The sequence below is a fragment of the Croceibacterium salegens genome, assembly GCF_009827435.1.
Taxonomy (GTDB): domain Bacteria; phylum Pseudomonadota; class Alphaproteobacteria; order Sphingomonadales; family Sphingomonadaceae; genus Croceibacterium_B; species Croceibacterium_B salegens.
On sequence record NZ_WTYM01000038.1, the window covers coordinates 1 to 54,646 of the forward strand.

Below are 54,646 nucleotides of genomic sequence, written 5' to 3' on the forward strand. Positions count from 1 at the left end.
TCAGTCAAGGCATCACCCCGCCCTGCACTCAACTCCTTAACTGCAAGTGCATTCGCTCGGACCGGACCATCGCTCCCGACCTTTGGCTTTGGCATGATCCTTGACCTGTCGGAACGGCTTGAGGCTCGGCTGAACTACAGTCTTAAAGGAAGAGCGGCTGGGACCGGCTGAAAGAATCCAGCGTCAAGGTCGCGTTCAAATTCTGAAATGTCGCTAGTCGTTATGTCAACTCGCCTACCCGCTATTCGTGACGCAGCGCCTCGATCGGGTCGAGCTGGCTGGCACGGCGGGCCGGGAAGTAACCGAAAATGATCCCGATCAGCGCCGAGATCACGAAGCTCAGCATGTTTATGAACGGGTCGAACACGAACGGCAGGTCCAGTGCGCTCGAAAAGCTGAACGATAGCGCGAAGCCGAGCAGGATCCCGATCAGCCCGCCGAAGCAGCACAGCACCACGGCCTCGGTCAGGAACTGCATCCGCACCTCGCGGGCCAGCGCGCCGATGGCGAGGCGTATGCCGATCTCGCGGGTGCGCTCTGTCACCGAGACCAGCATGATGTTCATGATCCCCACCCCGCCGACGACGAGGCTGATAGCGGCGATGGCCGAGACCATGATCGTCATCGTCCCGACGGTGCTGGCGACGGTCTCGTTGATTTCCGCGGTGTCGACGATGTCGAAGTCGTTCGCCTGTCCTTCGAGCAGGACGCGCCGTTCGCGCATCAGGTCGACCAGCGCCTGCGTCATCGCCGCGCTCGAGTACTTGGAATCGTACGAGACGACCATGTAGCCGATGTTGTCGTTGCCGGTGAAGCGGCGCTGCACGTTGGTCAGCGGCATGAACACCGAGTTGTCGTCGTCGCCGTTTCCGCCGACCGTGCCGCGCGTCGCATAGACGCCGATGACCTGGCACGAGACGTTGTCGAGCCGCATGCGTTCGCCGATCGGGCTCTGGTTCGAAACGAAGATCTCGTCCTTCACGGTCGGGCCGATGATGCAGACGTTGGCGCCGGCGGATTCCTCAGCCGGGGTAAACAGCCGCCCATCGTCGAGCTCGATCCCGCGGGCGCTCATGAAGTCGTTGCTGACGCCTTCGACCTTGCTCTGCCAGTCCTGCCCGTTGTGGATTGCGGTGACGTTCCTCTCTACCTGCCCGGCGACGTCCTTCACGCCGGCGATCTGGTCGCGCACGGCGGCAACGTCACGCTCGTCGAAGGGCCGGATCTGGCCGCGATCGGTCTGGATTGGGAAGACGAAGAAGACGTTCGAGCCGAGCGAGCTGATCTGCTCCTCGATATCGGCGGTCACGCCCTTGCCCAGCGTGACCATGGTGATGACTGCCGCGACGCCGATGATGATGCCCAGCGTCGTCAGGAAGCTGCGCAGGATGTGCCGGCGGATTTCGCGCAGGGCGAGCAGGAGTGTCGTGCCCCACATCAGGCGACTCCCGCCGGGACGCCGTGCCGGTGCCCCTTCTCGATGCGTTCCACCAGCCCGTCCTTGAAGTGGACGATGGTCCTGGCGAAGTCGGCCATCTCCGGCTCGTGGGTGACCATCAGGATGGTGATGCCGGTCTTGTTGAGTTCGGCGAGGAATTCCATGATTTCGATCGAGCGTTCGGAATCGAGGTTGCCGGTCGGCTCGTCTGCCAGCAGGACCTCGGGGTCGGTCACCAGCGCCCGGGCGATGGCGACGCGCTGCTGCTGGCCGCCGGAAAGCTCTGCCGGGGTGTGGTCGGCCCACGGCACCAGCCCGACACGGTCGAGCGCGCGCAGCGCCGCTTCGCGCCGCTCCTCCTTCTTCTCGCCCCGATAGATCAGCGGCAGCTCGACATTCTCAACCGCGCTGGTGCGGGCGAGCAGGTTGAAGCCCTGGAACACGAAGCCGAGATAGCGGCGCCGCAGCAGCGAGCGCTGGTCGCGGGTCAGCGCCTGCACCTCGGTGCCGAGGAAGCGGTAGACGCCGCTGGTCGGTGAATCGAGGCAGCCGAGAATGTTCATCGTCGTCGACTTGCCCGACCCCGAAGCCCCCATGACGGCGACGAAGTCTCCGCGCGCAATCGACAGGTCGACGCCGCGCAGCGCCTGGAACGCGGCGGTTCCCTGGCCGAAGGTTTTGGTAATTCCCTCGAGTTCTATGATCGCTCCGCCGGTCACTTTTCCTTCGCCTTGAGCGAGGTCACGACCTTCATGCCGGTCTTGAGTTCCTTCGAGGTGACGACAGTGAAGCGGCCATCGCTCTGGCCGGTGACGACTTCGACCGGCTTGAGCTCGTTGTTGTCCTGCAGGACATAGACCGTCTGCTGGCTGCCACGCCCGATCGTCGCGCGCTCCTTCTCGCGATCGAGGCCGAAGTCGTTGCCGTTGTTGAGCTGCACGCCGCCAGTCGCATCGTCCTTGGGCGGCTCGAAGCGCAGCGCCCCATTGGGGACGAGCATGCGCTTGCCGGTGCTGTCGGTGGCAATGTTGGCGGTGGCGGTCATGCCCGGCCGCAGCAGCCCGTCGGCATTGTCCACCGTCAGGCGCGCCTCGTAGATGATCACCGAGTTGCCCTGCTGGCTCGACGACTGCTGCTGCGACGAGGACTGCGCGGTGTTGTTCGAGGCAAGGTCGACCCGCTCCACGATCGCCGGGAACTTGCGACCCGGATAGGCATCGACCGTGAAATTCGCCTTCTGCCCGGCGCTCACCTGGCCGACGTCGGCCTCGTCGACCGAGACGCGCAACTGCATCTGCGAGAGGTCTTCGGCGATCACGAACAGGGTCGGCGTGTTGAAGCTCGCCGCCACCGTCTGGCCGGGTTCGACCTGGCGGGCGAGGACCACGCCCGAGACGGGCGAGCGAATGACCGCGCGATCACGGTTGGTCATCGCCGACGAAAGCTGCGCCTGCGCGCTGGCAACGCTGGCGCGGGCCGAGGCGATGGCGGCCCGGTCGCGCTTGACGTTGGCTTCGGCCGCTTCGAGCTCAGTCTTCGAGGGGACCTTGCCTTCCGACAGGCGCCAGACTTCCTGCAAGCGGGCAAGCTGGGCGGTATCGACGTCGAGCGTCGCCGCGGCCTGCGCGACCGAAGCTCGCGCCGAATTGACGTTGGCCTGACCCTGGCGGATCTGGTCCTGTATGACGTCGGTGTTGATCAGCGCCAGCACCTGGCCCCGGCTGACCTGGTCGTTCACGTCGACGAGGATGTTGTCGATCCGGCCGGACACTTCCGAACCAACGTCGACCTGGTTGGTCGGGCGCAGGTTGCCCGTCGCGGTGACCTCGATATCGAGCGAGCGTTCGACCACCGGTTCCGATACGTATTCCTGCTTGTCGTCGCCGCCGCGCAGGAAGACTGCGGCGAGGATAAGAATGACGATGGCCGGCAGCCAGTACTTCATCCAGCGGCGCCAGCGCGGCTTGGTCTCAGTGCCGAGGAACTCGTCGACCGACTGGGCGTCGAAGTTGGCGGTATCGTTCATTGGTCTGTCTCTCGATCGGTAATCGCGGGATAGTCGGCGGGCGTCCAGCCGCCGCCGAGCGCCTGGGTGAGGCGGACGAAAGCACTGGCGCGTTCGGCCTTGGCGCCGACTTCGGAATTGCGTGCCGACAGCAACTGGTTCTCGGCGCTGAGCAGCGTACGAAAATCGGTGATGCCGGCCTGGTACTGGCTGCGGGCGAGCAAGGCGGCGTTGGACGCGGCATCGCGCGCCTCGCCCTGGATCGCCACGCGTTCGCGCGTTGCGCGCATGTCGACGGCGCTGGATTCGACGTCTTCGAGCGCGCCGAGGATGCTCTGCCGCCACGCCGCCAGCGCGCCGTCGGCCGCGGCCTTGGCGCTGTCGACCTGCGCCTGCGTGCGCCCGCCGTCGAAGATCAGCTGGCTGATCCCGGCGAAGAGACTGCCGGTGATGACGTCGAGCAATCGACCGACGCTGGTCGCCCCGGTCCCGATGTTGCCGGTCAGCCGGACCAGCGGCAGGAGCTGGGCCTGCGCCACGCCGATGCGCGCGCTGGCGGCCATGAGCGAGGCCTCGGCGCCGCGCACGTCGGGGCGGCGGCGGAGCACGTCCGCAGGAGCCTCGAAGGCTTCGAGTGCCGGAGGTTCGGGAACGAAGTCGCTGCCCTGGAGCAGCGCGAGGACGCGTCCGGGCGGCTCGCCGATCAGCGTCGAGATGGCATTGGCGCGCGCCGCGAGGCTGCTTTCGAGCTGTGGAATCGTCGCCGCCGTGGCCGCGCGTTGGCTGCGCGCCTGCTCGACATCGAGGCTTGAGACGAGTCCCGCCTGGTTGCGCCAGCGGGCGATCTGCAGGTTGTCGTCCTGATACTGGAGCGTGTCGCGGGCAATGGCCAGCTGCAGGGCGGTGGCGCGGGCCTGGATGGTGCCCAGCGCGACCTGGCCGACCACCAGCCGCTGGATATCGGCGAGCGAGTACCCGGCCGCTTCGAGGTCGGCGCGATTGGCCGCGACGTTGCCCGAGATGCGGCCGAACAGGTCGACTTCCCAGCTCGCATCGGCACCGAACGTGAAGTTGAAGTCGTCGCTGGCGAAATCGCCGATGTCGCGCTGGATGCCGCCGCTGGCGTTGAGCTGCGGGGCATAGCCGGCCCGCGCCGAGCGCAACTGCGCGCGGGCCTGATCGAGGCGGGCGGCGCTTTGCGCGATGTCGAGGTTCTGGGCGATGGCCTGCTCGACGAACTCGGTCAGCAAGGGATCGTTGAGCATCGTCCAGTATTGGGCGACGTCGATGTCGGCCTGCGGCGCCTGCGTTTCGGCCCATGCGGCGGGAAGCTCCAGTCCGCCATTGGCCGGCGGCACCGGCGTGGCGCAGGCGGCGAGGCCGAGCAGCAGCGGCATCGCCAGATACGCCTTGCGGTTAGCCTCGAACGCCACTGAAACCCCCTTGCGGTCTACATCAATTAGCCAAAAGGCTAACAGAATTGCCCGCCGTCCCCAAGCAGGCAATTGTAAGAATTGGTCGCGACGGATGTCCCGGACGCGTCTCTTGCGTGTTAGGAAGGTAATACAGCAATCCGCCTGCGCAAGATGCGCCGGACGAAATGTCCATGTTTATCGACTAGCGGCGGGGAGCGTATCCGGGCAGTGCGGCGACTGCCGGGCGTTCGGCCATGCGCGCCAGCCAGGCGGTGATCGCCGGGGCGGCGTCGGCGTTGCACGCCTCGGGCAGGACCCGCGGCAGCGCCGAGGCCATCGAGTACCACTTGATGTCGGCCAGCGTGTAGTCGGCCCCCATCAGCCACTCGCGCCCGTCATCGAGTAGCGTGTCGAGCCGCGCGATGCAGTTGTCGAGCCGGCGCCGGGCGTCGGCCAGTTCGGCTTCGGAAAATCCCGTTTCGGAAATTTTCGCCCATTTCAGGCGGACCTCCTCGTTCGGCATTTTGGCGAGGCGCTGCGCCATCACCGCCTTGTCGATCTTTGAAGCGGAAGGGGCTGCGCCGTGCGCGCCGAGAACCGTCAGCGCCGGGCAGAAATACTCGTCGACGTATTTGGTCAGCACGCGCATCTCGGCCCGCCGCCACGGATCGGACGGGCGCAACGGCGGGTCCGGCAGGATGTCCTCGAGATATTCGTTGATGACGGTCGATTCGCGCACGATCAGGCCGTCGTGGACCAGCACGGGCACCATGCCCTCAGGGTTTACGGCCCGGAAGGCCGGGTCGTGGTGCTCCCACCTGCTGCTGTCGAGAACGCGGTTTTCGAAGTCCGCGCCCTTTTCGAGCAGGCACAGCAATGGGGTGAGCGAGTTCGCGACCGGCCCGAAATGGTAGAGGGTCAGCAAGGTCAGGTGCCTGCCTGCTGTTCCCTGTCGAGCATCGCCTCCGCGCGGCTGATCATTACCTCGGTAACCTCGATGACGGTGGCGAGGGCGCCGCCGTCTATCCCGTCGGTCAGACCGAGGTCGCGGTCGACCGCGAGTTTGATCATCTTGCCGTGCAGCAGCTTTCCATCATCCGAGAGATCGATCTCGATCTCGGGACCGCCGGGCTTGCGCTCACGCGTGACAAGGCCGCGCGCGACCATGCCCTTGACCGCGCGGCTGAGCTGGCCGCGGTCCTGTACGAGCGCGTCGGCCAAGCCGTTGAGCGACAGCGGTGCGGTGTAACCTAGCTGGACCATGATGCGCCATTCGATCTCCGACAGGTCGAACAGCCGCTTCTGCGCCAGGAGCCCGCTCCGGCGCAGCAACGCGAACAGGTGGATCATCTTCATGCTGACCAGACCCCGTAGTTCCGCGTTTCTCGCGGCCGAGTTCGGGCCACCTTCGTCCTTGCTCATGTAACTTCTACTCCCCCTTTCCCTCCTAGCCCGTATTGCTCGCGTCAAAAAGTCCTTTCACGCTAGGCGTCCTTTCGAGTGGGAGAGGAAAAGCGCGCGATTTCACCGGCAAAACGGCCTTCGTTATCGATGCCGCATCCTGAAGGGGCGCCCCCGAAATGTTAACCATATTGCCGTATCGCGCGGGCCATGCGTGCGAAACCGATCACGACCTTGCCGGCCGCCATCACGGCGCTTGTCTTGCTCGCCTGCCCGAGCTGGGCCTGCGCGCAGGACGGCATCATCGGTCCCGAGGCGATTTCGGCGGATTTCGACCTGCGCGCCAGCGCCACCGGCGGTGAGACCGGCTGGCTCGATGGCGGATACGGCAAGCTCTACGAAGGCGGCGACGACGGCGATACCCAGGCCCGCCTGCGCCTCGCCTATGCCGACCTCGTCTGGGAGCCGCGTTTCAGCTTCAACCTGAGCGGCAAGGCGAGCCTGACCTACCAGGACCGCAGCCACCCCGCGGTGGACCTCAACGAGGCCTACCTCGAATGGCGCTCCAACCCGGCCCCGACCCGCTTCGGCCTGCGCGCCGGGGCGATGTGGCCGCCGGTCTCGCAGGAGCACGGCGGCGGCGCCTGGCTGGTCGAGGACAGCATCACGCCCTCGGCGGCGAACAGCTGGATCGGCGAGGAGGTCAAGGTGCTGGCGGTCGAGGGCACCGTCGAACGCCGGTTCGGCGAACACCGGCTCAAGCTGACCGGCGCCGGCTTCCTGCACAACGACATCTCCGGCACCCTGCTGTTCTACCGCGGCTGGGCGCTCGACGACTTTCGCGCGACGGTCCACAACTACAACCCGTTGCCGCCGCTCGCGCCCGCGGCACAGCCCTACCAGGTGCGCCAGTCGAACTCGTTCTGGGAACTCGACGACCGCGCCGGCTATTACGCGCGGATCGACTACACCCCGCCGTTGCCGTTCACGCTCAATCTGTTCCGCTACGACAACCTCGGCGACCACGTCAGCCGCCGCGACAACCAGATCCAGTGGCATACGCGGTTCTGGAACGCCGGCATTGCCGCCGCGCTGGGCGACAGCACCACCGCCAAGGCGCAGGTCTTGTGGGGCAACACGCTGGCCGGTCCCGAGACGCCGTTCGGCATCCCGGGCGACGCCGATTTCACTGCCGCCTACCTCCTCCTCGGCCGCGAGTTCGGCAGCGGAAAGGTGACGCTGCGCGGCGACTGGTTCGAGGTGCACGACAACACCTTCGTCGCCAGCAACGACAACAACGAATACGGCTGGGCGGCGATGGTCGCCTACAAGCGCCCGCTGGCCGACTTCCTCACCCTGCTGGTCGAACTGCAGCACGTGTCGAGCGACCGTCCGGGCCGCCAGCTCTACGGCGGCATTCCCGCCGAGCAGGCGCAGACCTCGCTGCAGACCTCGCTGCGGTTCGGGTTCTGAGCAGAGCGCGCCCCATGATCGCTCGCATCATCGCCCGTTTCGCCGCGGCCCTCTCCGCACTGGCGCTCGCCGGTGCGGCGCAGGCCGCCGACATCACCGTCACCGTAACCGACGACAGCGGCCGCCCGGTGCCCGACGCCGTGGTGATCGCCGACGTTCCCGGCGCCAAGGTCCCGCCCAAGGGCGTGTTCCGCATCGACCAGAAGGACACCGCCTTCGTGCCCTTCATGCTGGTCGTGCCGGTCGGCTCGCGGGTCGAGTTCGCCAACCTCGATCCCTTCCGCCACCACGTCTACTCGTTCTCGCCGGGCAACAAGTTCGAGCTCAAGCTGTTCGGCAAGGGCGAGGTCCGCTCGGCGGTGCTGGGCACCGTCGGCACAGTCGCGATCGGCTGCAATATCCACGACACCATGCAGGCGTTCGTGAGGGTGGTCGACACCCCCTACGCCCTGCGCACCGACGACAGGGGTCGAGCGGTGCTCAAGGGCGTTCCGGCCTCGGCACGGACCCTGCGCGTGTGGCACCCGCGGCTGCGCGCACCGGGCAACGAACTCAAGCTGGCGATCAATCCTGCGGGCAACCTGTCGCTGCCGGTCAAGGTCAAGCTGCGCCGCCCGGCGCCGATGAGCCACGACTATTGAGATGATCCGCTTCGCCTCGCTGCAATCGCGCATGACCGCGCTGTACCTGGCCGCCTTCGGGCTGGTCATGCTGCTGGTCGCGGTGAGCATGCAGTGGGCGATCGCAAGTTCGGCCGAGGACAAGGTTCGCAGCGAGCTCGAATCGAGCTCCAAGGTGATCGACCGGATCTGGTCGATGCGCACGCAGGAACTGCAGAGCGTCGCCGGGCCGCTGGCGCTCGACTTCGGTTTCCGCGAGGCGGTGGCGAGCGACGATACCGCCACGATCCGCTCGGCGCTCGGCAACATCGCCTCGCGCATCGACCTGCCCAACGCCTTCATCGTCAAGTACGACGGCAGCGTCGTCGGCATGCGGCCGGAACAGGATTCGTCCTACAACGAGGAGCTGTGGGACCGGCTCGATTCAGGCTGGCATTCGGGCGCGCTGCGCATCGGCGATACGACCTACCAGGCGGTCGCCGCGGAAATCCGCGCCCCCGGGCTGATCGGCTGGCTGGTGCTCGGCCGCAAGCTCGATGCCGGAGAGATGCGCGACATCAGCCGGCTTTCCGCGATCCCGGTCAGCGTCTCGGTGGTGCGGCGGACCGAGGCGGGTCGCTGGGTTTACGACAGGGACGGCCGTCCGGTCGCTGACAGGAACCTTGCCGCGCTGCTCGCCCGGCTCGAAGAAATCGGTGCGGCGAGCGGCCAGACCTCGCAGCGGATGGGCGGCACCATGGTGCTGGCCCGCGCGCTGGGCGAATCCGACGGCGTGGCGACGACGGCGATGATGCTCGACTTCTCGATCGACGATGCGCTGGCCGAATACGACGGGTTGCGGCTCGCGGTACTGCTGTCGGGCCTGCTCGGCCTCCTCGTCATGGCCTTCGCCAGCGCCTCGCTGGCCCGGCGCATCGTGCGGCCCATTGTCGCGCTCGAAAAGGCCGCGCAGGCGCTCGAGCGCGGCGAAGCGCGTTCGCTGCCGGTGCTGTCGAGCGACGAGATCGGCAAGCTCACCGGCAGCTTCAACGCCATGGCCGAGGAGATCGTCACCCGCGAGACCCGTATCCGCCACATGGCCTATCACGACGGCCTGACCGACCTGCCCAACCGGGCGCGGCTGCGCGAGGAGATCGACCATCGGCTGGCGGCGCTCGAAGGTGGCGGCAGCGAACCCTTCGCGCTGCTGTTCCTCGACCTCGACAACTTCAAGATCACCAACGACACGCTCGGCCACCGTGTCGGCGACCAGCTATTGAAGCTCGTCGCAAGGCGGCTCGTCGAACTCGACGACAGAACCTTCGTGGCGCGCACGGGGGGCGACGAATTCTGCCTCATCGTGGCCGGACAGGACGTCCGCCTGCGCGCCGCGCAAATCGCTGCAATGGCCATCGAGCAGGTCAACGAACCCGCCTCGGTCGAAGGGCATTTCCTGCGCGCCGCGGTGAGCATCGGCAGTTCCGAAGCGCCGGAAGATTCGACCAGCGCCGAAGACCTGATCAAGCACGCCGACCTTGCGCTGCATGCCGCCAAGGCCGCCGGGCGCGGCCGCTACCGCCGCTTCACCGCCGATCTCGACACCAACGCGCACAAGCGCCGGTCGATCGAGGTCGACCTGCACAACGCGGTCAAGAACGGCGAGTTCGAGCTCTACTTCCAGCCGCTGTTCAACCTCGCGAAGAACCGCTTCTCCGCCTTCGAAGCGCTGATCCGCTGGAACCACCCGAAGAAGGGCCTCGTCTCGCCGGTCGATTTCATCCCGGTCGCCGAGGATACAGGGCTGATCGTGCCGATCGGCGAATGGGTCCTCAAGGAAGCCTGCCGCCAGGCCGCGACCTGGCCCGAGGACATCCGCGTGGCGGTCAACTTCTCGACCGTGCAGTTCGCCCAGAGCGGCCTCGTCAACATGGTGTTCCAGACGCTGGCCACCTCGGGCCTCGCCCCCGACCGGCTCGAGATCGAGATTACCGAATCGCTGTTCCTCGAAAACACCGGGAGCGTGCGCGAGGTCCTCCACGGCCTGAAGAACGTCGGCGTGCGCATCGCGCTCGACGATTTCGGCACCGGCTTCTCCTCGCTCAGCTACCTGCGCAAATTTCCGTTCGACAAGATCAAGATCGACCGCTCGTTCATCATCGAGCTGCTGCAGGAAGACGAGGCGGGCGCGGTGGTCAAGGCCATCACCGACCTCGCCGCCGCGCTACACATGGAAACCACCGCCGAGGGCGTCGAGGAACCCGAACAGGTCGAAGCCCTGCGCGCCTTCGGCTGCACCACGCTGCAGGGCTACCTGTTCTCGAAACCGATCCCGGCGAGCGAAGCCGCGAAGCTGGTCAACGGCGAAGCAGCGGCCGAGCTGCGCGCCTGAATCCCTTGCCGCAGCTCAGTTCGCCTCGGCGGCTTCCTCGGCGTTGAGCCGCTCGACCTCGGCGCGGAAGGGCTTGAGGCCGAGCCATGTGACGACGAGCGATGCCGGCAGGAATACCACGTGGAGCAGCACGATCGACCATCGGAGGTCGTCGGGCGAGGTGAAGATGACGTCGGTCGTCAGCCCGGTGACGTAGGGCGCGAGACCCACGCCGACGACGGTGTAGATGAACAGGTACAGCGTCATGATCTGCCCGCGGATCTGGTTGGGCGAGATCGCCAGCATGACCGCGTTGAGCATCGGCCCGCTCATTCCCAAAGTGAGGTAGATGACGCCGTTGAAGGCCAGCGACAGCTCGGGCGTGGGCGTCAGCGGCATCATGATCGAGAACGGGATCGCGGCCAGCCGGGTGTAGAGGATCACGCGGTAGGCGCCGGCGGGGTCGCCGCGGTTCTGGAACCACTCGGCCCACTTCGCCCCGAGGAAGAGCCCGGTAAGCATGAGAGGGATCGAGATGATCCCCGAAGCGATGCCGTAGGTCGCCGGCGACCAGCCATAGGTCCGCTCGAAGAACGCCGCGCCCCAGGCCCGCCCGCCGACGTCGAGCGAACCGATGGTCAGTCCGATGAACATCGGTCCGAACACCGCGAAGCGCAGCCACAGGTACCTCAACGTGGTGCGGAGGCCCGCCTTTTCGGTGCGCAAGGTGAGGTTGCGGCGCGGCGGTTCCTTGACCGAAAGCAGGAGCAGCGAGACCAGCAGGCCGGGCAGGCCGACGCCGAGCAGCACTGCCTGCCAGGGGCGCAGCACGCCGACCAGCGGTAGGTCGGGCGAGCCGACCGGCGCGACCAGCCAGATCATCGCCCCGCCGAGCAGCAGCGACAGCCCGCTCCCGGCGACGGTGCCGAGTTGCAGCGTCGCCACCGCGCGCGGCAGTCGCTCGCGCGGGAAGCTGTCGGCGACCATCGAATAGGCGGTCGGCCCGTTGACCGACTCCCCCGCGCCGACGACGACGCGGGCGACGAACAGCTGGCTGAAGCTGGCGGCGAGGCCGGAGGCGGCGGTGGCGAGGCTCCACACCACCAGCCCGCCCATGACGATCCACTTGCGTGTCCAGCGGTCGATGTAGCGCGAGAAGGGCACGGCCACGAGCGCGTAGAAGATCGCCTGCGTCGGGCCGAGCAGCAGCCCGGCCTCGGAATCGGTCAGGTCGAAGTCTGTCTTGATCTGCTGGATCAGCAGCCCGAGGATGTTCTGGTCGAGCAGCGCGAAGGTGGTGATGACGGCGAGGACGCCGACCGTGTACCAGGCCTGGCGCGGCGTGGGATACTCGCTTGCCCCCGGCGTCGCGGCTTCGCTTGCCATTGCTGCCCTCTCCCCCTCCGACTGCGTTTGCTAGCGCACTTCCCTGTTATCCCCAACGCCCCGGTTCGGGCCCCATGACCGCGACCGGGAACAGGTCTTCCTTCAGCGCCGCGACCGACGGGCGCGCGGCGACCCGCTCCATCCAGTCGTCGATCTCGCGCGGGTAGCGGATCCCGAGCATGGCGAACTGGAACAGGTGCGGGAACACCGCGATGTCGCCGATCGTGAAGGTGTCGCCGCACAGCCATTCGTTGCCGGCGAGGTCGTCGGCGAGGCGGTCGCCGGCCTTGACCAACGCGTTGGTCGAGACAGCAAGCTGCTCGGGGCCGAAGCCCTCCATCGCCCGCTGCCATAGTTGCGCGCGTTCCGGCAGGAGCCGCTCCAGCCCCGCCCTGGCGTGCCCGGGCACCTTCCCCTTCAGCGCCGCCCACCGCGCGATCGCCAGGTGCGACGCGATATGGGTCTCGACATACTTGCCCCACTTGCTGGCAAGATACCGCTCCCGCGGATCGCCCCCGGCCAGCACCGTCCCCGGATGCACTTCATCAAGATACTGCAGGATCGCAAAGCTATCGAACAACAACCGCCCCCCGTCCCGCAAGGTCGGCACCATCCCGTGACAGTTGACCTCGAGGTATTCGGGCGAGTGCTGCTCGTAGGCGACCAGGTCGAGCTTATGCAGCTGGTGCTCGATGTCCTTTTCGGCGAGGACGATGCGCACGGCGGTCGAATGCGGCGAACCCGGCGCATAGTAGAGCGTGATCATCGGACGGTGGCCTCGCTAACGCTCAGCTGCTGGCGAATTTCGGCGGCGCGCTGGCCGATGAAGCCGCGGCCGATGCGGAACGCGGCCTGCAGGGCAGGCCGTTCGTGACAGCGCCGCAACCAGCGCAGCAAGTTGGGCGTTTTGCTTTCGTTGACCTCCGCGGGCCGCGCCTGCGACAGGCCGTAGAACGTCGCGAATACACCGATGTCGGCGAGCGAAAATTCCTCGCCTGCCAGCCAAGGGTGCCGTTCGAGGATCGCGTCGAAGCGCCCGATCGCCTCGGCCACGCGGCGTTCGGACTCGGCGATTTCTTCCTCGGAGGTCGACTGGAACATCAGCTTTTCCCAGGCTGTCCGGCGTTCCGGGAGGGGGATACGGTCGAGCTGAGCGCGAAGTTCGGCGGGGTCCTGGCCGACGAATCGCGGTGCCGCCAGCCGGTTCGAGGCGATCATCGCCAGCGATGGGGCGACAACGTTGTCCATGTAACGCATGAGGATGCGCATTTCCCAGCGACGAAAGGGGTCCTCAGGTCGCAGCGACGGGCCTTCGAAAACCTCGTCGATGTATTCCATCGCCGGGGTGCTCTCGGTCATGACGAAGCCGTCATGGACTATGGCCGGGATCGTACCGTCGGGGTTGATGGCGAGGAATTCGGGCGAGAAATGCTCGTGCGCGCCCATGTCCACGTAGTGATGGGTGAACGGGACACCCTTCTCGGAGAGGCAGAACAGCGGCTTTCCCGAATTCGCATTCGGTTCCCAGGTATAGACTTCTATCATTGTCTTCCCGGCTCGTGCCGACGTGACCCGGGAAGTTCGCTATCGTGCCGTCTTGCTAACGTCAATCAATTGCATTTAAGTCATTCAAATAGCGTATGACCGTTCTCGTCAACCGGGTTTCGATCATTCTGCGAGCACTGGAATTCGAGCAACTTCCCGTAGCGATCGCGCCGATAGCGCGTGGTCACCTTGAACGGAGCTTCGAGCGCCTCGGGATCGTCCATGGTCATCTCGTTGACCAGCACGTCGGCATCGGCAGGGTCGAGGTGGATACGCTCGACGAGGTGGAACTGCTCCGAGTGCGGGATGCCGGTGTCGATCTCCAGATCGCCCGAGATGCCCACCGTGTCGACCACCAAAGTATCGCCCTCCCAATGGCCGATCGAATCCCCCATGAATCCGGGATCGTGGTCCGGGTCATGCTCGCGACCATCGGTCCAGATCGTGCGCGTCTGCATCCACGCTTCCTGGTTGATGGTCACCCGGCCCGGCGCGAAGATGAACTCGTAGGGGTACTGCGCGAGACGCATGATGCGCGGCATGCCCGGCGGGCTGCAGTTGGAGCGCGCCCGCGGCACCACGCCGTCGTTTTCCTGCACTTGCTGGCGGAAATCCTCGAGTTGCTTGGCGTATTCGGCCTTGAGCTGGGGTCTCGGTGGTGGCGGGTCGCCCGGTTTCGGCAATGCAAAGGTGACGAACCAGATGCCGCCCCAATCGGGCAGAGCATCGAGTTCGGCGTAGTGTCCCTTGGGATTGGCCGAGCCCGCGCCTTCGGCAATGCCGTCCGGCGGCGGTGACTTGGTCGGCGCACCCAGTTGCGCGGCGGCCGGGGCGGCAAGTGCGACAGCCGCCACGGCGGCAACGGTCCAGACCCGCATCAGCCGACGTCGCCCAGCGTCGACCCGTCCGAAAGCTTGACCCCGACGTAGGAACCGCCCTTGGCCCCCGTACGAAGCGGATGAACGTAGAGCGTCACCTTGTCGCCCGGCTTGAGCGAGGAACGCTTCCACCCCTCCTGCACCAGGTTGTTGGGGCTGGTCATCTCGATCGCCCAGTTCTCGACACCTTCCGGCGCCTTGACGTCGACGAGGATGAAGCTGTGCGGGTTCTGCCACTTGAACTTGGTCACCGTGGCATCGAGCGCGATTGTCTTCCTCATGTCGAACATCGAATAGGAATGGTGCGCCGCCGCCGGCCCCGCGATCAGCGCCAGTGCCGGGAGCAGCAGCTTGCCAAGCGTGTTCATTGTTGCCTCTCCAGTTCTCATAGCTTCGGCACGTTGACCGGCTCGCCGTTCTTCGGAAGACCCGAATCGAGCACCGTGCCGTCGGCCTTCTTCAGATCGAGGAACAGCCCGCCAGGCTGCCCGCTGCGCAGGGGATTCATCCGCAAGGTGATCTTGTCGCCGGCCTTGAGCGAGGAACGCAGCCAGCCCTGCCGCTTCAGGTTGTTCGGGCTGTTGAGTTCGAGCGACCAATGCTTTCCGCCCGGCACGTCCATCTCGATGAAGGCGTGCGGGTTGGTCCACTGGAAATCGGTCACGGTGCCTTCCAGCGTCATGATCTTCTTCTGGTCGAACATCGCAAAGCTGTGGTGCGCCAGCGCCGGCGCTGCGGCCAGCAGCGCGGCCGCGCCAGCCAGGGCCCATCGGCTAATTGTCATCGTTGACCCCCTCGATCTCGCTCTGGCCGCGTTCTTTCGCCGCCTCGCTGCCGAGCGCGGTGCCGGGCAGGTTCTCGTTGTACTGCAGGATGCAGTGGCTCTCATTGATGTCGGTGTAGTCGGCGCGGTCGAAACGCTTGGTAGAACGCCATTCGCCTTCCCACATCGTCGGATCGGTCATGATGTATTCGATCTGCATGACCTTGCCACCCGCGGGCATGGTGATGCGTTCGACCATCGCGAACTGGTCGTCGATCGGGATGCCCTGGTCGATGTAGTGGTTGTCCGGCTCGAAATAGCGGGTGTCGACGACCAGCGTATCGCCTTCCCAGTGGCCGATCGATTCACCGTTGTAGCTCGGCACGACGATGTCCGGGTCGGTGTGTTCGCGCCCGTCGAGGAAGATCGTGCGGACCGCATTGTTGAAGCCGGAAATCATGTAGATCGCGGTTGGCAACTGGATGAAGGCATGCGGCCAGACACGCGTCATGATCATCGGCATGCCCGGCGGGAAGCACTGGCCGATCGCATCGCGATAAGTCTCGTTGCGCGCGGCGTACTTCGGCGCCTCGATCAACGCCTCGCGCCCCTCGGCATAGAACTTTGGATAGGGCGGGCCAAACATGAACTTGGCGAAGCCCTCGTGCAGGTCGATAAACCAGGTCCCGGTCACATCGAACGGCGGCTTGGGGCGGGCCTTGTTGAGATTCTCCGGCGCCAGCGCACCGAGGTACCCCGGATGCTTGGGCACCATTTCGCTGTAGCGCTCGGGCGGAATCGGCGTCAGCGGACGCACCACGTTGGGCTGCGCCGGCAGGTCGCCCTCGGCGGGGTATGCGTCCTGCGCCAACGCGGGCGCTGCAAGCCCTGCTGCGAGGATCGCCATGGTAACCAGATGCCGCAAGACCCTCTCCCTTCCGCGACCTTTTTGACTTTCTCACATGGCTTAGCGCTGAATACCGCGCCTGTCAGCCCAAATCCTTCTCCAGCAACCACTCTTCGATCACATTGGCGACCTCGTCGCTATTGCTTTCGAGCTGCATGGCATGGCCGTTACCTTGCACACCGCGCTCCTCGAGCCGGACGTGTTCGGCGGCGACCCCGGCCTGGCGCAGAAACGCGACGATCGCATGGTTGTCCGCCGCCATCCACGAAGCCTCGGCGGTCACGACGACGACCGGGAAACCCGAAGCGAGATTGGGCAGGCGCCGCGCCGGTTCGGCCTGCACCTTGTAGGCAACCAGCCCTTCGCCAGGCGACGGGCGGTCCTCGCTCGCCAGTTCCTCGCCTTCGGCCAGTGGCGGGTCGTAGGTGAGCGGCGCGCGTGTAATGCCGTAGGGCAAAGGGCCGCTGATTGCCTGGAACGGCGGGCCGAGCGGCTCGGCGGCCACCAGCCCTTTGACAAGCTCCGGCCGGATATCGGCGATGAGCCAGCCGGGCGGACCGCCGGCCGAATGGCTGAGCAGGATCGCCGGGCCAATGCGGTCGAGCAGTTCGGCCCCGGCGCGCTGGGCATCGGCCTGCCACTGCGCCACGTCGGCCAGCGTCGGCCCCGTCCCGGCGAGGAACGAGAGGAACGCTGGGTCGTCCATCTTGCCCGTCCCCGGCCATTTGTCGTGCAGCGAGGCCTGCGGATAGTTGTCGTCGAAGTCCTGCGGCCGAGTGAACAGGCGCTCGAGGAACACGGTCGGTCCTGGCCCAGCCATCTCACCCTGAAAGGCGGGCTGGAACGGGCTGCGGCCGTGCTGTGGGCGGTCGACCACGTAAACCGCCCAGCCACGCCGGACAAACCAGTGGACCCAACCTTCGCGCCCGTCCGCCGTGCCAAGAAAATCGGTGCCCTGCCCCCCGCCGCCATGGATCATCACGATCGGCCATGGGTGGCGAAGGTCCCTGGGGATCCAGTACTCGTTGTACTGCTGCCCACGCATGGCCTTGCCGGCCACCGGGTGGTCGATCAGTTCGCCCCCGGTCCAGAAGAAGCCTTGAGCCGCCAATTCGAGAGGATCGGCCTTGCCCGCCGCATGGAGCGCGACCGGGCGATAGTCACGCCCCATCAGTGGATCTGCCCTTGCCGACCGGCAATGTCGATCGCCACCCCCGGAGTCGGATCGGCGTCCTTCCAGCGCGAGCCGGAACGCAGCACGTTACCGATCACCTTGTAGGCGAACAGCATCAGCAGCGCGCCGGACTCGGGATCTTCCTTCAGCGCCTTGATCGCCGCGAGGTCCTTCCGGCGCTGCTCGAGGTCCTTCTCCTGCAGCATGCGCTTGTTCTCTGTCGCCGCCGGGGAGACGATGTCCCAGAATATCCGCCGCCGCTCGTCGGAGAAGCGGTCGAGGATTTCCTCGCCTTCCTCGCCGCGGATTACCGCGCCGAGCACGTCAGCCAGCACCACGCCGGTCCAAACTCCTGAAGTCAGGCCAAGCCCGCCGCATGGGTTGGTCGCATGCGCCGCATCTCCGGCCAGCAGGACATGGCCCTTGTGCAGCGTTTCCGCTGCGCGCTGGTGCAGCATGTAGGGGCTGGAGGAGACAATTTCGTAGTCCCTGCTCCCCTGCATGAACCACTCGTAGCGGTCGTGAATCCGCTCCTCGTAGGTGTCGAGCGGGAGGCTCGCGTCCTCCATGTAGGTGCAGCGCCATAGTCCGTCGCGGTCGAGTTGGGCGATCACCGCCATGTTGACCGGGTCGCAGACGAAATTGGCCTGCTGGTACCCGATTTTGCGGAAGTCGAACTTCACGTTGGTGGCGACGAAACGCTCGGGCCAGGTGTGGCCTTCGAACTCGATGCCCGCGAGCCGTCGCACCGTGCTGCGCGCGCCGTCCGCGCCGATCAGCCATGTGGCCGAGAAGGTCTTCTCGCCGTCGGCAGTGCTGGCAGCGACGGTAACGCCGTCCTCACCGTCGACGATGGCGGCCACCTCGTGATCGAAAAGCACTTCGACTCCGAGCTTCACCGCATGTTCCATCGCCACCCGGGCGACGTCGTGTTGGCCGGCGTGGAGCTGGTAGTCGTAGGGAATGCCCTCGACCGGCTCGGTAGTGACCACCGAAGAATAGCCGAATTCTGGCACGTGGGTGCCGAAGTCGCGGTTCTGGAAACCGATGGCGTTGAGCTCGCCGAGAAGGCCCAGTTCCTCGAGGATGATGAGCGTGGAGGGGAAATAGACCGCGGCGCGCGGCGAATTGATGATCTCCGGCTCGCGTTCGAGCACGGTGACCGAGGCCCCGCCTTGCGCCAGCGCCAGCGCGGTCAGCATCCCGACCGGCCCGGCCCCAACCACGATTACGTCCTTGCTCTCGCCCATCGCCTCGACTCTCCTTGGAGCGGGAGTCCTATCGGCTCATTTGATTCACGCAAAGGCGAATGCTGCGCATCATCCGCGCGAAATCACGGTTTCCTGCTCGGTGATGAATTCGACCAGCGCCGGTTGGCCGGCCTCGGTCGCGGCGATAGCCCTACGCAGCGCCGGGACGATCTCGTCTGCCTCGGTCACCCGCTCACCGTGGCATCCGAGCGAGCGCGTGAACATCGCGTAATCGCCGCTGATGTCGGTGGCGCGATACTTTGCCGTGGCCTCCGGCATGATCGGGATTTCGATCGCCATCGCCGCATTGTTGAGCAGGATCGAGAGGATCGGGATGTTCTCGCGCGCGGCGGTCTCGAGGTCTGTGCCGGTGAAGCCGATCGCAGCATCGCCCCAGACGTTGATGCACAGTTTATCGGGGCAAGTGAGCTTGGCGCCCATGGCGAGGCCGAGGCCGTAGCCGAGCTGGGTCGACTTGCCCCAGCCGATGTAGCCATGCGGGGTGGTGGACTTCCAGAACGGCACGAGCTGGTCGCGCGGGGAGCCGGCGTCGTGGGTGATGATCGTGTTGTCGACGTCGACGGTGTCGTAGAGTTCGCGCAGCACGCGGTAGGGCGAGAGCGGGCTAGTATTCTGATTACGCTTGGTTTCCCACTTCGCCAGCCAGTCGCGTTCGCAGTCCTTGATCGCCTGCGCCACCGGCGCGGCATCGCGCGGTTTGGGTTCGCGCCGCTTCGCTTCATCGAGCATGGCCGCCAGCGTCAGCTTGGCATCGCCGACCAGCGCCAACTCGCTCGGCACCGACTTGTCGATGTCGAGCGGGTCGAGAGTTGCGTGAATCAAGCGCTTCATCGGGGGGATGGACAGTCCGAACGGCGTCGCAGTGAAGCTGCATCCGATGCCGAACAGCACGTCGCACTCGGCCAGCCACTTCGCCACGCAGCCGTTGATGCCGTTGCCGCCCGAACCGAGCGCCAGCGGGTGGGTCTCGTCGAACGTCGACTTGCCGGGCAGGCTGGTCATCACGGGGATAGCCAAGTGCTCGGCCAGCGCCTGCAATTCGACATAGGCTTCCGACCAGTGCACGCCTTGACCCGCGTAGATCGCGGGATTCTTCGCGCTCATCAGCACATCGAGCGCGGCGGAGACGCTCTCGGCGGATGGCTGCGAGGTCACTACCTTTCCCGGCACATAGCCCAAGTCGCCCTCGTAAGGCTTGTCGAGCACGTCGTAGGGAAGTTCGGTCACCACCGGCTGCGGGCGTCCGTTGCGCAGCATCGAGAAGGCGCGGCGCAGCACGGGCACGACATCGCCGCCGCTGGTCAGCGGCTCAGCGTGCTTGGCGTAGCTCGCCATCGAGCGGGTCGAGTTGAAGTTGTACGGCACGTACATCTGCGACAGCGCGTAACCCTGCGGCATCACCAGCACCGGCACGCTCTCGGCAAAGGCCTGCGCCACGCCGCCCATCGCGTTCTCCGCGCCGGGGCCCTGTTGCATCACGAAGACGCCCATCTGGCCGCCCTTGCTCATCCGGCTCATCGCGTCGGCCATGTGCAGGCCGGTGCGTTCCTGCCGCACGATCACGGTGCGGATGTCGATCCGCGCCGCCGCCTCGAGGATCTGGTTGCGCGGATAGCCGAAGACGATCTCCACGCCCTCGCGCTTGAGCACCGCTGCGATGGCATCGGCCACCGTGCCATTGGCATGCACTTGCTGGTCGGCCTTGCCGCTGCCTTGTCTCATCTACTCATCCCTATCAGGCGATCCGCTCGAACATCCAGTAGCTGGCGAGGATGCCCACCGCATAGGCGGCAATTCCCTGCACGCGCTGCGGATGTCCCAGCGCGGGCAGTCGGGCAAGCCCGTGCAGCACGGCGAAGACCACAGCGGCGAACGCGACCTGCCCCAGTTCGATGCCGAGGTTGAAGGCCAGCAGCGCGGTCACCAGCCCTTCTTTCGGCAGGCCGATCTGGCCGAGCACCGCGGCAAAGCCGAAACCGTGCAGCAGCCCGAAGCTCATCGCCACGAACACCGGCCTGCGCCAGGTCAGCGTATCGCGCGGGCCCTTGGCGATCTCGACCGCGAGGAAGACGATCGACAGCGCGATCACCGCCTCGACAGCGCCGGGCGGGAAGGTAACGAGACCGAGCGCGGCGAGCGCCAGGGTGATCGAATGCGAAATCGTGAACCCGGTGATCGTCACCGCGGTGCGCCGCCAGGTCCGGGCGATGAAGATCAGCCCGGCGACGAACAGCAGGTGGTCGATGCCGGTCCAGATGTGCTCCACGCCGAGCCTGAGGAAGCGCAGGAACAGGTTCTCGTCGGCTGGTTTGGCCGGAATGGCGACGGTGAGTTCGCCGGGCTGGGCAAGGATCGTCTCCTCCTCCTCGCGAGCAGGGTGGAGCCGGACGATCGTCGCCAGCGGCGGGGCACCGCGCGGATAGGCGAGCGTGATGGACTTTCCTGCGAGCGACGCGCTGCAGGTGAAACGCACACCGCCCCAATACCCGAGTTCGTCGCTCCATCGTCGGCTCGGCCCGAGCGGCTCACAGCCCTCGGGTACACCGACTTCGGGCACCATGTAGGCGGCAAGGTTGGCCGGTACACGCCAGCGCATGTCCCATTCGCCCGGCTTTCCCTCGTCGAGGGTCAGCGCAAGCGGTCGGTTGTCGTCGGCCCGCGCCGCCGCTGGAACCAGCGCCAGCAGCAGCGCAAGGCACAGCATCCGCATCACCGCGTGCGCACCTCGTAGCGGTCGAGCAAGTCGCCCACCGCCTGCGTGGTGACCGCATTGCGCTTCGCCGCCAGCGCATCCTCGCGCACCCGGTCTTCGATATCGGCGAGCGCGGGAACCTTGGCGGGAGTCAGTTCGCGCAGCAGCACGAGGTGCCAGCCGTGATCGGACTGGACCGGGCCCTGCCATCCGGTGCCGGGATTCAGGCCAAGCAGGGCCTGCACGAAGCCGATGCCGAACTGGGCTGCCAGTTCCTCGGTGCCGGCATCGGCATAGTTGGCCTGGTAAAGGAACCGGTCGCCGTATTCCTCGGCGCCTGCGTCCTTGCGCAGGACTGCCAGGGCCGCCTCGGCGCGCGCCCTGGCGTCAGGGCCTGCGAAGAACAGGTGGCCGAAACTGGCCGAACCCGGATCGGCATAGGCTTCCTTGTTGTCTTCGTAGAACTTGCGCACCTCGGCATCGCTGACCGCAAGATCGCCCGAAGCCTCTTGGGTCAGGACCTGACGCATCTGCTGGATCGTGCGCAGGCGCACCACGCCATCGATGGTGTCGAGGCCGAGCGCCCGTCCTTCGCGCCACAACGCCTCGTCGGCAGCGGCCTCCTCGACCAGCTTCTCCTTGTCGGCGGCCGGCATAGCCCGCAGCGCGCGCAGGGCCGCCTCCCGGTCGGTCGCGCCGGTCTGCTGCAGGAGCCGCGTCGCCAGCGCATCGTCGTCGACGACGATGACGTGCCCGGCTTCGGGCGCGGGCGAGAACAGCGAGGCGCCGAAATAGAGCAGCGCGCCGGCAATCAGGAAATGGACAAGCGGTTCGCGCAGCCAGGCGGGTGCCTTCACGGAGTGTACCAGACCGGCGAAGACCAGGCGCGCTCCTGTATCGTGGTGGGCAGCTTCAGTGTCGCCGGGTCGATGTTGAGCGCCAGCGCGTCATAGACGTGGTGGCGGATCGTCGGCACCTGCAGGACGCGCACGTAGTAGAAGGCACGCTGTTTGGGATCGAACTCGGGATCGCTCCAGAAGGTCGCCAGCTCGCTCGCCCCGGCGTTCCAGTCGTTGCGCCAGTGGACCTTGTCGACCGGGTCGGCGACGGCGGGCAGCTTGCCGTTGGCACCGATCCGACGGTCGCCCGACCATACGACGTCGAAGACCTTCTCGTGCGTCTTGCCCGCGGAATCCACCCAGCCCTTGATCACCTGCACGCGGTCGAGCCCGGCGTTCATCGGGTCCTTCTCGGCACGGATGACGAAGCGCGGGGCAACGCCGGTCGAGGGAGCAAGCTGACCGCCCATCGGCACGCCCTTGCGATAGCCGATCGTACCGAAATCGGCGGCCTTCTCGTCGCCCGCGGCAAAGCCGTATCCCGCGAACAGGCGCACGCGCATGCGCGGGCCGCTGGTGGCGTAGACCTCGCGGCGGCGGAACGCGTCGAACACGCCCTGGCGCGTATTTTCGTCAGCCCATGCCCCGGTCAGCCCGGCCGCCGACATCTCCGCCGCCGGGAAGATGATTGGCACCTTGTCGGGTCCGAGCCGGTCCTTGGGCAGGTAATCCTCGGCGAGCTTGCCTAGGAAGTTCTTTTCGTCGACCGAGACGAGGCCGGTGTGACTGTCGGTCGCCCCGCCCATGCCGTAGCGGAACGGGTTGACCCCGATGCGCTGTTCCTCCGCCAGACCGCGCAGCAGCGCGCCGCGGACGTAGGAACCGGCAGACACTTCGGTCGGCACCCCGGTCAGCAGCATATTGCGCAGTTCGTACCCGGCGAACTCGTCGGTCGACGAAAGCTCGGGGTGGGTCTCGGACGTGCCTTTGTACTGCGTGACCTCGGTCACCGGCTCCCACGCCTGGCGCTTGCGCGCATAGTCGGCAGTAAACGGATTGCCGTCGCTGTCGGTGAGCTCGAACATGCGCCCGTCGCTGAGGTTGGCGTTGTGCGGCATGGCGATGAAATCGGCCCCAGTGCGATCACGGGTCTGTTCAAGGAAGTTCCACAAGTCCTCGGGCCGCTCGCTCATCCAGTTGGCGAAAGGCGAGAACTTGGTGGCGACGTCGCCGCCGACGTTGGTGAAGACGACACGGTGCAGGTTGCGCAGCGCGGGCGCGCTGGTCCATTCCCAGCCGATCAGGGCGGTGAACTTGCCCGGCTCGTTGTACCTCTCGGCGGCGTCGATCTGGCCCTGCCAGCTGTCGTGCAACACCTCGTCGGTGTGGAAGGTATCGGCGTATTCCTTGCGCTCCTGGGGCGTCAGGTTGCTCCCGCCCATGGCGGAGGTGGTCAGCGCACGCGCGCCGGAAGCCTCGTACAATTGACGCAACCGCTTGCCGATCGGCAGCTTGAGCAAACGCGGGTCGTTGTCCTGGATGCGCGAGTTGATCGACAGGTTTACCGCATGGTCGGAGACGACGAGGAAATCGAGCGGGCGGTCGATCCGCACCCGCTGCTGCGTGCGCGGGAACACCACCGGGTAGCCTTTGGCAAAGCGATAGGCGGTGTCGATGTCGGTCGCGTTGCCCGATCCGAAGGCGTCAACCGAATTGCGCGTGTGCAGGTGGGTGTCGCCCCACAGCAGCATGCGGTCCTGCGTCGGCGCGGGGACGCGGGTCGAACCCGCCAGTTCGACCTTGAGCGGCCGGTCATCGGGCGCGGGTGCCTGCTGGGCGCATCCGGACAGCGCCAACGCTGCTGCACAGACGCCGCCCGCGAGGATGCGAAGCTCCGCTCGGCTGCCGATTCTCATGTCCTTGCCCTCCCCCGGAGCAGTGCCGCTCCATTGGTCCGTACAATGTCACCTCGCCCCGGCGCTGTGAAGTACGGGCCTGCCTATCGGCATGATAACCGTCCGGTTATCGCTTTGCAGGCTTCCGCCGCGCCCGCTGTTGGGGCACGATGGCGGCAAGGGAGAGACGACGATGCAACCGATTCAACTCGGCCGGATGCGGATTCACAAGGTCCACGAGATGGACAGCCCGGTGCCGCTGCTCGGCCAGCTGCCCGGCGTCACCGGTGCGGACATGAAGCGGCTGCTGACCTGGTACGACCAGCCCGACGAGGTCAACGCCGATCCCGAAACCAGCCTGATGACCTTCTCGGTCCACTCATGGGTCATCGAGATCGACGGCCGGACCGTGCTGATCGACACTTGCGACGGCAACGACAAGCATCGCCTGATCCCCGAGGTCAGCAACCTCAACACCGACTACCTCGGCAACCTGCGCCGCGCCGGGTTCGAGCCGGGCGACATCGACCTCGTCATGTGCACACACCTGCACTTCGACCATGTCGGCTGGAACACCCGGCTGGAGAACGGCAAGTGGGTGCCGACCTTCGAAAACGCCCGCTACCTGTTCGGCAAGCGCGACTACGAATACTTCAAGACCCAGCCCGAGAGCGAGATCGTCCACCTCGAGGCCTTCCTCGATTCGATCGTGCCGATCATGGAAGCGGGCAAGGGCGAGCTGGTCGACGAGGACCACGTCGCGCTGGGCGAAATCGCCGACGGGGTGTGGATGGAACCGGCGTTCGGCCATTCGCCCGGCTGCTGCACGATCTCCGCACAGGCGGGCGGCGCGCCGGCGCTGTTCTGGGGCGACGTGATCCACCACCCGGTCCAGCTGATCCGCCACGACCTGCCCTTCGCCTTCGACACCGACGGGGTCATGGCCAGCAAGACCCGCAAGCGCACGATGGAGCGCGCGGCGGACGACGACCTGCTGTGCTTCCCGGCGCATTTCCGCCGCACCAGCGCCGGACGCGTGTTGCGTGATGGCGATGCCTTCAAATACGAGTGGCTGCCCGGCTGAAACCCCTACTTGATTGCAGCTGAAACCGGGTCCAAGGGGCGGCGATGCCCCCCTCCCCGATCGACCGCACCGCGCTGCGTCATGCCTTCCGCATGGACGAAGAAGCCTGCATCACCGAGCGCCTGCGCCAGGCCTCCGCCGCCAGCGCCCTGCAGGGTGAAGCCGCCGCGCTCGCCGGCAAGCTGATTGCCGGCGCGCGCAAGCGCAAGGCAGCCGGGCTCGACGCCTTCCTCAACAGCTACGGCCTCGCCACCGAGGAAGGCATCGCGCTGATGTGCCTCGCCGAAGCGCTGCTGCGCGTGCCCGACGCCGGGACCGCCGACGCGCTGATCCACGACAAGCTCGCCGGGATCGACTGGGGCGAGCACCTCGGCGGCAGCTCCTCGACTTTCGTCAACGCCGCAACCTTCTCGCTGATGCTGACCGGCGAGGTCCTGCGCGGCGGCAAGGCGACCGAGCTCGGCATGGGCAAGGCGGTGCAGCGCGCCATCGGCCGGCTCGGCGAACCCGTCATCCGCAAGGCAACGCTGCAGGCGATGCGCATCCTCGGCGGGCAGTTCGTGTTCGGCCGGACCATCGACGAGGCGCTCAAGCGCGCCGCGCCCGAGCGCAAGGAAGGGCTGGTGCACAGCTTCGACATGCTCGGCGAGGCGGCGATGACCTTCGCCGATGCGGAGCGCTACCGCGCCAGTTACGAAGCGGCGATCCGCCGGTTGGCGCGCGAGGCCAAGGGTGGTTTCCGCCAGAGCCCGGGCATCTCGGTCAAGCTCTCGGCGCTCTATCCGAAGTACGATTTCTACCATGCCGATGCCGCAAAGGCGGCGCTGGTGCCGATGGTCCGCGAGCTCGCCATGCTGGCGCGCGAGGTGGACATCCACTTCACCATCGACGCTGAAGAGGCCGACCGGCTCGAACTGTCGATGGACATCATCGAGGCGCTGGTCGCCGACGACGGCCTGTTCGCGGGCGGCTGGGGCGGCTTCGGCCTCGCCCTCCAGGCCTACCAGAAGCGCGCGCTGCCGCTGGTCGACTGGACCATCGCGCTGGCCCGCAAGCACAACCGCCGCCTGATGGTCCGGCTGGTCAAGGGCGCCTACTGGGACACCGAGATCAAGCTGACACAGGTGAACGGGCTGCGCGACTACCCGGTATTCACCCGAAAGGTGGCGACCGACGTTTCCTACCTCGCCTGCGCGGCGCGGATGCTGCAGGCCGAGGACGCGATCTACCCGGCCTTCGCCACGCACAACGCCTACACCATCGGCGCGATCAAGGCGCTCGCCGGTAACAAGGAATTTGAATTCCAGCGGCTGCACGGGATGGGCGAGGACGTCTACGAAGTGCTCGCCGAACAGGAGAAGAAGGTCGGCCAGACCCAGACGCGCGTGCGGATCTATGCGCCGGTCGGCGGGCACAAGGACCTGCTTGCCTACCTCGTGCGGCGGCTGCTTGAAAACGGCGCCAATTCCTCGTTCGTGAACCGCATGGCCGATGCCGAAGTGCCGGTGGCGGAACTGACCACCGACCCGGTCAAGGACCTCGCCGCGCTCACCCCCCTGCGCAACCCGTCGATCCCGCTACCTGCGGACCTCTTCCCGGGACGCCTCAACAGCGCGGGCGTCGACCTCGCCGACCCGCTGGTGCGCGAGCCGCTACTCGACGCGCTCGCCTCGATGGCCGGGCGGCAATGGGAGGCCGGGCCGACGCTCGGCAAGGGCACCAAGGCCCCGCCGATCATCAGCCCGCAGGACGACAACGCGATCGTCGGCGCCTGCCGCGACGCGACCCGCGCCGACGTCGACCTCGCATTCGACAAGGCGGTGGCGATCCAGCCGGGTTGGGACGCACTGGGCGGCCCCTCGCGCGCCGAGCTGCTCGAAGAGGCAGCGCGGCTCTACGAAGCGCACACCACCGAATTTATCAGCCTGTGCATGCGCGAGGCGGGCAAGACGCTGCTCGATTCCGTGCTCGAAGTGCGCGAGGCGGTCGACTTCCTGCGCTACTATGCCGAGCAGGCGCGGCGCGAGTTCGGGCGGCCGCACCTGCTGCCCGGGCCGACCGGCGAGGACAATTACCTCAAGCTCCACGGCCGCGGCGTGTTCGTGACCATCAGCCCGTGGAACTTCCCGCTGGCGATTTTCACCGGCATGGCCTCGGCCGCGCTGGCGGCGGGTAACAGCGTGCTCGCCAAGCCCGCCGAGCAGACCCCGCTGATCGCCGCGCTGGCGGTGAGGCTGTGCCACGAAGCGGGCATCCCGGCCGAGGCGTTCCAGCTCGTCACCGGCGGAGCCAAGGTCGGCGCCATGCTGACCGGCGACGAGCGGCTTGCCGGGGTCGCCTTCACCGGCTCGACCGAGACCAGCCAGGCCATCAACCGCACCCTCGCCGCGCGACGCGGCGGGGTGGTGCCGATGATCGCCGAGACCGGCGGGCAGAACGTGATGATCGTCGACAGCTCCGCACTGCCCGAGCAGGTCACCCGCGACGTGCTCGCCAGCGCCTTCCAGTCGGCGGGTCAGCGGTGCAGCGCGCTGCGCGTGCTCTACCTGCAGGACGAGGTGGCGGATTCGATGCTGGAGATGATTCGTGGCGGGTTCGAGGCGCTCGAAATCGGCGATCCGGCGGCGCTGGAAACCGATGTCGGCCCGGTCATCGACGAGGAGGCGCAGGCCAATCTCGAGAAGCATATCGCGTCAATGAAGCGCTCGAAACACCCCGTTTGGCGTCGGAAACTGCCCAAAGCAGCAAAGCTCGGCAGCTTCGTTTCGCCGACGATCATCGAAATCGGCTCGATCCGCGAGCTCGAGAAGGAAAACTTCGGCCCGGTCCTCCACGTCGCGCGCTGGAAGGCGGGCGAACTCGACCGGGTGATCGCCGACATCAACTCGACCGGCTACGGCCTGACGCTCGGCCTGCACAGCCGCATCGACGCGGTGCGCCGCCACGTCGAGGCCAACACCCGCGTCGGCAACCTCTACGTCAACCGCAACCAGATCGGCGCGGTGGTCGGCAGCCAGCCGTTCGGCGGCGAGGGGCTGTCGGGCACCGGCCCCAAGGCCGGCGGCCCGCACTACCTCTACCGCTTCGCGACGGAGCGGGTGACGACGGTCGACACCACGGCGGCCGGCGGCAACGCCAGCCTGCTCGCCGGCGGCTAGGGCCTAGCCGCCGAGGCCTTCTCCCCGGCTGACATCGAGCGAGGCCTGCGCGCGCAGCGTGCCGACCTGCACGACGACGGGACCGTCGGCGGTGGCGTCTTCGACCACCAGCTTGGCCCACAACGTGTTGCCGTCCTTGAACCAGGCGGTGGTGTCCGAAGCGCGCATCGCGTCGAGGCTCGCCGCCTGTGTAGTCCCCGCGGGCGGCGTGAAGCCGGGAAGTTCGAAGATGACCCACGAGCCCCTGTCCATTTCGCGCAGGTGCAGCGCGAGGTCGTTGCGCGCCGTGACCACCTTGATCTGGGCGCCGCTGGGAAGGGTGGTCTCGCCGTTGTATTCGAAGCGCTTGCCGTTGCGCTCGAGCACCACGGGGTCGGTGGCGGGAGCCCCGAACTCCGGAAAATCCTTGGTGTTGCCGATGCTGAGGCGGCCCATGTCGCCCTTGCAGATGGCAGCGCCCCAGGTCGCCCTGGTTTCGCAGGTGTCTTCCGCCGATGCGATGCCGTTGTCGATCACGACATAGGCGCCCGGAACTCCGCTGAGGGAGCCGTCCATGTCGTGAATCGTCGCGCTCCGGTACGCGGCGCGGCCGGCGAAGTCGGAGGACCAGCGGCGTTGCATTTCCGGGAAATGGACCGGCTGGGCGTTGACGAACTTCACGCCCTCGACCCGGTTTTCCGTGCTCATCCCGAAACTGGTGAACAGCAGGTACGAGATCGCGCCGGCCTCGCGAAGCTGGTTGGGCTCGTAATTGACGAAGGTCGTGTTCACGACGTCGTGGCGATAGTCGTAGTATTCGTATCCGCGGATCGGGAAGTCCGCCGTCACGTGCGGCAGGGTGCGACCGTAGGCCACTTCCGCCGGCGTCGAGGGATTGCCGATGTTGTCGCTCTCGCCCACGAACAGCGAATCCTGGACCCGCGAGGTGTAGGGCGCCACGCCGTAACCGCCCGAGGCATGGGTGAAGCCGATGGCGTTGTCGGCCAGCTTCAGGTTGGTGAACAGGTGGTACTCGCCGCGACCCCAGATGGCGCCGTTGCGGTTCTTGTAGGCGGTGTAGCTGTCGATGACCGAGGGGATCGCCCCGCTCGCCGTGTTGGTCGGGTCGGCATAGGCGGTGTGCCCGGCGCCCCCGACGTTGAACGTGCCGTTGGGTGAAGGGCCACGATCGAACATCAGGGCATCGAAGTTGGAGTGGGCGACGTTGCCCTTGAACTCGCGCAGCGGCATGCGGCGCGGCCAGACGTTCTCGGTGCCTTCCTTGCCCTCGTGCGCCCCCGTCGGATGTTGTGGCAGGGCTATCCAGAACCCGATCGCATCCGATCCGGCGGCGACGTTGTCGCGATAGACGTTGTCCGGATTGGTGATCCAGAACGTCGCCGCGGTGTTGTCCGAGGGGATCAGGATATGGTCGGACTGCTGGCCCTTGCTGCCCCGCGCCGCGTCGGTGAGGTTGGTGGGCTCGCACGGCAGCGTCGGATGACACTTGGTCTGGATGCCGAGGTTGTGGACGAACTGGTTGCCGGTCTCGACCGCGTCTTCGAGGAAGAAGCAGTGGCCTACGGTGTTGTAGGTCACGTTGTTTTCGATCCGCAGGTTGTTCGTGCCGTGCACGGTCACGCAGCGGCTGTAGGTGTCGTGGATCGCGGCGTTCCTGATGTACTGGCCGGCGCCTTCGCCGATGATGTGCCAGTGGATCGGGTAGCGCGCGAGGTGCATGTTCTGGCCCATGCGCGAAAGCTCGACGCCCGAGACGTACATCTTGGAGCCGGCCATCGCCATGATGTGCCCGCCGAAGTAATCGGTATCGGCATCGTCCGACGCCTGGATCCTGATGTTGCGGGTCAGCAGGCCGACTTCGCCGCGCTCGTCGACGCCGAAGGTGATCTCGCCGAAGTGCATGTACTCGAGCGGCTTGTCGAGCGTCAGGCGGTCGCCGCAGATCGCGGCAACGGTGCGCCGTACCGCCTGCCGCGGATCGAAGTCGGTCGAGGCGAGGACGATTTCGTCGCCCTTGCGCCAGCCCGAGGCGTCGAGCACCTCGATTTCGCTGCTGCCGGACTTCGCGGTCTTCGCCAGCTTGGTCCAGGTGTGCTCGCGGTCGCCGTGAAGGTTGAGCGTTCCGCGCAGCATCATTATGCCGCGGTCGCCCATGGTGTTGATGTCCTCGTCGCGGACGTTGTCGGTCAGCGTGATCGAGGCCTGGTGGGTGTGGGGCCTGGCCTCGCTGCCGATCTGGAGTTCGCCGCCGGGCAGGTAGATCCACTCGGTCTCGAGCGCGAGATCGCGGTCGTCGGCAAAGCGGAGCTTGCCGTTCACGGTCAGGCTGCGCAGCGCAGGCGGGCTGACGTCGAGGACGACCTCCATGTCGCGCGCGATGGTCACCGCGTCGCCCTTGGCCGGGACCTTGCCGTCGGGCCAGGTCGCCGGATCGGACCAACGCCCCGTCTTCATCGCGACCGGCGCGGCATCGGCGGCTGCTGCACCGTGATCGTGGCTTTCCTGCGCCGCGGCCTCCGCGCTCATGCCGAGCAGGAGGGCGGCAGGTAGAAGCAAGGACACAAGGAATGAGCGAGCATTGCTACGCATGAAACAGATCCCCTCGTTCACGACCGGGCGTGCCGGTCTTGTCTTTGCACGCAGCATTGCGAGGGTTTTTGTACTTGGCAAGTCAGAACCCGCGGAGCTCGGGCGACGCGTATCTTCGAGGTACAAACGAGACCGAAATCTCATGGCCCAATTGCAGACATCGGCGCTTTGCCAGCCGCTGCATGGGTTCAAGCGACGCGATCCAGATTATTTGTCCGCCAGGGGCACCGCAGCGGTTCCGAAATTGCCGAGTTTGTAGATGGTGAGATTCGAAACTCCGAACTGAAACTCCTGAAACGGTTCCTTTTCGCGCGCTTCCAGCCACGCCAAGGGCGCTGTTCCCGTCGTCACGTGCGGATTGTAGTTCTCGCCGGTCTGGCTCTGCGCGAAGGTATCGACATATTCGAAAAGATAGGGATCGAACGCCACTCCGTCAGGATCGGGAGCGAATGCCGACTGATCGCCACCGGATCTGCGATACGGTGCCAAGGCCTGGATCACCTTCGCTTGTAACTCCAGGATAGCCGGCGTCGGAGCAATGGTTATGCCTTGCAGGCCCATTTCCCCGCTCGGAATATGGTAGAGACCGTTTGCAGTCATCTTTAACGCGTCGAGATTCAACGAACCTGCGAGCGCTTCGACGGCATCGACCACCGCGCCGAGATCCTGTTCGCGGACATACTGTTGAACCAACGTGATATGCGGACGATGCGTGGCGTCGAGCGTGAATCCCTCCGGCATCTGTTCGCGTAGTCTGGCATTCCACTCACCGGCTGCACTCAGCATGGTCTGATCCGGTTCGAGCAAGACGTCTATCGCGACCAGGCGATCAGCTGCTTCGTTCACCTCATTCTCTCCGTTTGCCGCTTGATAGGCCGAATCCGTGGTCCCTTCAGGTTCCTGCCCGCTGCATCCGGCCAGAACCACTGTGGGAACAACCAGCGCCATGAGCGCGGCACGATACAGGCGGGTAAGGGTGGCCACGTGAACCTCCTCGATCGTTTCAGGCTTCAGCGCCGGCTCGATTGTGGCGCGCAACCCTGAGAGTTCAAATGCCAAGGCTAGCCATGTCTGGTGGTGTCAAAAATCGGAAGAATTACCGATTTCGGGCTTGGCCCAAATCAGGTGTCACGTCCGCTATCCACCCAATTCCGGACCGAAACGATACTGCGAAGGGGATATTCCTTCCCGATAGCTTGCCCCCCTGCCCGCCATCGGGAATCCCTCACCCATGGCGATTCTCAGCGACAAGTGGATTCGGGACAAGGCGACGACGGCGGGCATGATCGAGCCCTTCGTCGAGGCGCAGCGGCGCGACGGGTGCATTTCCTATGGCCTCTCGTCCTATGGATACGACGCGCGGGTGGCGGACGAGTTCAAGATCTTCACCAACGTCGATAGCGCGGTGGTCGATCCGAAGGACTTCGCCGCCAACAGCTTCGTCGACCGCAAGACCGACGTCTGCGTCATCCCGCCCAACTCCTTCGCGCTGGCCCGGACGGTCGAATACTTCCGCGTGCCCGATGACGTGCTGGTGATCTGCCTGGGCAAGAGCACCTATGCGCGCTGCGGGATCATCGTGAACGTCACCCCGCTCGAGCCGGGCTGGGAAGGGCACGTGACGCTGGAATTCTCCAACACCACCCCGCTCCCGGCGCGCATCTACGCCAACGAGGGCGCGTGCCAGTTCCTGTTCCTGCAGGGCAACGAACGGCCCGAGACGACCTATGCCGACCGGGCCGGGAAATACATGGGGCAGCGGGGGGTCACGCTGCCCCGCCTCTGACCGTGCGGTGCAAGGATGACGCACAGCCGGAGGCTTTTCGAACTCTTCGAGCCGACGCGTGAGGCAGTCTCCCAAGCGAGCACGCTAGGCGGTTTGAGGGCCATGTCGCGCACTAGTCGACGGACTGCGATTACCCCTCCACCGGCGTCGCTCAGGGCAGCGCGAACTTGACCACGAAGCGCACGTTGCGCCCAGGCATCACGACAAGGTCCTTGTTGAGCGCGGCGGCGTTGCGGGCGACCTCGTTGGCGAGGTTCTGCCCGATCACCGCGAATTCGATCCCCGGCTGGCTGGCGAACGGGCGCCAAGATACCTGCGCACCGATGTCGTAGTACCCCGGGGTCGGCGTGTCGTAGGCCCCGGCCTTGTCCTGCGGCGCGACCCTCGTCACGCTGAACCCGGCATCGAAACGGTCGCTTTCCCAGTCGAGCCCGCCTCCGATCCGCCAGGGCGGGATGCGCGGGACGTTGTTGCCGTCATCGAGCGTGGCGCGGGTGTAGTCTCCAAGGAGGTTGGCCTCGAGCTTGCCTGAGGGTGCGTCGAGCAGAGCATAGCTTGCCTTGCCCTCGACCCCGCGGAAGTGCGCGCCCTGCTGGCGGTAGAACATCTCCCGGAAGTCGCCATCGGGGGCGGTGGTGCACAGACCGTCCTCGTCGCAGGTACGGCCGGTCAGGTCGCCGTAGATGAAGCGCTTGAACCAGCTCGAATAGACGCTTCCTTCGAACTGGAACGCGCCGGAACGGACGCGCAGCGAGGCTTCGAGCGAGTTGGCGCGTTCGATCTGCAAGTCCGGATCGCCGAACTCGAAGGTGCCGGGCCCATCGTGCGGGCCGCGTGCGAAAAGCTCGGTGATGCCCGGCGCGCGGCCGGTGCCGGAGAACAGCAGGCCGACTTTGACCTCGTCACTCACTTCGTACAATGCGCCGATCGCACCGCTGAGCGGAGTGAAGCTGCGGCTCGTGGCGATGCCGGAAACGGGTGTGCCGATTTCGTCGACGTTCTCCACACGCCCGCTCACTTCGACGTGCAGCCGGTACATCGGCTCCATGTCGACGAAGACGTAACCGGCCACGCTCTCGGTGGTCGTCGGTAGCAGGTAGCTGCTCGCCTCGCCGAGCGCGGCGAAGTCGCGGTGCTGGTATTCGGCGCCGAAAGCGGCGTTGGCGAGCATGTCGATCGGGTTGAGCAGCAGCTCGGCGCGGACGTCGTATTCCGTGTTGGTGAAGGTCGCGACGGGCTCGCCGCCGTCGATTTCCGAATGGCGGTAGTCGGCATAGCTTCCGTCGAGGCTCAGCGCCTTGAGCAGCCCCGAACCCAGCGCGAACGACGAGCGCGTCAGCACCTTGGTCTGGGTCATGTCGATGAAGCTGGTCTCGCCCGGGATGCCGTACTTGGCATCGTACTGCTCGATCGCCGCGCCGACATGGCTGTCGCCGCCGCCGAAGAAGTACGATCCGCCGAAGGCTTCGCCGTGGCCGCGGAACCACGAATTGTCCTGCGTGCCGAGCGGGGTCTCGTAATCGCCGGTGTCGCGCACGAAGGCATCGGCGTGGAGCGCGATATTGCCGAGCGCGGCATCGACCAGCCCCGAGCCCTGCCAGGCATCGTCGACCGTGCCATAGCTTCCGGTCACCTCGCCCGAGAGTGGAGCGCCAGGAAGCTGCATCGGCACGCGGTCGTTGATCGCGTTGACCACGCCGCCGATGGCCTGGCTGCCGTAGCGCAGCGTCGCCGCGCCGCGCACGACCTCGATGCGGCGCGCGGCGAGCGGGTCGATCGGAACGCCGTGGTCGGGGCCGACATCGGACACGTCCGATACGCTTGTGCCGTTCTCGAGAAGGCGAACGCGGTTCGAATCCATGCCGCGAATGACCGGGCGGCTCGCGCCCGAGGCGAAACCGGTGCCGGAGACTCCCGGCACTTTCGACAGCGCATCGGCGATCGACGCGCCGCCGCTCTTGAGGATGTCGTCGCTGTCGACCGACGAGGTGATCGCCGGCGTATCGTCGGACTCGTGGCCGAACGGCGAGGCGGTTACGAAGATCTCGTCTTCGCCGCCGGACTGGTCTTGCGCGGCAGCGATCTGGGGATGAAGCGCGGCGGCGGCCACACCGGCGAGAAACAGGAAACGCATCTATGAAAACTCCGGATCGAGCGGCGCCCCGGCCGCGCCAAGGCGTGCCGGTGCCGCTGGGACGAAGGCCGCGAGGGCCTTCCGCTAGGGGATCGGAGTTATTGCGGTGGTGCGCGGCCGAACCAGCCGCGCGGCGGCTGGCGCAGCGACCATTCGGCCATCGCTGCGATTCCGCCCCACACCAGAACGAGCGGAAGCGGGAGGACGAAGGTGGCGGCCGGCTGGACGTAACTGCCCGCCATCGCCGCTTCCCAGCACTGCAAGCAGTACTCGGTCGCCGGGGTAGTGGAATCGGTGGTCGCGGCTGCATGCCGGTCTGCCGCGTCCACCAGTACCGCTGTCCGCGCTTGGGCTGCGGCCGGGTGGATGTGCGACTGGACGAAAACGCACTGCACGAGAAGCGCCGCGCAGACGAGCGCGCGCCAGAAGTGCGACCTTGCGTTACAATGTATCATTTGCCCCGCCCTTGCCGCCTGACCCGCCCGGGCGAAAGCAGCGGTGAGCCGGGTTGCCCCGGAATTGCGGCGAGCCGATCAGCCCTGCGCGGCCTTTCGTTCGGCAAGGGCTTTGTCGAGGTCGTCGTCGAGTTCGTAGTAGTTGCCGGAAAGCAGGTCGTACTTGCCGGATACGAGCGCCAGCACGCGGTCGGCGCAGCGGGCGAGATCGTCGTCGGCGCCCGGCTCGTTCTCGCGGTGCCGGAGCCGCTCGACCATGCCGGTGAGGTGCTTCTGCGCCGCCGGGTCTTCCATCGTGTCGCGCGCCAGTTGGGTGAAGACGAAGCCCGGATCGATCGCGAAGACCGCGACGCCCGTTCCGTCCAGTTCGGCAGCGGCTTCGGCGACGATGCGGTTCTGCGCGATCTTGCCGGTGCAATAGGCCGAGAGATTGGGCGCGACGATCCGCGCCGCCTTGGCCGAGACGCATACCGCGTGCCCACGCCCGCGCTCGATCATGCCCGGCAGCAGCCGGTTGAGCAGCAGCATCGGCGCGCGAATGTGCACCGCCTGCGCTTGCCACCACTGTTCGGGATCGACTTCCCACAACGGGCCGAAGGGCCCCGGAACTCCGGCGTTGGAAACAAGGATGTCGATTGCGCCGAGTTCACTCGAAACGGTAGCTATCGCGCTGTCGACCGAGCGCGGGTCGGTCACATCGCACGGTACCGCCAGCGCTGCCGGACCGATCACCGCGGCAACTTCCCCGATCTCGCCCGCCGAGCGCGCCAGCAGCGCGACCTTGGCGCCTTCCGCCGAGAACCGTTCGGCTATCGCCCGGCCAAACCCGCGCCCGGCGCCGGTGACCATCGCGACGTGTCCATCGAGCATACTCATTCAGAACTCTCCTCTGCGCGCGAGCGCTATCGCCCGCATGGCGCGGTGTCGAGACAGACTTCGATCGTGAAGGAAAATGGAGCGGGCGAGGCGATTCGAACGCCCGACCCTCACCTTGGCAAGGTGATGCTCTACCCCTGAGCTACGCCCGCTCACTGGCGTTCCGGAAGCGTGTGCCTCCGTGGGAAGGCGCGCGGTTAGCAGCCGACTTGCGCCCCGGCAAGAGGAAATCGCGCGCTTTTGCCCGCCCCTTGCTCCGCGCACGCGCGCCCTTCACAATGCGGCGCGAAGGCCCACATTGGGCCCGCGAAATCTTAGCTGCAGCAGGAGCACTCTTTTGGCGAGCATGGGCCTCAACATCGACGAGCAGAAGGCGGTCGAACGCTTCCAGAAGGCCGTCGTCGCGCCTTCGCAGGACAAGCTCGTCGTGCTCGATTTCTGGGCCGAATGGTGCGGGCCGTGCAAGGCGCTCGCCCCGGTGCTGGAGAAGGTTTGCGGCGAATACGCCGACAAGGGCGTGGTCCTCGCCAAGCTCGACGTCGACCAGGAACAGTTCATTGCCAGCCAGTTCCAGGTCCGCTCGATCCCGACAGTCTATGCAATCTTCCAAGGGCAGCCGGTCGCCGACCTGACGCCGATGCGCAGCGAATCGCAGTTGAAGCAGGCGCTCGACCAGCTCCTCGCGCAGCTGCCGGTGAAGGCCGGTGCCCCGGGCAATGGCGATCCGGCACAACCCGACATCTCGAACCTCGTTGCCATGGGCGAGCAGGTTCTGGCCGAAGGCGACGGCGAACGCGCCGCCTCGATCTTCGAGCAGATCGCCGCCATGGCCCCCGATGAGCCCGGCGTGCAGTCTGGCCTGATCCGCGCGCTCGTCGCCGCGGGCCGCACCGAGGACGCGAAGGCGGCCTATGCCGCATTGTCCGTGGAGATGCAGAACGACCCGCTGGTTCACCAGGCGCACAGCGCGATCGAACTCGCCGCCACGCATGTCGATCAGGGCGAGCTCGACGCCCTGCGCAAGGCTGCCGCCGAGCGCCCGTCCGATGCGCAGGCGCAGTTCGACTTCGCCCAGGCGGCCTTCGCCGCGGGCGAACGCGATACCGCGGCGGACACGCTGCTCAAGCTGACCGAAACCCAGCCCGAATGGGAAGACGGGGCGGCCAAGGCCAAGCTGCTGCAGATCTTCGAGGCGGTCGGGCTGGAAGACCCGTGGGTCGCCGCCCAGCGCCGCCGGCTTTCGTTGCTCCTGTTCGGATGACGGCAGAGCGGCTCTCGATCTTCCCGCTGCACGGGGTCATCCTGTTCCCCGGGCTGCAATTGCCGCTGCACATCTTCGAGCCGCGCTACCGCGCGTTGGTCGGCAGCGCGCTGGCGAAAGATCGGCGTATCGCGATGATTCAGCCCCAATCCGACCGCGAGGGCGCACCGCTCTTCGCGATGGGCTGCGTCGGCCGCATCGACGACGTGGAGGTGCTCGAGGACGGGCGTTACAACATCGTTCTCGAAGGCGAGGCGCGTTTCCGCCTGCTGCGCGAGGTCGACGTCTCGACCCCATTCCGCCAGGTCGATGCCGAGCTGATCCGCGATCCTGAGTTCGAGACATTGAGCGCGGTCGAACGGGCGGGTTTCGAACGCGAGGCGCGGACCTTCTCCGACCACCAGGGCTATTCGGTCGACTGGGGCTCGGTCGCGCAGCTCGACGACGAATCGCTGATCAACGGCGTTGCCCAGATCGCCCCCTTCGACGCCGCTGCCAAGCAGGCCCTGCTCGAAGCCGGCACCATCGCCGAACGCTGCGAACTGCTGATCCAGCTGATGCAGTTCTTCGGCCGCAGCGACCCCGACGAGGGGCGGGTGACGATGCAATGATGGTTCCTCCCCGGCACGAGGAGGTGGCAGGCGCCGAAGGCGGCTGACCGAGGGGACTCTCCCCACACGCCAGCGCCAGTTGAGAGTCCCCACCACCATCCTGCGGATGGTCCCCCTCCCCCTACCGGGGAGGAACTTACACCCCGAAACTGCCCTTCAGGCCGTCGATCACATACTGCGCGGCCAACGCGGCGAGCAGCACGCCGAGCAGGCGGGTGATCACCGCTTCGACCCGCGCGCCGAACAGTTTCATCAGCGGGCTCGCGGCGATGAGCGCCAACAGGGTGAGCACCAAGACCGCGGCGAGCGCGGCGAGCACGGTGAGCGTGCCCTCGAGCCCCTGCGCGGTACTCTCCAGCAACATGACCGAGGCGATCGCGCCCGGGCCGGCGAGCATCGGCATGGCCATCGGGAATACCGAGACGTCCTCGACCTCGGGCCCCTCGTGCTCGGCGATGACTTTCTCGGCGCGCTGCTCGCGGCGCTGGGTGCGCCTTTCGAACACCATGTCGAGCGCAATGAGGAACAGCATCAGCCCTCCGGCGAGGCGGAAGGAGTCGAGCTCGATGTGCAATGCGCCGAGCAGGTCCTCGCCGAACAGCGCGAAAACCACCAGGATCAGCCCCGCGATCAGCGTCGCGCGGATCGCCATGCTGCGCTGCTGCGCCGGACTCGCACCGTGGGTCAGGCCGGCATAGATCGGCGCGCAACCCGGCGGGTCTATTACCACGAAGAGCGTGATGAAGGCCGAGAGGAACAGGTCGAGCATCAGCCCTATTCTGCCGGGACGTTTTCCGCGATCGGCCGCTGCATCTGCTGGCCGTCCCAGTATTCGAAGGCATAGTAGCGGCTTCCGTCGGCCTCGACGCGGGTGATCCAGCGCAAGGTCTTGTCGGTGGACTCGCCGTAGATCATCTTGGTGTCGCCGGTCGGAACCGAAAGCGTGGGCGCCGTTATCGCGTCCTTGTTCTCGCAGCTTCCCACTTCGGCCTTGATGAATTCGCCCGCCGGGATCGGAGCGTCGCCGTTGCCGCCCTGGTCGAGCACCCACTTGTATTCGCCGTTCCGTTGCCGCTTCCACACCGTGCTGAACCAGCCGGTGCCGCTCGGCCTTTGCCACGCGCCTTCAGTGATCGCGTACTCGCCGTCACAGCTCGACCACACGGCATGGGGCTGCCAGGTGACGGCCTGCGCCGGCTCTTCCTGGCTCTTGAGCCAATTGTTGGCTTCGACAGGCTGAGGAACGAACATCTGCGCGTCCTTGTCGGCATATTCGCGAAACGCAGCCCACTGGCCCTTTTCCTGCGCCAAGCGGGCGAAGGCGAGTTCGGTAGCGATGACTTCGCTGGGATTGGCGACCGGCCGCAGGTCGCGGGACCTGCCGCCCGACCCGCACCAGGCCGGTGCGCCGATGCAGGCGCAGGCGCCGGCGAGCAGGGCGAGGGCGGCGATTCTACGCATCACAGGGCATCCTTCGGCAATTCGATGCCCTCGCGGCGATAGGCCGAGACGAGCGTGTTCCGGAGCAGCACGGCGATGGTCATCGGCCCGACACCGCCCGGCACCGGGGTAATGGCCCCGGCGACCTTGCTGGCCGATGAAAACTCGACGTCGCCGACCAGCCGCTTGACCTCGCCGACCGCGCCGACGCGGTTTATGCCGACGTCGATCACCGTCGCGCCCGGCTTTATCCAGTCGCCCTTGACCATCTCCGGCTGTCCCACCGCCGCGACGACGATGTCGGCGCGGTGAACGACTTCGGGCAGGTCGCGGGTGCGGCTGTGCGCGACGGTCACCGTGCAGTTCTCGTCGGCGAGCAGGCGCGCCATCGGCCGGCCGACGATGTTCGAACGGCCGATCACCACAGCCTCGAGCCCGCTCATGTCGCCGAGCGTATCCTTGAGCAGCATGACGCAACCCAACGGCGTGCATGGCACGAAGCCGTCCTGCCCCACGGCGAGGCGCCCGGCGTTGACGATGTGGAAGCCGTCGACGTCCTTGTCGGGATCGATGGTATCGATCACCTTCTGGTCGTCGAGACCCCTGGGCAGCGGCAACTGGACGAGGATGCCGTCGACCGCCGGATCGGCGTTGAGCTCCACGACCTTGGCGAGCAGCGTCGCTTCGCTGGCGTCGGCGGGCAAGCGGTATTCCCAGGAATTCATCCCCGCCGCCTCGGTCGCCTTGCCTTTGGAGCGGACGTAGATCTCGCTCGCCGGGTCTTCGCCGACCAGCACCACGGCGAGGCCGGCCTTGCGGCCGGCCTTCGCTTCGAATGCAGCAGCGTAAGTGCCGACCGTGTCGCGCAGGCCCGCAGCGAAGGCCTTCCCGTCGATCAGCGCGGCGCTCATCGTTAGGCGATTCCCTGCAGCAGGATCATCAGGATCTGCAGGCCGACGACGAGCACCAGCGGAGAGAAGTCGATGGCGCCGGTTTCCGGCATGATCCGCCGGATCGGTCCGAGCACCGGCTCAAGCAACGAGTTGATGGAGCGATAGACCTGGACGAGGAACTGGTTCGAGGAATTGACCACGTTGAAGGCAAACAGCAAGCCGATGATGAATTGAACGATCACCAGCATGACGACGATGTTCGTCAGGAGGGCGATGATCTGGATAAGCGCGTACATCGGGGGCCTTTCGGTAGAATTACCGGTGTATCGTTAGACTAAGACAGTGGCAGGCTTCAAGCGTTAGCGCCCTTGCGGATCAGGGTACCGGCGCCGCGACTGGTGAAGAACTCCAGAAGCATGGCGTGGCCGACCCGCCCGTCGAGCACCACCGCCGCCTCGCAGCCGCCCTCGACCGCGTGGATGCAGGTCTCCAGCTTGGGTATCATGCCGCCGCTGATCGTACCGTCGGCCTTGAGCTTCTCGATGTCGGCCGGGGTCAGGTCGGTGAGCAGGTTGCCCTGCTTGTCGAGCACACCGGTCACGTCGGTCAGCAGGAACAGCCGCGCCGCGCCGAGTGCCGCGGCGATGGCGCCGGCCATGGTGTCGGCGTTGATGTTGTAGGTGTGACCGTCCGCGCCCGCGGCGATCGGGGCGACGACCGGAATCATCCCGGCCTTGCTGGCGGTTTCGAGGATCGTCGTGTCGATCGTCTGCGGCTCTCCGACGAAGCCCAGGTCGACGACCTTTTCGATATTGCTGTCCGGGTCCTTGGAGGTACGGGTCACCTTGCTGGCGGTGACCAGCCCGGCGTCCTTGCCCGAAATGCCCAGCGCCTTGCCGCCCGACTGCGCCAGCCAGCCGACGATTTCCTTGTTTATCGCCCCCGACAGGACCATCTCCGCAACTTCCGCGGTCTGCTTGTCGGTCACCCTCAGACCGTCGACGAAGGTGCTCTCCACCCCCATCTTCTTGAGCATTGCGCCAATCTGTGGTCCGCCGCCGTGCACCACCACCGGGTTGATGCCGACCGCCTTCAACAGCACGATGTCCTGTGCGAAATCCTGCGCCGCCTCGGGATCGCCCATCGCGTGGCCGCCGTACTTCACCACGAAGGTGCAGCCGGCATAGCGCTGGAAATAGGGCAGCGCCTCAATCAGCGTCTCGGCCTTGGCGAGCATCTGCTTGTCCTGGCTCACGCTAGAAATCCTTCCCGGCAACCCTCGGTTTCGTGGGGCGCGGCTTTAGCCGCTCGGTCCCGGCCTGCCTAGCACAAGTATTCGACCCGAATAACGCCCCAAAGAGACTGCTTCCTGATGCGCCGGCGCCTGATGAGCTCACTTCGGGTCGGCGCTTCGGCGGCGCGGCCCGCCGCATGGCCGGGAGCCGGATTGCGCCAGCGGCGTCTTGGGTGGGAGAGCACCTGACGGAGCCTTCCCGAACCGGCCTGGACCTCCTTCCCCCTCACCGTGGCCGGTTTCGAGGGTCGCACGGGGCGGCGGCAGCGTCGCCGCCCCAAATGCCCATCCCGGCAAACCCCCGGCCGGCGCGCAATCGTTAACGCGTTGACAACCAAGTCCCGCTATTTCCGGCATCAGAACCTGTCCGCCGGCCAGCGCGCCACACGGGCGCGCACCGCAGGACGGGACCGGGAGGCCGCCATGGCCAACACGAACGATCGCTTCGAAGACGACTGCTGCGGCCGTCGCTCCGGCACCGACCGCAGGGTCCTGAAGGTGCAGATTGCGCACCCCGAGCGCCGCCGCGCCGAACGCCGTTCGGGCAGCGACCGCCGCAACGAACCGCGCGCCTGATACTAACCGCCTGAACCGCCCGACCGGTTGCCCTGCTTGCTCTCGTCGAGCGCCCAGGGATTGACGTGCTTGGGATGCGCTGCCGCGACCTGCGCGTCGGTCGTCTCCTGCGAGGGCACCGTGCAGTAGGCTGTCAGACAAACCCCGGCCGCCCACCAGAGCGCCTTCCAGCGGCTGCGAAACACGTTCTGGTACTTGTTGAACATGGCGCGAGCATAGCGCCACACGGTTAAGGCCGGGTTCGCGACCCGGGTTTCCTGAACGCCAGCTAAACCCTTGATGAACGGTCACGGATCGTCCCTGCGGCGAGGCGATCCGGCGCATCCTCGGGAGCCGAAGTGCTCCCTTGCGCGTCCAAGGGGTCCCAAATCGGGAGCAAGGACCCAAGATCATGAAAACGTTTTACACCGCCGCAATCGCCCTCGCCCTCGGCGCCACGGCCACGGCCGCCGACGCGCAGCTTGCGGGCGCCCTCGGCGGGCAGGCCGAAGGCGCTATCGGACAGGCCACCTCGGTTGAAGGAGCCGCCGGCGCGCAAGGCTCCGTCGAGGCCCAGTTGCCCGATGCTCGCCCGACCGTGGAACAGACCCAGCAGCGCGTGACCACGACCGCCGAGCAGGCCTCCGACACGGCCAGCGCCGAAGCCGCCGACAAGACCGCAAAGGCCGAGAGCGCCGTGCGCAGCGGCGAAGCGAAGGCCGAAGCTACCCACGTCCACGCCGGCGGCAGCACAGACGCCGGGGCCAGCGCAGAGGCGCCGGGCACCCACGTCTCGGCCGAAGCACAAGCGGGGGCACACGCCGGCAACTGACCGGCACCAGGGCTTCCGCGGCGCAGACCTCCCTGGGCGACCGCGGACCCCGAGGGTGGCAGGCAACTGCCGCCCTCTTTGCGTCCGATGCGCTCAGGCGTCCTGCCCCGAGGCGAGCGTACGCTGGAGCACCGCGGCACGTTCCCGCTCGGCGGTCATGTCCCGTTCGGGATGCGCCTTGATCTCGGCGAGCAGCGTTTCGAGTTCGCGCTCGCGGTCGGCGCGGGTGGTGGCTTGCATGATGTCCTCTCCTTGTCTGCCACTCACCCGACGCGGGAAGCCCGATGCGGGTTCCCATTTTACCGATTGTCCAGTTGCGCACGCACCGCCGCCAGCCCGGCACGGGTGATGCGGTAGGGCTGGCCGTCCATGCTCATGATGAACCCGCGCTTCTTGAGGCGCTTGAAGGTCGCAAGCCGGCAGTCGACGAGGCGATAGCCGTCGCGGGTATAGCACTCGGCGTCGAGGAACTTGGTGTGGTCCTTGAGGACCGCAATATGCCCACCCTGCGCGAGGGCGTGGAGCGTCCGTTGCTCCGGTTTCGAAATGTTCATTGGGTGTGATCCGTATTCGCTGGATGAGCGCGCGACGGCGCTCTTGCGGAAGGGCCTCGCCCCCCCGGCGATCTGGACATCCCGCCGGCTTACCCGGCGGCGTCCGTCAGCGGATCACAATTCCTGACATAAATTCCTGGGGCAGGCCGGTAGCGGAAGAGAGGCGGCAGGGGAAGAGTCGGCATGGCCGTTTGCGAATCCTGCTTCCGTCGGCACACGGTTTGCGGCAGGTCTAGCCCTGCGGGATAGCAGGGGAGCATCGCGTCATGGATACTGCTGATGAAGCGCTTAATTCACTCGTTTCGGAGTGTAATTCCGTTGCGAACAAGTCGACGCTGCATGGAAGGCGCTATTACTTCTTTTCCTACCTGCTGATGGTGCTGTCGGTCGCCGGCAGCATCCTCGCGGGCGGGCTGGCGCTGTGGGGCGAATTCGACAAGGCGGTGATCGGCACGGTGGCGCTGCTGCCGGCATTGGCGGCCACGGTGGCCGGGCAGCTGCGGCTGGTCGAGAAGGCCAATTGGCACTACCGCCGCCGCAACCGCATGCGCGAGCTGGGGCGGGACTTCGCCCTGATGCGCGCTCGCGGTGCAAACCTCGACACCCTCGAGGAAGCCAATCGCAAGATGACGATGGCCGAGGCGCGGATGGAGCACGAGTGGGTGCAGACCAACTCCTTCCATTTCGACACCGACCAGGCCGCAAGCTAACCGCAAAAGGTCGTTCCGCCTTGCACCGGAAGCGTGGTCGGACGGCATGATGGTGTCGCGCAGTCGGCCAGCCGCGCGAATTGCCTTGGCGACGGTGCCGGAAGCGCCCGAATGTGCTATGGGAGTCGCGACCTCGACAGGACAGGGGATGCGCCATGGACAAGGCCCGGATGCTCCAGACGATCGACGCGATCTACGCTGCGAGGAAGAAGCGCGACGTGCCGGGAATGCTGGCCCTGATGGCCGACGGTGCGACGTTCCGCTTTGCCGGCGAGGGCGCGATGGAAGGCGCCTTTGCGACCAGCGGGGCGATGCCGTTCCACGAAGCCATAAGCTCGCTCGACAGCACCGTCGACATGACCGGGGTCGAGAACGTGACCACCCTCGTCGACGGCAACCGCGTCGCCGCGATCTGGAATTGCGACGTGCGGTTCCCCGGCCGCGAGGCCTTCACCACGCAGATCTTCAACCTGTGGACCTTCGCCGAGGACGGCCGGATCAGCGACCTGACCGAGTTCGTCGACACCGCCAAGCTGGCCGGCGAACTCGCCGCGGTCGGGGCCGGTGTGCAGCTTGAACCCGACATGGCGAGCGAGGCCGAGCCCGGCTAGGCGGCCGCTTCCGCTGGCAGTTCGCGGTCATGGCGGTGCGCATGATTCTACATTGACAAAGGGCCCACCCCTAACCCCTCCCGTAAGCGGGAGGGGAACCATTGCGGCCGAACTCCCCTCCCGCCTGCGGGAGGGGCTGGGGGTGGGCTTCTTCTCCCCTCCCGCGTGCGGGAGGGGCCGGGGGTGGGCCAGCCCCCCCTACGGATCAACAAATCCTCTCCCTCGCCTCCGGCCGGTTCGACGGCGCGGGGCGGAGAGATTATTGGCGGTGAGCTGGCGCGTGGCCCCGTGCAGGTGCTTTCCATTCGGGTGCGGAGGCCGTAGCCGGGATCGAAGGGGGGTACGCATGGACGAGAGCAACGACGAAGCAAGGCGCAAGGACTGGACCTTCCAGCTCAACCCGCCGACGATCGTGTGCCTGTTCTACCTGATGACCTGGTTCGCCGGGGTGACGGCGATCGTCGGGGTGATCCTGGCCTATGTATTCCGCCGCACCGAGAGCGAGGAAAGCTGGGAGCGCTCGCACTACGATTTCCATATCCGCACCTTCTGGATGGCGGCGTTCGGCCTGTCCGCCTGCATCGCTGGCTTCTTCGCGATGATCTTCGGCGTGCCCGATCCGGATAGCGACGACTGGCGCTTGCTGGCGGGCATGGTCGCCTGCTTCGGGGTCGGGCTGCTGCTGGTCTTGCTCCTGCTGGTGCGCTGCGCCTTCGCCCTGATCAACGCCCAGCGCGCCCTGCCGATGCCCAATCCGCGGACATGGTGGGTCTGAATTCCATCTCCCGAGCGCGCGCCGAATGGACCGCGGCGCCATTCCGGTCGAATTGAGCGAAGCACGGTCCGCGACCAGCGGACCGGAAGGCCGAACGGCCGCCGCGCCTTTGCGCGGAAGCCAAGCCGGGCGGATGCCCGGCGCCCGGCGCTTGAGGACGCCAACAAGGAGAGCGCGGCTCAGGAAAGAGATTTCAGGAAGTGCAGCCTCACCTCCGGCCGGTTCGACGGCTCGGAGCGGCGGGACTATTGGCGATAGGACTAGTGATTCCAGATCAAGAGCGACGCTGCGTCTATGTACTCAATCGCGAGAGGATGTGCTCCCCCTCTCTGCAAACTTGTTTATCGGCTTCTTTCCAAACTCCTTAAATGCGTCACGTACCACTTTGACAACTGGCCAATATTCCCAAGCCTCAACAGGCTGACGAATAAGTGGGGCACCCTTTGAAACCAAGTACCATCCGTGAGCAAAAAAGACGATCTTGAGCAGGCTCATCTGAGTCAACTCAAGCCGGGAGTTTATCGCCAGCTTTATTATGTGATTGCTGACCTCCCGAGCATCATAAGGGGGCACCGAAGCTTCAGACATCCCTCACTCCGCCGCCACACTCCCAGCACCACCCGCAGCATCATCCCCGAACAACCCCGGGCCGTCGTCCTCGGCTTCTTCCTCGTTCGCGGCCCTGGCTTTCTGGCGCTTGTCGAAGGTCGACCAGACGTCGTTCCAGTTCCCCTTGGTCGCGGCCTTCGAGTATTCGGTGGCACGGGTTTCGAAGAAGTTGGCGTGCTCCACGCCGTTGAGCAGCGGGGCGAGCCATGGGAGGGGGTGGTCGTCGACCATGTAGATCGCCGGCAGGCCGAGCTGGCCGAGCCGCCAGTCGGCGATGTAGCGGATGTACTTCTTGATCTCCTTCGCCGTCATGCCCGGCACCGGGCCGGCCTCGAAGGCGAGGTCGATGAAGTTGTCTTCCAGCCGCACGGTCTTCTGGCAGATGTCGATGATGTCTTCCTTGACCGCCTTGGTCAGGCAGTCGCGTTCCTTGCAGAAGGCGTGGAACAGGCGGGTGATGCCTTCGCAGTGCAGGCTCTCGTCGCGCACCGACCAGCTGACGATCTGGCCCATGCCCTTCATCTTGTTGAAGCGCGGGAAGTTCATCAGCATGGCGAAGCTGGCGAAGAGCTGAAGCCCTTCGGTGAAGCCGCCGAACGCGGCGAGCGTGCGGGCGATGTCCTCGTCGGTGTCGACGCCGAACTGCTGCAGGTAGTCGTGCTTGTCCTTCATCTCGGCATATTCGAGGAACATGCCGTATTCGCTTTCGGGCATGCCGATCGTGTCGAGCAGGTGGCTGTAGGCGGCGATGTGCACCGTCTCCATGTTGGAGAAGGCGGCGAGCATCATCTTGATCTCGGTCGGCTTGAACACGCGGCCGTACTTTTCGTGGTAGCAATCCTGCACCTCGACGTCGGCCTGGGTGAAGAAGCGAAAGATCTGCGTGAGCAGGTTGCGCTCGTGATCGGACAGCTTCTGCGCCCAGTCGCGGCAGTCCTCGCCCAGCGGGACTTCCTCGGGCATCCAGTGGATCTGCTGTTGCCGCTTCCAGAACTCGAAAGCCCAAGGGTATTCAAAGGGCTTGTAGGTCTTGCGGGCTTCAAGCAGCGGCATCTGGTATCTCCGGTTCGCGTCGCACCCCCATATATAGCGATGGGAGCGGCATTAGGGAATCGGCTGCGGAAACCTGGCGTGTTTCCGCGCGACTCAAGCTTTGCACGCTATGCCCGCGCGGGCGCGAGGCGAAGCGCGGCCCGGCTCGCGATTGGGGATAACGGGCGCATGGGCAGGGGCGTTCGTCGCAAAGCGCGGAACCGGGTGCAGGCGATGGCGGTTCAGGGGTTCGAAGGAGTTCGGCCCGATGTGGCATCACCTACCGCAACAACAGCAACAGGGCGCCCAGATCAGGAAGCGCGAAGAGCCCGCGCCGCCGCCGCCCGACGGCCTCAAGGAAGCCCACGCCGGCGGCGAAAAGGGCAAGCCCACAGCACGCGACGCGACCGGCGTGAAGCAGGAGGGCTATTCCGAAGAGAGCGGCGACGAGGCGGTGAAGAAGGAGCGTATGCCGCCGCAATAGTGGCGGGACGGGTCAGAAGAGCCAAAGGAGCAGGGGAAGCACAACGCCGATTGCGGCGAAGAACAGCACTGCCGCCGGACTCGAATCGGAATCCGCCAGAGACTTGTCGAATTCCGGCTCGCCAACCATCGAGCCGTGCCGACCTTGATCGACGTAGACCTTGTAGGCTGCCACCAACGCGACAGCCGCGCCCGCGAGTTCGACGTTGTTCAAGTAGTCACTACCGCCCGCCAGTGCCCATCCCAACACTGCGAAGATTGCAGCCATCCTCACCGCGTTCGACAGGAAGGAACGCAGCCATTCGCTGATGGTACCGCGATCCGGATCCTCACTCAGCAGCGCACGGTCCGGCGGATTGGCCGTGTGGAGCGGTTCGCCGCCGGAAAAACTGCGCACGAAGACGTCGGCGAGTTTGTCCCACGAGAACATGAAAGCGAGGACGACGCCGGCGGCACCCCCGGTCAGCCAGGCAGGCCAGTGGCCGATGATCGGCAGTTGCAGGTACCAGTCCGGCATCGGACGGCAGCCTATTTCGGATTTTCGCGGAGGCAAGCCCCTGCGCTAAAGGCAGAAACTAGTTCTTGCGCTGCTTGATCGGCGGGGCCTTGTCGGTCCGCTTTTCGGCCCAGGCGCGGTAGCGGCGGCTGACGTCGAGCGCGACGAGGATCGGGGTCGACCACAGCCAGGTCAGCAGCGCGGCCTCGACCCACTTGCGGGTTTCCGGCAGGCGCATCGAGCAGGTGTAGACCTCGAAAATGCCCTTCGGCGTGCAGGTTGAGGGCCAGTAGGCGTTCCTCAGCAGGTAGACGCCGAGAAGGATCCACCCGAGCTGGGTGATGTACATGACAATGTACCGCGACAGGCCGAGGTCGGCGGTGCCGTGGTACTTGTTCGCGCGGATGACTGGTACGCCCATAGGCGCAGGCATAGGTGGCATTGGTTAAGAATTTGCCACCGCCGGCGAATTTGCGGTGCAGCTCAGCCGCTTGTCAGGCACTCTCTCCGCAGCGCAGGAGTTCGCGATAGGCGGCATCCGCGCCGGAAAGGTCGAACGCGCCAAGGTCGGTGTTGCCGATCTTCACGTTGACGTTCTTCGAGCCGGTCACTGCCTTGGCAAGGTCACCGCTGTGCTCGGTGCCCCAGTCGCCGACGATGCCATCGACGCCGACGCCCATGCTGGAAAACGTCGCCCGCTCGCTGAGCCACTGCGAATACTGCACCTGGCCGTCGAAGTTGAATTCGAGCGATGCGGTATCGCCTTCGCGGGCGCGCAGGTCCTTCCAGCCCCGGCCCGCGGCGAGCATTTCGAGCCGGCCTTCGCTGGCGTGCCACAGCAGCGCCAGCGTAACGGTGCTTTCGCCCGAGCCGAAGATCGCGCTCATCATGCAGGCGTCGGGGGCGGTGCGCCCGACCTCCCAGCTACCGACGGTGCGGGCCTGTGTCGGGCCCGCCACCAGCGCCGCCGCGGCGGCCGCGGCAAGTACCGGAATTCCAAGTCTAAGAGCCATCATGCCTCTCCCGATGCAGAGTTCTCGGGAGCGAACATACGCCAGCTTGGCCGCAGGGCAAATACCTCGGGGTTCCTGCGCGGTTACTGGCAGGCGAGGCACTCGTCGTAGTCGGTGGTCGGCAGTTCGTACTTCGCCGCCTCGGCGGTGTTGTCGGCCTCGACCCCGCCGGCGAACCCGGCGCGCTGCACCGACTTCGAGCGCAGGTAGTAGAGCGACTTGATGCCCTTCTCCCAGGCCTGGAAGTGCAGCATCATCAGGTCCCACTTGTCGACGTCGGCCGGGATGAAGAGGTTGAGGCTTTGCGCCTGGTCGATGAACGGCGCGCGGTCGGCGGCGAATTCGAGCAGCCAGCGCTGGTCGATCTCGAAGCTGGTCTTGAACGCGGCCTTTTCTTCCGGCGAGAGGAAGTCGAGGTGCTGGACCGACCCGCCCTTCTCGAGGATCGAGTTCCACACCGCGGTCGAATCCTTGCTCTTCTCTCGCAGGAGCTTTTCGAGGTACGGGTTCTTGACCACGAAGCTGCCCGACAGGGTCTTGTGGGTGTAGATGTTGGCCGGGATCGGCTCGATGCAGGCACTGGTGCCGCCGCAGATGATGCTGATCGACGCGGTCGGGGCGATCGCCATCTTGCAGCTGAAACGCTCCATCGCGCCTATGTCCTCGGCATCCGGGCAGGCGCCGCGCTCTTCTGCCAGCATCATCGATGCCTCGTTGGCCTTGGCGTTGATGTGCTTGAACATCTTCAGGTTCCAGACCTTAGCCATCGGGCTTTCGAAGCCGATGCCCTTGGACTGCAGGAACGAGTGGAAGCCCATTACGCCCATGCCGACGCTGCGCTCGCGCATGGCAGAGTACTTGGCCCGCGCCATCTCTTCGGGCGCGCGGTCGATGTAGTCCTGCAGCACGTTGTCGAGGAAGCGCATGACGTCCTCGATGAACTGCTTGTCGGTGTTCCACTGGTCCCAGGTCTCGAGGTTGAGCGAGCTGAGGCAGCACACCGCCGTGCGATCGTTGCCGAGGTGGTCGACGCCGGTCGGCAGGGTGATTTCCGAGCACAGGTTCGAGGTCGAGACCTTGAGGCCGAGCTCGCGGTGGTGCGCCGGCATCATCCGGTTCACCGTATCGGAGAAGACGATGTAGGGCTCGCCGGTGGCGAGGCGGGTTTCGACCAGCTTCTGGAACAGGCTGCGGGCATCGACCTCGCCGCGCACGCTGCCGTCCTTCGGGCTCTTGAGCGCGAACTTCTCCCCGGCGCGGACCGCTTCCATGAACTCGTCGGTCAGCAGCACGCCGTGGTGCAGGTTGAGGGCCTTGCGGTTGAAGTCGCCCGACGGCTTGCGGATCTCGAGGAACTCTTCGATCTCGGGGTGCGAGACGTCGAGGTAGCAGGCCGCCGAGCCGCGCCGCAGCGAGCCCTGCGAAATCGCCAGCGTGAGCGAGTCCATGACCCGCACGAACGGAATGATGCCGCTGGTCTTGCCGTTGAGGCCGACCGGCTCGCCGATACCGCGGACCTGGCCCCAATAAGTGCCGATGCCGCCGCCGCGGCTGGCCAGCCAGACGTTCTCGTTCCACGTCCCGACGATGCCCTCGAGGCTGTCGGACACCGAGTTGAGGTAGCAGCTGATCGGCAGGCCGCGTCCCGTGCCGCCGTTCGACAGCACCGGGGTGGCAGGCATGAACCACAGCTTCGAGATGTAGTCGTAGAGCCGCTGTGCGTGCTCGGCGTCGTCGGCATAGGCGTCGGCGACGCGGGCGAACAGGTCCTGGTAGTCTTCGCCGGGCAGCAGGTAGCGGTCGGTAAGGGTTTCCTTGCCGAAATCGGTCAGCAGCTCGTCACGCGAGGAATCAGTCACGACGGCGAAACGGCGCGGCCGGACCGACTTCGAATCGTCGACTGGCGCGGCCATCGCCTTGGCGGCTTCGGCCATGGCTTCCGCCGCGGCCTGCTCGATCACCAGCGAATCGCTTCCGGCGTCCTTCTTTTCCATGTTCACCGCCTTGTTCGGGGATTGCCTGGCGACCTTTTCCGTTGATTCGAGTTCCAGCTCGCCAAGACTCATTGCCGCGTCATCCCCGTTTCGAAATTCCATTGCTCGCAGTCCCCCGATGCCACCTAAACCGCGACTCCCGGCGGAGCGCGATGTTCCATGTATGTTCGAATCGCGAGAGCGAAACCCTACCCTAGCAATCCGAGCCGAAAAGCGGACAAAAACTTATCCCCCGCCTGTCCCCAGTCGCGCTTGCAAGGCCCTTCCGCAGACCCGAATCCGCCCTCTGTGCGCACCGTTTGGCTGCACCTGCGGAATCTAGGTCTTGTGGGTGTGCCCCGCAATCGAACCACTAGCCATAGTGATTCAATGCCGAATCCGGTTCAAGAGGGTTAAGCATTGATTGACGGGCTTTTCCCGGCCCGCCGGCAGGTGTCTTGCATCCGTCATACAGTGCGACGCGCGGGGAAAGCTGGGCTCGCGCGAGGCGCAAGAGTCAAAATGAGTTCTCCAAAATTTTTTTTGTCCCCGGCCGGCTTTGAATCAATCGAATCCGTGGCCGGAATATTGGAATCCGGCGGCCCCGCTCGGCGCAACAATCAGTCCGCCAGGCAGGCTCCCGGATCGTCGGCCCGGCGCCGCGCGATCGCATTCTGGGCCGGACCCGGCGCAATCTTCGAAACGACGCACGGCTGGGGCCCGAGGCGAATCGCCAGCAGGTAGGACGTCTCGGGCCCGGGGTAGGGTTGCTCGGCGACATCGTAGCGAACGATCAGCGCGTCGGGACCGAACGGATCGCCGACCGGCCCGCGCCACTCGGCGGTGTCACCGATCGAGCTGAATCCGCCCCCACCGATTCGCGTGAGCCCGAGAGGCGATTCCGAACCGTCGGGATCGATGATCGAAAGTTCGATGCGCTCGTCGGAGTCGTTGACGCGCAACGAGTAACCTGCGGGCCCGTCACAACGCATCTCGACTTCTGGCAATTCCTCGTTTTCCTCGCGCACCACCTGGCAATCGGCGACAGAAGTGTAGCGCCACGCGCGGCTCCCCTCCGTGCCTGAAACCTCGTCGGCCACCAGCGCCGGACCTGGCGTATCGGTGGCGTCGGGCCCTGGCGCTGCCTGTTCCTCGCCGCGCGAACAGGCGGCGATGAGCGCGGCGAGCACGAAGGCGATCGAGACGCGAACCACACCCCCACAATGCGCGACCGGCCGGGCAGGTCCTTTTGCTTGCGCCGGCGCAGGCCGACGATAAGGTCGCGCCGTCTGGTCGGGGGAGCAGCAGATGATCAATGTCGTCTCCGCAATTTTCGCAGGTCTCTTCGTAGGCGCACTGGCGCGCTGGTTCTATCCCGGCGTCGTGGCGATGGACTGGATCGAGACGATCGCGCTCGGCATCGGCGGTTCGCTTATCGCCGGCCTGCTCGCCAGCCGCGGCCGCCGCGACTTCCAGCGCGCGGGGTGCCTCGCCAGCGTGCTCGGGGCGATGGCATTGATCTTCATTGGCAGGGCACTCGGCTTCCACCTCTGACGGCGCCGGGTAGGGAAATTCGCCCTGCGTTACGCTAAACAGTGCCGGCAATGACAGGAACGCGCAGTGGCAGGCCGCCGCATGACGACCAGCTGACGCCGGCCGAATGGGCGGTGGTCGAGTTCGTGCGGCACGGGCTGACCAACCGTCAGATCGCGGAGCGGCGGGGTGTCAGCCTCGATGCGGTCAAGTTCCACGTCGCCAACGCGCTCGGCAAGCTCGGAATGGCGAGCCGCGCCGAACTGCGCCGCTGGGACGGCATCCGCCGCGATAGCGCACTGGGTGGAAAGGAACGGACGATGGCGGGTGATGCGAAGCTGGGGCCAATCGGGCAGGTCGCCCGCACGGCGTCGGACATCGCGGCAGCGGAGGCGTGGTATCGCGACGTGCTCGGCCTGCCGCACCTGTTCACCTTCGGCGAACTGGCCTTCTTCGACTGCGGTGGCACACGGCTCTACCTGCAGCAAGGACAGCCGGGGCCGGAATCGATCCTCTACTTCCGCGTCGGCGACATCCACGCGGCGCATGGCGAACTGGCCGCGCGGGGGGCCGAATTCGTCTCCGCACCTCACATGATTCACCTCCATGCCGACGGTACAGAGGAATGGATGGCGTTCTTCAACGATCCCGATGGGCGCCCGCTCGCCCTGATGGCTCAGGCGGCGGCTTCTGCGGGCTGAGGGGTGCGCAGCACGGCCATGAAGTCGGGCAGCGGGGCGGCTTCCGCGCCGTCGATGGCAAACCCGGCATAGTCGCCCGCGGTCACCGCATCGCAGATCTTCCGATACCCCGGCACCCCGCCGATATAGGCCATGAAGGTGCGCGGTTTTCCAGCGATGTTGGCGCCGGTGTACCAGCTCTTGCCGTCGGGATAGACCGTCGGCGCGGCGACTGCGGCGCCGTGTTCGAGCCAGTCCTCCTGCGCCGCCGGGTCGGCCTCGATGACACCGGCCCCGCGTTCGCGCAGGGCCTCGATGCAGCCGGCGATCCAGTCGACGTGCTGCTCGATCGAGACAAGCATGTTCGACAGCACCGAGGGGCTCCCTGGCCCGGTGACGAGGAACAGGTTGGGGAAACCCGCGACCATCAGCCCGAGGTAGGCGACCGGCCCGTCGGCCCATTCGTCTTTCAGCGTCCGCCCGCCGCGCCCGGTGATGGCGATCTTCGCCAGCGTCCCGGTCATCGCGTCGAACCCGGTGGCGAGCACCAGCGCGTCGCACGGGTAGGCCTGTTTCGCCGTGACCACGCCTTCGCTTGAAATCCGCTCGATCGGCTCAGCCTTGAGACCGACCAGCGTCACGTTGTCGCGGTTGAAAGTTTCGAAGTAGCCGGTGTCGATGCACATCCGTTTCGAGCCGACCGGGTGGTCGTCGGGGCACAGCAGTTCGGCGGTGGCCGGGTTCTTGACCGTGGCGCGGATCTTGCCACGCACGAATTCGGCCAGCGTCTCGTTGCCGTCGCGGTCGAACAGCAGGTCGGGGAAGGAGCCGAGCAGTCCGAGCCCGCCGCGCTCCCAACCTTCCTCGTAGGCCGCTTCGCGCTCGTCGTCGCCGACCGACATCGAGGGCACCATGCGCGGCTCGCCCGAGGGCAGCGCGCCGAAATAGCCCTGCAGCTGCTTGCGCCTTAGGTCCTTGTAGTTGGCCTTGAAGTGTTCTTCGTACGCCTCGCTCATCGGTTGGTTGCGCGCCGGGGCGACGTAGTTGGCGGTGCGCTGGAAGACGGTGAGCTGCGCGGCCTGCCGGGCGATGACCGGGATCGACTGGATCGCGCTCGACCCGGTGCCGATTACGCACACCGCCTTTCCGGTGAAGTCGAC

56 protein-coding genes and 1 tRNA gene (1 of these 57 cut by a window edge) are annotated in these 54,646 nt (G+C 66.1%); 16 read left to right on the forward strand and 41 right to left on the reverse strand.

All coding sequences use genetic code 11. From position 1 onward, the window contains the following. Positions 1-241 precede the first annotated feature (241 nt). The 6 genes from GRI89_RS09160 to GRI89_RS09185 form a co-directional block, all read right to left on the reverse strand. The gene (locus GRI89_RS09160; RefSeq protein ID WP_159794406.1) at positions 242-1,438 is read right to left on the reverse strand and encodes an ABC transporter permease; all 1,197 of its coding nucleotides are present in this window, start codon (positions 1,436-1,438) and stop codon (positions 242-244) included. Beyond that, positions 1,438-2,157, reverse strand: a complete 720-nt coding sequence (locus GRI89_RS09165) for an ABC transporter ATP-binding protein (protein ID WP_328598184.1) — start codon at positions 2,155-2,157, stop codon at positions 1,438-1,440. Before GRI89_RS09165 ends, GRI89_RS09160 begins: the two co-directional genes overlap by 1 nt. After that, positions 2,154-3,464 carry an efflux RND transporter periplasmic adaptor subunit gene (locus GRI89_RS09170; RefSeq protein ID WP_159794408.1) on the reverse strand — a complete coding sequence of 437 codons (1,311 nt, stop codon included), beginning with the start codon at positions 3,462-3,464 and terminating at the stop codon, positions 2,154-2,156. Before GRI89_RS09170 ends, GRI89_RS09165 begins: the two co-directional genes overlap by 4 nt. Beyond that, entirely contained in the window at positions 3,461-4,876 is a 1,416-nt protein-coding gene (locus GRI89_RS09175) for an efflux transporter outer membrane subunit (RefSeq protein WP_328598185.1), read from the reverse strand. Before GRI89_RS09175 ends, GRI89_RS09170 begins: the two co-directional genes overlap by 4 nt. Positions 4,877-5,060: 184 nt before the next feature. Further along, positions 5,061-5,783, reverse strand: a complete 723-nt coding sequence (locus tag GRI89_RS09180) for a glutathione S-transferase family protein (RefSeq protein ID WP_159794410.1) — start codon at positions 5,781-5,783, stop codon at positions 5,061-5,063. A 2-nt stretch (positions 5,784-5,785) separates the two neighbouring features. Continuing rightward, entirely contained in the window at positions 5,786-6,280 is a 495-nt protein-coding gene (locus GRI89_RS09185) for a MarR family winged helix-turn-helix transcriptional regulator (RefSeq protein WP_159794412.1), read from the reverse strand. 189 nt (positions 6,281-6,469) lie between these two features. On the opposite strand from GRI89_RS09185, the gene GRI89_RS09190 reads away from it, so the two are divergent. The 3 genes from GRI89_RS09190 to GRI89_RS09200 are packed head-to-tail and all read left to right on the forward strand — an operon-like array spanning position 6,470 to position 10,720. Beyond that, positions 6,470-7,732 carry a hypothetical protein gene (locus GRI89_RS09190; RefSeq protein ID WP_159794414.1) on the forward strand — a complete coding sequence of 421 codons (1,263 nt, stop codon included), beginning with the start codon at positions 6,470-6,472 and terminating at the stop codon, positions 7,730-7,732. 14 nt (positions 7,733-7,746) lie between these two features. Next, complete coding sequence (locus GRI89_RS09195) at positions 7,747-8,373, forward strand: cupredoxin domain-containing protein (protein WP_159794416.1); 627 nt, start codon at positions 7,747-7,749, stop codon at positions 8,371-8,373. A gap of 31 nt (positions 8,374-8,404) precedes the next feature. After that, positions 8,405-10,720 (forward strand): putative bifunctional diguanylate cyclase/phosphodiesterase, encoded by a 2,316-nt coding sequence (locus GRI89_RS09200; RefSeq protein ID WP_159794418.1) that lies wholly within the window; start codon positions 8,405-8,407, stop codon positions 10,718-10,720. Positions 10,721-10,735: 15 nt separating this feature from the next. On the opposite strand, the gene GRI89_RS09205 is transcribed toward GRI89_RS09200, so the two are convergent. The 13 genes from GRI89_RS09205 to GRI89_RS09265 form a co-directional block, all read right to left on the reverse strand. Then, positions 10,736-12,085: an MFS transporter gene (locus GRI89_RS09205; RefSeq protein ID WP_159794420.1), complete on the reverse strand. Its 1,350-nt coding sequence runs from the start codon at positions 12,083-12,085 to the stop codon at positions 10,736-10,738. Between the two features lie 46 nt (positions 12,086-12,131). Further along, on the reverse strand, positions 12,132-12,851 hold the full coding sequence (locus GRI89_RS09210; RefSeq protein ID WP_159794422.1) for a glutathione S-transferase family protein: 720 nt from the start codon (positions 12,849-12,851) through the stop codon (positions 12,132-12,134). Further along, a complete protein-coding gene (locus GRI89_RS09215; protein ID WP_159794424.1) occupies positions 12,848-13,630 on the reverse strand; it encodes a glutathione S-transferase family protein in 783 nt (260 codons plus the stop codon). The genes GRI89_RS09210 and GRI89_RS09215 overlap by 4 nt, the downstream gene beginning before the upstream one ends. Before the next feature lie 80 nt (positions 13,631-13,710). Next, the gene (locus tag GRI89_RS09220; RefSeq protein WP_159794426.1) at positions 13,711-14,508 is read right to left on the reverse strand and encodes a hypothetical protein; all 798 of its coding nucleotides are present in this window, start codon (positions 14,506-14,508) and stop codon (positions 13,711-13,713) included. Beyond that, a complete protein-coding gene (locus GRI89_RS09225; RefSeq protein ID WP_159794428.1) occupies positions 14,508-14,876 on the reverse strand; it encodes a DUF6152 family protein in 369 nt (122 codons plus the stop codon). Before GRI89_RS09225 ends, GRI89_RS09220 begins: the two co-directional genes overlap by 1 nt. A gap of 17 nt (positions 14,877-14,893) precedes the next feature. Next, positions 14,894-15,292: a DUF6152 family protein gene (locus GRI89_RS09230; RefSeq protein WP_159794430.1), complete on the reverse strand. Its 399-nt coding sequence runs from the start codon at positions 15,290-15,292 to the stop codon at positions 14,894-14,896. After that, on the reverse strand, positions 15,282-16,196 hold the full coding sequence (locus GRI89_RS09235) for a hypothetical protein (RefSeq protein WP_159794432.1): 915 nt from the start codon (positions 16,194-16,196) through the stop codon (positions 15,282-15,284). The genes GRI89_RS09230 and GRI89_RS09235 overlap by 11 nt, the downstream gene beginning before the upstream one ends. Positions 16,197-16,260: 64 nt before the next feature. Further along, a complete protein-coding gene (locus GRI89_RS09240) occupies positions 16,261-17,349 on the reverse strand; it encodes an alpha/beta hydrolase (protein WP_159794434.1) in 1,089 nt (362 codons plus the stop codon). After that, positions 17,349-18,602, reverse strand: a complete 1,254-nt coding sequence (locus GRI89_RS09245) for an FAD-dependent oxidoreductase (protein WP_159794436.1) — start codon at positions 18,600-18,602, stop codon at positions 17,349-17,351. Before GRI89_RS09245 ends, GRI89_RS09240 begins: the two co-directional genes overlap by 1 nt. Before the next feature lie 69 nt (positions 18,603-18,671). Beyond that, the gene (locus tag GRI89_RS09250; protein WP_159794438.1) at positions 18,672-20,345 is read right to left on the reverse strand and encodes a thiamine pyrophosphate-requiring protein; all 1,674 of its coding nucleotides are present in this window, start codon (positions 20,343-20,345) and stop codon (positions 18,672-18,674) included. A gap of 13 nt (positions 20,346-20,358) precedes the next feature. Beyond that, a complete protein-coding gene (locus GRI89_RS09255) occupies positions 20,359-21,333 on the reverse strand; it encodes a HupE/UreJ family protein (RefSeq protein WP_159794440.1) in 975 nt (324 codons plus the stop codon). Beyond that, entirely contained in the window at positions 21,333-22,172 is an 840-nt protein-coding gene (locus tag GRI89_RS18280; RefSeq protein ID WP_159794442.1) for a peptidyl-prolyl cis-trans isomerase, read from the reverse strand. The genes GRI89_RS09255 and GRI89_RS18280 overlap by 1 nt, the downstream gene beginning before the upstream one ends. After that, a complete protein-coding gene (locus tag GRI89_RS09265; RefSeq protein ID WP_159794444.1) occupies positions 22,169-24,070 on the reverse strand; it encodes a DUF3604 domain-containing protein in 1,902 nt (633 codons plus the stop codon). The genes GRI89_RS18280 and GRI89_RS09265 overlap by 4 nt, the downstream gene beginning before the upstream one ends. A 172-nt stretch (positions 24,071-24,242) precedes the next feature. Between GRI89_RS09265 and GRI89_RS09270 the strand changes: the two genes are divergently transcribed. Further along, positions 24,243-25,133 (forward strand): MBL fold metallo-hydrolase, encoded by an 891-nt coding sequence (locus GRI89_RS09270; protein ID WP_159794446.1) that lies wholly within the window; start codon positions 24,243-24,245, stop codon positions 25,131-25,133. A gap of 44 nt (positions 25,134-25,177) precedes the next feature. Beyond that, entirely contained in the window at positions 25,178-28,291 is a 3,114-nt protein-coding gene (putA, locus tag GRI89_RS09275) for a bifunctional proline dehydrogenase/L-glutamate gamma-semialdehyde dehydrogenase PutA (RefSeq protein ID WP_159794448.1), read from the forward strand. A gap of 3 nt (positions 28,292-28,294) precedes the next feature. Here the strand turns inward: putA and GRI89_RS09280 are convergent, their stop codons facing one another. Together GRI89_RS09280 and GRI89_RS09285 are read right to left on the reverse strand one after the other, a co-directional pair. Further along, positions 28,295-30,817 carry a G8 domain-containing protein gene (locus GRI89_RS09280; RefSeq protein ID WP_159794450.1) on the reverse strand — a complete coding sequence of 841 codons (2,523 nt, stop codon included), beginning with the start codon at positions 30,815-30,817 and terminating at the stop codon, positions 28,295-28,297. 270 nt (positions 30,818-31,087) lie between these two features. Continuing rightward, the gene (locus GRI89_RS09285; RefSeq protein WP_159794452.1) at positions 31,088-31,939 is read right to left on the reverse strand and encodes a 2'-5' RNA ligase family protein; all 852 of its coding nucleotides are present in this window, start codon (positions 31,937-31,939) and stop codon (positions 31,088-31,090) included. A 172-nt stretch (positions 31,940-32,111) separates the two neighbouring features. Here GRI89_RS09285 and dcd point away from each other — a divergent pair, with 172 nt between their 5' ends. Then, positions 32,112-32,666 (forward strand): dCTP deaminase, encoded by a 555-nt coding sequence (gene dcd / locus GRI89_RS09290; RefSeq protein ID WP_159794454.1) that lies wholly within the window; start codon positions 32,112-32,114, stop codon positions 32,664-32,666. A gap of 151 nt (positions 32,667-32,817) precedes the next feature. On the opposite strand, the gene GRI89_RS09295 is transcribed toward dcd, so the two are convergent. From GRI89_RS09295 to GRI89_RS09310, 4 genes are all read right to left on the reverse strand, one after another. Beyond that, complete coding sequence (locus tag GRI89_RS09295; RefSeq protein ID WP_159794456.1) at positions 32,818-34,800, reverse strand: TonB-dependent receptor plug domain-containing protein; 1,983 nt, start codon at positions 34,798-34,800, stop codon at positions 32,818-32,820. 98 nt (positions 34,801-34,898) lie between these two features. Continuing rightward, entirely contained in the window at positions 34,899-35,255 is a 357-nt protein-coding gene (locus GRI89_RS09300) for a hypothetical protein (protein WP_159794458.1), read from the reverse strand. 78 nt (positions 35,256-35,333) lie between these two features. After that, complete coding sequence (locus GRI89_RS09305; RefSeq protein ID WP_159794460.1) at positions 35,334-36,131, reverse strand: SDR family oxidoreductase; 798 nt, start codon at positions 36,129-36,131, stop codon at positions 35,334-35,336. Between the two features lie 77 nt (positions 36,132-36,208). Continuing rightward, positions 36,209-36,283, reverse strand: a tRNA-Gly gene (locus tag GRI89_RS09310). 194 nt (positions 36,284-36,477) lie between these two features. Between GRI89_RS09310 and GRI89_RS09315 the strand changes: the two genes are divergently transcribed. After that, a complete protein-coding gene (locus GRI89_RS09315) occupies positions 36,478-37,392 on the forward strand; it encodes a tetratricopeptide repeat protein (protein ID WP_159794547.1) in 915 nt (304 codons plus the stop codon). Beyond that, complete coding sequence (locus tag GRI89_RS09320) at positions 37,389-38,003, forward strand: LON peptidase substrate-binding domain-containing protein (protein ID WP_159794462.1); 615 nt, start codon at positions 37,389-37,391, stop codon at positions 38,001-38,003. Before GRI89_RS09315 ends, GRI89_RS09320 begins: the two co-directional genes overlap by 4 nt. 136 nt (positions 38,004-38,139) lie before the next feature. Here GRI89_RS09320 and GRI89_RS09325 read toward each other — a convergent pair whose 3' ends face one another. The 5 genes from GRI89_RS09325 to argB are packed head-to-tail and all read right to left on the reverse strand — an operon-like array spanning position 38,140 to position 41,573. Next, the gene (locus GRI89_RS09325) at positions 38,140-38,772 is read right to left on the reverse strand and encodes a MarC family protein (RefSeq protein WP_159794464.1); all 633 of its coding nucleotides are present in this window, start codon (positions 38,770-38,772) and stop codon (positions 38,140-38,142) included. A 5-nt stretch (positions 38,773-38,777) separates the two neighbouring features. Beyond that, positions 38,778-39,464: a Cif family virulence factor gene (locus GRI89_RS09330; protein WP_159794466.1), complete on the reverse strand. Its 687-nt coding sequence runs from the start codon at positions 39,462-39,464 to the stop codon at positions 38,778-38,780. Continuing rightward, complete coding sequence (gene folD, locus GRI89_RS09335; RefSeq protein ID WP_159794468.1) at positions 39,464-40,354, reverse strand: bifunctional methylenetetrahydrofolate dehydrogenase/methenyltetrahydrofolate cyclohydrolase FolD; 891 nt, start codon at positions 40,352-40,354, stop codon at positions 39,464-39,466. The genes GRI89_RS09330 and folD overlap by 1 nt, the downstream gene beginning before the upstream one ends. Positions 40,355-40,356: 2 nt before the next feature. Continuing rightward, positions 40,357-40,632 carry a YggT family protein gene (locus GRI89_RS09340; protein WP_159794470.1) on the reverse strand — a complete coding sequence of 92 codons (276 nt, stop codon included), beginning with the start codon at positions 40,630-40,632 and terminating at the stop codon, positions 40,357-40,359. A gap of 56 nt (positions 40,633-40,688) precedes the next feature. Then, positions 40,689-41,573 carry an acetylglutamate kinase gene (gene argB, locus GRI89_RS09345; RefSeq protein WP_159794549.1) on the reverse strand — a complete coding sequence of 295 codons (885 nt, stop codon included), beginning with the start codon at positions 41,571-41,573 and terminating at the stop codon, positions 40,689-40,691. A 480-nt stretch (positions 41,574-42,053) separates the two neighbouring features. Here argB and GRI89_RS09350 point away from each other — a divergent pair, with 480 nt between their 5' ends. After that, positions 42,054-42,206, forward strand: coding sequence for a hypothetical protein (locus tag GRI89_RS09350; RefSeq protein WP_159794472.1), 153 nt, complete (start codon positions 42,054-42,056; stop codon positions 42,204-42,206). Positions 42,207-42,208: 2 nt separating this feature from the next. Here GRI89_RS09350 and GRI89_RS09355 read toward each other — a convergent pair whose 3' ends face one another. Further along, the gene (locus GRI89_RS09355; protein WP_328598186.1) at positions 42,209-42,433 is read right to left on the reverse strand and encodes a hypothetical protein; all 225 of its coding nucleotides are present in this window, start codon (positions 42,431-42,433) and stop codon (positions 42,209-42,211) included. Positions 42,434-42,597: 164 nt separating this feature from the next. Between GRI89_RS09355 and GRI89_RS09360 the strand changes: the two genes are divergently transcribed. After that, a complete protein-coding gene (locus GRI89_RS09360; protein ID WP_159794474.1) occupies positions 42,598-43,017 on the forward strand; it encodes a hypothetical protein in 420 nt (139 codons plus the stop codon). Positions 43,018-43,110: 93 nt separating this feature from the next. Here GRI89_RS09360 and GRI89_RS17800 read toward each other — a convergent pair whose 3' ends face one another. Continuing rightward, positions 43,111-43,257 (reverse strand): hypothetical protein, encoded by a 147-nt coding sequence (locus GRI89_RS17800; protein ID WP_201290902.1) that lies wholly within the window; start codon positions 43,255-43,257, stop codon positions 43,111-43,113. 59 nt (positions 43,258-43,316) lie between these two features. Then, positions 43,317-43,571 carry a YjhX family toxin gene (locus GRI89_RS09365; protein WP_159794476.1) on the reverse strand — a complete coding sequence of 85 codons (255 nt, stop codon included), beginning with the start codon at positions 43,569-43,571 and terminating at the stop codon, positions 43,317-43,319. 266 nt (positions 43,572-43,837) lie between these two features. Here GRI89_RS09365 and GRI89_RS09370 point away from each other — a divergent pair, with 266 nt between their 5' ends. From GRI89_RS09370 to GRI89_RS09380, 3 genes are all read left to right on the forward strand, one after another. Beyond that, positions 43,838-44,281 carry a hypothetical protein gene (locus GRI89_RS09370; protein WP_159794478.1) on the forward strand — a complete coding sequence of 148 codons (444 nt, stop codon included), beginning with the start codon at positions 43,838-43,840 and terminating at the stop codon, positions 44,279-44,281. A 155-nt stretch (positions 44,282-44,436) separates the two neighbouring features. Next, positions 44,437-44,892 carry a nuclear transport factor 2 family protein gene (locus tag GRI89_RS09375; RefSeq protein WP_159794480.1) on the forward strand — a complete coding sequence of 152 codons (456 nt, stop codon included), beginning with the start codon at positions 44,437-44,439 and terminating at the stop codon, positions 44,890-44,892. Positions 44,893-45,238: 346 nt separating this feature from the next. Then, positions 45,239-45,667: a hypothetical protein gene (locus tag GRI89_RS09380; RefSeq protein ID WP_159794482.1), complete on the forward strand. Its 429-nt coding sequence runs from the start codon at positions 45,239-45,241 to the stop codon at positions 45,665-45,667. 300 nt (positions 45,668-45,967) lie between these two features. Here the strand turns inward: GRI89_RS09380 and GRI89_RS09385 are convergent, their stop codons facing one another. Together GRI89_RS09385 and GRI89_RS09390 are read right to left on the reverse strand one after the other, a co-directional pair. Beyond that, complete coding sequence (locus GRI89_RS09385; RefSeq protein ID WP_159794484.1) at positions 45,968-46,255, reverse strand: Panacea domain-containing protein; 288 nt, start codon at positions 46,253-46,255, stop codon at positions 45,968-45,970. 3 nt (positions 46,256-46,258) lie between these two features. Further along, complete coding sequence (locus tag GRI89_RS09390; RefSeq protein ID WP_159794486.1) at positions 46,259-47,329, reverse strand: ribonucleotide-diphosphate reductase subunit beta; 1,071 nt, start codon at positions 47,327-47,329, stop codon at positions 46,259-46,261. Between the two features lie 247 nt (positions 47,330-47,576). On the opposite strand from GRI89_RS09390, the gene GRI89_RS09395 reads away from it, so the two are divergent. After that, a complete protein-coding gene (locus GRI89_RS09395; protein WP_159794488.1) occupies positions 47,577-47,792 on the forward strand; it encodes a hypothetical protein in 216 nt (71 codons plus the stop codon). A 12-nt stretch (positions 47,793-47,804) separates the two neighbouring features. Here GRI89_RS09395 and GRI89_RS09400 read toward each other — a convergent pair whose 3' ends face one another. The 5 genes from GRI89_RS09400 to GRI89_RS09420 all read right to left on the reverse strand — a co-directional run bounded on the left by GRI89_RS09400 (position 47,805) and on the right by GRI89_RS09420 (position 52,487). Then, positions 47,805-48,308, reverse strand: coding sequence for a hypothetical protein (locus GRI89_RS09400; protein WP_159794491.1), 504 nt, complete (start codon positions 48,306-48,308; stop codon positions 47,805-47,807). Between the two features lie 58 nt (positions 48,309-48,366). Beyond that, on the reverse strand, positions 48,367-48,720 hold the full coding sequence (locus tag GRI89_RS09405; protein WP_159794493.1) for a hypothetical protein: 354 nt from the start codon (positions 48,718-48,720) through the stop codon (positions 48,367-48,369). Positions 48,721-48,781: 61 nt separating this feature from the next. Next, positions 48,782-49,300, reverse strand: coding sequence for a hypothetical protein (locus GRI89_RS09410; protein WP_159794495.1), 519 nt, complete (start codon positions 49,298-49,300; stop codon positions 48,782-48,784). 83 nt (positions 49,301-49,383) lie between these two features. Then, positions 49,384-51,294, reverse strand: coding sequence for a ribonucleoside-diphosphate reductase subunit alpha (locus GRI89_RS09415; protein WP_407924974.1), 1,911 nt, complete (start codon positions 51,292-51,294; stop codon positions 49,384-49,386). Positions 51,295-51,893: 599 nt separating this feature from the next. Continuing rightward, positions 51,894-52,487 (reverse strand): hypothetical protein, encoded by a 594-nt coding sequence (locus GRI89_RS09420; RefSeq protein WP_159794499.1) that lies wholly within the window; start codon positions 52,485-52,487, stop codon positions 51,894-51,896. A gap of 94 nt (positions 52,488-52,581) precedes the next feature. Between GRI89_RS09420 and GRI89_RS09425 the strand changes: the two genes are divergently transcribed. Next, entirely contained in the window at positions 52,582-52,827 is a 246-nt protein-coding gene (locus tag GRI89_RS09425) for a GlsB/YeaQ/YmgE family stress response membrane protein (RefSeq protein ID WP_159794501.1), read from the forward strand. A gap of 50 nt (positions 52,828-52,877) precedes the next feature. Then, positions 52,878-53,507 carry a LuxR C-terminal-related transcriptional regulator gene (locus GRI89_RS09430; protein ID WP_159794503.1) on the forward strand — a complete coding sequence of 210 codons (630 nt, stop codon included), beginning with the start codon at positions 52,878-52,880 and terminating at the stop codon, positions 53,505-53,507. Here GRI89_RS09430 and GRI89_RS09435 read toward each other — a convergent pair. Further along, a protein-coding gene (locus tag GRI89_RS09435) for a flavin-containing monooxygenase (RefSeq protein WP_328598187.1) crosses the window boundary here: on the reverse strand, positions 53,483-54,646 show its 3' portion. 510 nt of this gene lie beyond the right edge of the window; 1,164 of the gene's 1,674 nt are visible here — the last part of the coding sequence; its start codon lies beyond the right edge, outside the window; it ends in the stop codon at positions 53,483-53,485. The genes GRI89_RS09430 and GRI89_RS09435 overlap by 25 nt on opposite strands.

What these genes read in the sequence shown, in the direction of transcription:
- GRI89_RS09160 (WP_159794406.1), bottom strand. Translation starts at nt 1,438, where the DNA reads ATGTGGGGCACGACACTCCTGCTCGCCCTGCGCGAAATCCGCCGGCAC.
- GRI89_RS09170 (WP_159794408.1), bottom strand. Translation starts at nt 3,464, where the DNA reads ATGAACGATACCGCCAACTTCGACGCCCAGTCGGTCGACGAGTTCCTC.
- GRI89_RS09185 (WP_159794412.1), bottom strand. Translation starts at nt 6,280, where the DNA reads ATGAGCAAGGACGAAGGTGGCCCGAACTCGGCCGCGAGAAACGCGGAA.
- GRI89_RS09190 (WP_159794414.1), top strand. Translation starts at nt 6,470, where the DNA reads ATGCGTGCGAAACCGATCACGACCTTGCCGGCCGCCATCACGGCGCTT.
- GRI89_RS09195 (WP_159794416.1), top strand. Translation starts at nt 7,747, where the DNA reads ATGATCGCTCGCATCATCGCCCGTTTCGCCGCGGCCCTCTCCGCACTG.
- GRI89_RS09200 (WP_159794418.1), top strand. Translation starts at nt 8,405, where the DNA reads ATGACCGCGCTGTACCTGGCCGCCTTCGGGCTGGTCATGCTGCTGGTC.
- GRI89_RS09205 (WP_159794420.1), bottom strand. Translation starts at nt 12,085, where the DNA reads ATGGCAAGCGAAGCCGCGACGCCGGGGGCAAGCGAGTATCCCACGCCG.
- GRI89_RS09210 (WP_159794422.1), bottom strand. Translation starts at nt 12,851, where the DNA reads ATGATCACGCTCTACTATGCGCCGGGTTCGCCGCATTCGACCGCCGTG.
- GRI89_RS09215 (WP_159794424.1), bottom strand. Translation starts at nt 13,630, where the DNA reads ATGATAGAAGTCTATACCTGGGAACCGAATGCGAATTCGGGAAAGCCG.
- GRI89_RS09220 (WP_159794426.1), bottom strand. Translation starts at nt 14,508, where the DNA reads ATGCGGGTCTGGACCGTTGCCGCCGTGGCGGCTGTCGCACTTGCCGCC.
- GRI89_RS09225 (WP_159794428.1), bottom strand. Translation starts at nt 14,876, where the DNA reads ATGAACACGCTTGGCAAGCTGCTGCTCCCGGCACTGGCGCTGATCGCG.
- GRI89_RS09230 (WP_159794430.1), bottom strand. Translation starts at nt 15,292, where the DNA reads ATGACAATTAGCCGATGGGCCCTGGCTGGCGCGGCCGCGCTGCTGGCC.
- GRI89_RS09240 (WP_159794434.1), bottom strand. Translation starts at nt 17,349, where the DNA reads ATGGGGCGTGACTATCGCCCGGTCGCGCTCCATGCGGCGGGCAAGGCC.
- GRI89_RS09245 (WP_159794436.1), bottom strand. Translation starts at nt 18,602, where the DNA reads ATGGGCGAGAGCAAGGACGTAATCGTGGTTGGGGCCGGGCCGGTCGGG.
- GRI89_RS09250 (WP_159794438.1), bottom strand. Translation starts at nt 20,345, where the DNA reads ATGAGACAAGGCAGCGGCAAGGCCGACCAGCAAGTGCATGCCAATGGC.
- GRI89_RS09255 (WP_159794440.1), bottom strand. Translation starts at nt 21,333, where the DNA reads ATGCGGATGCTGTGCCTTGCGCTGCTGCTGGCGCTGGTTCCAGCGGCG.
- GRI89_RS09265 (WP_159794444.1), bottom strand. Translation starts at nt 24,070, where the DNA reads ATGAGAATCGGCAGCCGAGCGGAGCTTCGCATCCTCGCGGGCGGCGTC.
- GRI89_RS09270 (WP_159794446.1), top strand. Translation starts at nt 24,243, where the DNA reads ATGCAACCGATTCAACTCGGCCGGATGCGGATTCACAAGGTCCACGAG.
- putA (WP_159794448.1), top strand. Translation starts at nt 25,178, where the DNA reads ATGCCCCCCTCCCCGATCGACCGCACCGCGCTGCGTCATGCCTTCCGC.
- GRI89_RS09280 (WP_159794450.1), bottom strand. Translation starts at nt 30,817, where the DNA reads ATGAGCGCGGAGGCCGCGGCGCAGGAAAGCCACGATCACGGTGCAGCA.
- dcd (WP_159794454.1), top strand. Translation starts at nt 32,112, where the DNA reads ATGGCGATTCTCAGCGACAAGTGGATTCGGGACAAGGCGACGACGGCG.
- GRI89_RS09295 (WP_159794456.1), bottom strand. Translation starts at nt 34,800, where the DNA reads ATGCGTTTCCTGTTTCTCGCCGGTGTGGCCGCCGCCGCGCTTCATCCC.
- GRI89_RS09300 (WP_159794458.1), bottom strand. Translation starts at nt 35,255, where the DNA reads ATGATACATTGTAACGCAAGGTCGCACTTCTGGCGCGCGCTCGTCTGC.
- GRI89_RS09305 (WP_159794460.1), bottom strand. Translation starts at nt 36,131, where the DNA reads ATGAGTATGCTCGATGGACACGTCGCGATGGTCACCGGCGCCGGGCGC.
- GRI89_RS09315 (WP_159794547.1), top strand. Translation starts at nt 36,478, where the DNA reads ATGGGCCTCAACATCGACGAGCAGAAGGCGGTCGAACGCTTCCAGAAG.
- GRI89_RS09320 (WP_159794462.1), top strand. Translation starts at nt 37,389, where the DNA reads ATGACGGCAGAGCGGCTCTCGATCTTCCCGCTGCACGGGGTCATCCTG.
- GRI89_RS09325 (WP_159794464.1), bottom strand. Translation starts at nt 38,772, where the DNA reads ATGCTCGACCTGTTCCTCTCGGCCTTCATCACGCTCTTCGTGGTAATA.
- GRI89_RS09330 (WP_159794466.1), bottom strand. Translation starts at nt 39,464, where the DNA reads ATGCGTAGAATCGCCGCCCTCGCCCTGCTCGCCGGCGCCTGCGCCTGC.
- folD (WP_159794468.1), bottom strand. Translation starts at nt 40,354, where the DNA reads ATGAGCGCCGCGCTGATCGACGGGAAGGCCTTCGCTGCGGGCCTGCGC.
- GRI89_RS09340 (WP_159794470.1), bottom strand. Translation starts at nt 40,632, where the DNA reads ATGTACGCGCTTATCCAGATCATCGCCCTCCTGACGAACATCGTCGTC.
- argB (WP_159794549.1), bottom strand. Translation starts at nt 41,573, where the DNA reads ATGCTCGCCAAGGCCGAGACGCTGATTGAGGCGCTGCCCTATTTCCAG.
- GRI89_RS09350 (WP_159794472.1), top strand. Translation starts at nt 42,054, where the DNA reads ATGGCCAACACGAACGATCGCTTCGAAGACGACTGCTGCGGCCGTCGC.
- GRI89_RS09360 (WP_159794474.1), top strand. Translation starts at nt 42,598, where the DNA reads ATGAAAACGTTTTACACCGCCGCAATCGCCCTCGCCCTCGGCGCCACG.
- GRI89_RS17800 (WP_201290902.1), bottom strand. Translation starts at nt 43,257, where the DNA reads ATGCAAGCCACCACCCGCGCCGACCGCGAGCGCGAACTCGAAACGCTG.
- GRI89_RS09365 (WP_159794476.1), bottom strand. Translation starts at nt 43,571, where the DNA reads ATGAACATTTCGAAACCGGAGCAACGGACGCTCCACGCCCTCGCGCAG.
- GRI89_RS09370 (WP_159794478.1), top strand. Translation starts at nt 43,838, where the DNA reads ATGGATACTGCTGATGAAGCGCTTAATTCACTCGTTTCGGAGTGTAAT.
- GRI89_RS09375 (WP_159794480.1), top strand. Translation starts at nt 44,437, where the DNA reads ATGGACAAGGCCCGGATGCTCCAGACGATCGACGCGATCTACGCTGCG.
- GRI89_RS09380 (WP_159794482.1), top strand. Translation starts at nt 45,239, where the DNA reads ATGGACGAGAGCAACGACGAAGCAAGGCGCAAGGACTGGACCTTCCAG.
- GRI89_RS09385 (WP_159794484.1), bottom strand. Translation starts at nt 46,255, where the DNA reads ATGTCTGAAGCTTCGGTGCCCCCTTATGATGCTCGGGAGGTCAGCAAT.
- GRI89_RS09390 (WP_159794486.1), bottom strand. Translation starts at nt 47,329, where the DNA reads ATGCCGCTGCTTGAAGCCCGCAAGACCTACAAGCCCTTTGAATACCCT.
- GRI89_RS09395 (WP_159794488.1), top strand. Translation starts at nt 47,577, where the DNA reads ATGTGGCATCACCTACCGCAACAACAGCAACAGGGCGCCCAGATCAGG.
- GRI89_RS09400 (WP_159794491.1), bottom strand. Translation starts at nt 48,308, where the DNA reads ATGCCGGACTGGTACCTGCAACTGCCGATCATCGGCCACTGGCCTGCC.
- GRI89_RS09405 (WP_159794493.1), bottom strand. Translation starts at nt 48,720, where the DNA reads ATGCCTGCGCCTATGGGCGTACCAGTCATCCGCGCGAACAAGTACCAC.
- GRI89_RS09410 (WP_159794495.1), bottom strand. Translation starts at nt 49,300, where the DNA reads ATGGCTCTTAGACTTGGAATTCCGGTACTTGCCGCGGCCGCCGCGGCG.
- GRI89_RS09415 (WP_407924974.1), bottom strand. Translation starts at nt 51,294, where the DNA reads ATGGAAAAGAAGGACGCCGGAAGCGATTCGCTGGTGATCGAGCAGGCC.
- GRI89_RS09425 (WP_159794501.1), top strand. Translation starts at nt 52,582, where the DNA reads ATGATCAATGTCGTCTCCGCAATTTTCGCAGGTCTCTTCGTAGGCGCA.
- GRI89_RS09430 (WP_159794503.1), top strand. Translation starts at nt 52,878, where the DNA reads ATGACAGGAACGCGCAGTGGCAGGCCGCCGCATGACGACCAGCTGACG.